Source organism: Melioribacteraceae bacterium (genome assembly GCA_035362835.1).
Lineage (GTDB): Bacteria > Bacteroidota > Ignavibacteria > Ignavibacteriales > Melioribacteraceae > DSXH01.
In genome coordinates this window covers 1-57,671 of the sequence record DAOSDY010000001.1, presented here as the reverse complement: position 1 = coordinate 57,671, position 57,671 = coordinate 1, and the positions used below count along the sequence as shown (strand labels likewise).

59 protein-coding genes and 1 rRNA gene (1 of these 60 running past the window's edge) are annotated in these 57,671 nt (G+C 40.1%); 44 read left to right on the top strand and 16 right to left on the bottom strand.

Features of this window, described 5'->3' with window-relative positions:
* The 9 genes from pta to PLZ15_00260 all read left to right on the top strand — a co-directional run.
* On the top strand, positions 1-723 hold the end of the coding sequence (pta, locus tag PLZ15_00300) for a phosphate acetyltransferase (protein ID HOI28167.1). The gene continues 1,533 nt to the left of window position 1, outside the view; 723 of the gene's 2,256 nt are visible here — the last part of the coding sequence; the start codon falls outside the window, past its left edge; its stop codon occupies positions 721-723.
* A 226-nt stretch (positions 724-949) separates the two neighbouring features.
* On the top strand, positions 950-1,453 hold the full coding sequence (locus tag PLZ15_00295; protein ID HOI28166.1) for a L,D-transpeptidase: 504 nt from the start codon (positions 950-952) through the stop codon (positions 1,451-1,453).
* Between the two features lie 13 nt (positions 1,454-1,466).
* On the top strand, positions 1,467-3,593 hold the full coding sequence (locus PLZ15_00290; GenBank protein HOI28165.1) for a BamA/TamA family outer membrane protein: 2,127 nt from the start codon (positions 1,467-1,469) through the stop codon (positions 3,591-3,593).
* 98 nt (positions 3,594-3,691) lie between these two features.
* Entirely contained in the window at positions 3,692-4,567 is an 876-nt protein-coding gene (locus PLZ15_00285; protein ID HOI28164.1) for a YicC family protein, read from the top strand.
* 3 nt (positions 4,568-4,570) lie between these two features.
* Positions 4,571-5,143 carry a guanylate kinase gene (gene gmk / locus PLZ15_00280; GenBank protein HOI28163.1) on the top strand — a complete coding sequence of 191 codons (573 nt, stop codon included), beginning with the start codon at positions 4,571-4,573 and terminating at the stop codon, positions 5,141-5,143.
* Positions 5,144-5,147: 4 nt separating this feature from the next.
* Positions 5,148-5,444: a DNA-directed RNA polymerase subunit omega gene (rpoZ, locus tag PLZ15_00275; GenBank protein HOI28162.1), complete on the top strand. Its 297-nt coding sequence runs from the start codon at positions 5,148-5,150 to the stop codon at positions 5,442-5,444.
* Positions 5,445-5,553: 109 nt separating this feature from the next.
* Entirely contained in the window at positions 5,554-6,294 is a 741-nt protein-coding gene (locus tag PLZ15_00270) for a uracil-DNA glycosylase (protein ID HOI28161.1), read from the top strand.
* A gap of 4 nt (positions 6,295-6,298) precedes the next feature.
* A complete protein-coding gene (gene dnaB / locus PLZ15_00265) occupies positions 6,299-7,765 on the top strand; it encodes a replicative DNA helicase (GenBank protein HOI28160.1) in 1,467 nt (488 codons plus the stop codon).
* A gap of 62 nt (positions 7,766-7,827) precedes the next feature.
* Complete coding sequence (locus PLZ15_00260; protein ID HOI28159.1) at positions 7,828-8,682, top strand: DUF1460 domain-containing protein; 855 nt, start codon at positions 7,828-7,830, stop codon at positions 8,680-8,682.
* Between the two features lie 10 nt (positions 8,683-8,692).
* Here PLZ15_00260 and PLZ15_00255 read toward each other — a convergent pair whose 3' ends face one another.
* Positions 8,693-9,550 carry a deoxyribonuclease IV gene (locus PLZ15_00255; GenBank protein ID HOI28158.1) on the bottom strand — a complete coding sequence of 286 codons (858 nt, stop codon included), beginning with the start codon at positions 9,548-9,550 and terminating at the stop codon, positions 8,693-8,695.
* A gap of 143 nt (positions 9,551-9,693) precedes the next feature.
* Here PLZ15_00255 and PLZ15_00250 point away from each other — a divergent pair, with 143 nt between their 5' ends.
* On the top strand, positions 9,694-10,566 hold the full coding sequence (locus PLZ15_00250) for an SDR family oxidoreductase (GenBank protein ID HOI28157.1): 873 nt from the start codon (positions 9,694-9,696) through the stop codon (positions 10,564-10,566).
* 36 nt (positions 10,567-10,602) lie between these two features.
* On the opposite strand, the gene gatB is transcribed toward PLZ15_00250, so the two are convergent.
* Positions 10,603-12,042: an Asp-tRNA(Asn)/Glu-tRNA(Gln) amidotransferase subunit GatB gene (gene gatB / locus PLZ15_00245; protein HOI28156.1), complete on the bottom strand. Its 1,440-nt coding sequence runs from the start codon at positions 12,040-12,042 to the stop codon at positions 10,603-10,605.
* 127 nt (positions 12,043-12,169) lie between these two features.
* Here gatB and bshB1 point away from each other — a divergent pair, with 127 nt between their 5' ends.
* The 3 genes from bshB1 to PLZ15_00230 all read left to right on the top strand — a co-directional run bounded on the left by bshB1 (position 12,170) and on the right by PLZ15_00230 (position 14,864).
* Complete coding sequence (bshB1, locus tag PLZ15_00240; protein ID HOI28155.1) at positions 12,170-12,892, top strand: bacillithiol biosynthesis deacetylase BshB1; 723 nt, start codon at positions 12,170-12,172, stop codon at positions 12,890-12,892.
* Between the two features lie 30 nt (positions 12,893-12,922).
* Complete coding sequence (locus PLZ15_00235) at positions 12,923-14,416, top strand: SLC13 family permease (GenBank protein ID HOI28154.1); 1,494 nt, start codon at positions 12,923-12,925, stop codon at positions 14,414-14,416.
* A 64-nt stretch (positions 14,417-14,480) separates the two neighbouring features.
* A complete protein-coding gene (locus PLZ15_00230; GenBank protein HOI28153.1) occupies positions 14,481-14,864 on the top strand; it encodes a DUF302 domain-containing protein in 384 nt (127 codons plus the stop codon).
* A 98-nt stretch (positions 14,865-14,962) separates the two neighbouring features.
* Here PLZ15_00230 and ettA read toward each other — a convergent pair whose 3' ends face one another.
* Positions 14,963-16,645, bottom strand: coding sequence for an energy-dependent translational throttle protein EttA (gene ettA / locus PLZ15_00225; protein HOI28152.1), 1,683 nt, complete (start codon positions 16,643-16,645; stop codon positions 14,963-14,965).
* A 205-nt stretch (positions 16,646-16,850) separates the two neighbouring features.
* On the opposite strand from ettA, the gene sthA reads away from it, so the two are divergent.
* Positions 16,851-18,236: a Si-specific NAD(P)(+) transhydrogenase gene (gene sthA, locus PLZ15_00220; GenBank protein ID HOI28151.1), complete on the top strand. Its 1,386-nt coding sequence runs from the start codon at positions 16,851-16,853 to the stop codon at positions 18,234-18,236.
* Positions 18,237-18,272: 36 nt separating this feature from the next.
* On the opposite strand, the gene PLZ15_00215 is transcribed toward sthA, so the two are convergent.
* On the bottom strand, positions 18,273-18,968 hold the full coding sequence (locus PLZ15_00215) for a GW dipeptide domain-containing protein (protein ID HOI28150.1): 696 nt from the start codon (positions 18,966-18,968) through the stop codon (positions 18,273-18,275).
* A gap of 99 nt (positions 18,969-19,067) precedes the next feature.
* Between PLZ15_00215 and PLZ15_00210 the strand changes: the two genes are divergently transcribed.
* From PLZ15_00210 to lptB, 22 genes are all read left to right on the top strand, one after another.
* On the top strand, positions 19,068-20,246 hold the full coding sequence (locus PLZ15_00210; protein HOI28149.1) for a class I SAM-dependent rRNA methyltransferase: 1,179 nt from the start codon (positions 19,068-19,070) through the stop codon (positions 20,244-20,246).
* 172 nt (positions 20,247-20,418) lie between these two features.
* Positions 20,419-21,402, top strand: a complete 984-nt coding sequence (locus PLZ15_00205; protein HOI28148.1) for a MoxR family ATPase — start codon at positions 20,419-20,421, stop codon at positions 21,400-21,402.
* 40 nt (positions 21,403-21,442) lie between these two features.
* Entirely contained in the window at positions 21,443-22,318 is an 876-nt protein-coding gene (locus PLZ15_00200) for a DUF58 domain-containing protein (GenBank protein ID HOI28147.1), read from the top strand.
* Positions 22,312-23,265 carry a hypothetical protein gene (locus PLZ15_00195; protein ID HOI28146.1) on the top strand — a complete coding sequence of 318 codons (954 nt, stop codon included), beginning with the start codon at positions 22,312-22,314 and terminating at the stop codon, positions 23,263-23,265. The genes PLZ15_00200 and PLZ15_00195 overlap by 7 nt, the downstream gene beginning before the upstream one ends.
* Positions 23,255-24,250 (top strand): VWA domain-containing protein, encoded by a 996-nt coding sequence (locus PLZ15_00190; protein ID HOI28145.1) that lies wholly within the window; start codon positions 23,255-23,257, stop codon positions 24,248-24,250. The genes PLZ15_00195 and PLZ15_00190 overlap by 11 nt, the downstream gene beginning before the upstream one ends.
* 14 nt (positions 24,251-24,264) lie before the next feature.
* Entirely contained in the window at positions 24,265-25,308 is a 1,044-nt protein-coding gene (locus tag PLZ15_00185) for a VWA domain-containing protein (protein ID HOI28144.1), read from the top strand.
* On the top strand, positions 25,305-26,000 hold the full coding sequence (locus PLZ15_00180; GenBank protein HOI28143.1) for a tetratricopeptide repeat protein: 696 nt from the start codon (positions 25,305-25,307) through the stop codon (positions 25,998-26,000). The genes PLZ15_00185 and PLZ15_00180 overlap by 4 nt, the downstream gene beginning before the upstream one ends.
* A 65-nt stretch (positions 26,001-26,065) precedes the next feature.
* Positions 26,066-27,901: a BatD family protein gene (locus PLZ15_00175; GenBank protein HOI28142.1), complete on the top strand. Its 1,836-nt coding sequence runs from the start codon at positions 26,066-26,068 to the stop codon at positions 27,899-27,901.
* 83 nt (positions 27,902-27,984) lie between these two features.
* A complete protein-coding gene (locus PLZ15_00170) occupies positions 27,985-28,665 on the top strand; it encodes a tetratricopeptide repeat protein (protein HOI28141.1) in 681 nt (226 codons plus the stop codon).
* A gap of 40 nt (positions 28,666-28,705) precedes the next feature.
* Positions 28,706-29,815: a M48 family metallopeptidase gene (locus PLZ15_00165; protein ID HOI28140.1), complete on the top strand. Its 1,110-nt coding sequence runs from the start codon at positions 28,706-28,708 to the stop codon at positions 29,813-29,815.
* A 47-nt stretch (positions 29,816-29,862) separates the two neighbouring features.
* Positions 29,863-31,134 carry a VWA domain-containing protein gene (locus PLZ15_00160; GenBank protein ID HOI28139.1) on the top strand — a complete coding sequence of 424 codons (1,272 nt, stop codon included), beginning with the start codon at positions 29,863-29,865 and terminating at the stop codon, positions 31,132-31,134.
* A gap of 10 nt (positions 31,135-31,144) precedes the next feature.
* The gene (gatC, locus tag PLZ15_00155) at positions 31,145-31,435 is read left to right on the top strand and encodes an Asp-tRNA(Asn)/Glu-tRNA(Gln) amidotransferase subunit GatC (protein HOI28138.1); all 291 of its coding nucleotides are present in this window, start codon (positions 31,145-31,147) and stop codon (positions 31,433-31,435) included.
* 19 nt (positions 31,436-31,454) lie between these two features.
* Positions 31,455-32,219, top strand: a complete 765-nt coding sequence (kdsB, locus tag PLZ15_00150) for a 3-deoxy-manno-octulosonate cytidylyltransferase (GenBank protein ID HOI28137.1) — start codon at positions 31,455-31,457, stop codon at positions 32,217-32,219.
* Between the two features lie 164 nt (positions 32,220-32,383).
* On the top strand, positions 32,384-32,791 hold the full coding sequence (locus PLZ15_00145) for a cobalamin B12-binding domain-containing protein (protein HOI28136.1): 408 nt from the start codon (positions 32,384-32,386) through the stop codon (positions 32,789-32,791).
* A gap of 108 nt (positions 32,792-32,899) precedes the next feature.
* Positions 32,900-34,003: a heparan-alpha-glucosaminide N-acetyltransferase domain-containing protein gene (locus tag PLZ15_00140; protein ID HOI28135.1), complete on the top strand. Its 1,104-nt coding sequence runs from the start codon at positions 32,900-32,902 to the stop codon at positions 34,001-34,003.
* An 11-nt stretch (positions 34,004-34,014) separates the two neighbouring features.
* Positions 34,015-35,046, top strand: a complete 1,032-nt coding sequence (gene ruvB / locus PLZ15_00135; GenBank protein ID HOI28134.1) for a Holliday junction branch migration DNA helicase RuvB — start codon at positions 34,015-34,017, stop codon at positions 35,044-35,046.
* An 11-nt stretch (positions 35,047-35,057) separates the two neighbouring features.
* Positions 35,058-35,873, top strand: a complete 816-nt coding sequence (gene kdsA / locus PLZ15_00130; protein ID HOI28133.1) for a 3-deoxy-8-phosphooctulonate synthase — start codon at positions 35,058-35,060, stop codon at positions 35,871-35,873.
* Complete coding sequence (locus tag PLZ15_00125) at positions 35,863-36,351, top strand: HAD hydrolase family protein (protein HOI28132.1); 489 nt, start codon at positions 35,863-35,865, stop codon at positions 36,349-36,351. Before kdsA ends, PLZ15_00125 begins: the two co-directional genes overlap by 11 nt.
* A 14-nt stretch (positions 36,352-36,365) precedes the next feature.
* Positions 36,366-37,343 (top strand): KpsF/GutQ family sugar-phosphate isomerase, encoded by a 978-nt coding sequence (locus PLZ15_00120; GenBank protein ID HOI28131.1) that lies wholly within the window; start codon positions 36,366-36,368, stop codon positions 37,341-37,343.
* Positions 37,340-37,879 carry an LPS export ABC transporter periplasmic protein LptC gene (lptC, locus tag PLZ15_00115; GenBank protein ID HOI28130.1) on the top strand — a complete coding sequence of 180 codons (540 nt, stop codon included), beginning with the start codon at positions 37,340-37,342 and terminating at the stop codon, positions 37,877-37,879. Before PLZ15_00120 ends, lptC begins: the two co-directional genes overlap by 4 nt.
* A 17-nt stretch (positions 37,880-37,896) precedes the next feature.
* Positions 37,897-39,273 carry an OstA-like protein gene (locus PLZ15_00110; GenBank protein ID HOI28129.1) on the top strand — a complete coding sequence of 459 codons (1,377 nt, stop codon included), beginning with the start codon at positions 37,897-37,899 and terminating at the stop codon, positions 39,271-39,273.
* Positions 39,257-40,012, top strand: a complete 756-nt coding sequence (gene lptB / locus PLZ15_00105; protein HOI28128.1) for an LPS export ABC transporter ATP-binding protein — start codon at positions 39,257-39,259, stop codon at positions 40,010-40,012. The genes PLZ15_00110 and lptB overlap by 17 nt, the downstream gene beginning before the upstream one ends.
* Here the strand turns inward: lptB and PLZ15_00100 are convergent.
* The 8 genes from PLZ15_00100 to rmuC all read right to left on the bottom strand — a co-directional run bounded on the left by PLZ15_00100 (position 40,009) and on the right by rmuC (position 47,067).
* Complete coding sequence (locus tag PLZ15_00100; GenBank protein ID HOI28127.1) at positions 40,009-40,185, bottom strand: hypothetical protein; 177 nt, start codon at positions 40,183-40,185, stop codon at positions 40,009-40,011. The genes lptB and PLZ15_00100 overlap by 4 nt on opposite strands.
* Positions 40,186-40,298: 113 nt before the next feature.
* Positions 40,299-41,891 carry an aldehyde dehydrogenase family protein gene (locus tag PLZ15_00095; GenBank protein HOI28126.1) on the bottom strand — a complete coding sequence of 531 codons (1,593 nt, stop codon included), beginning with the start codon at positions 41,889-41,891 and terminating at the stop codon, positions 40,299-40,301.
* 96 nt (positions 41,892-41,987) lie between these two features.
* Positions 41,988-42,440 (bottom strand): isoprenylcysteine carboxylmethyltransferase family protein, encoded by a 453-nt coding sequence (locus PLZ15_00090; protein ID HOI28125.1) that lies wholly within the window; start codon positions 42,438-42,440, stop codon positions 41,988-41,990.
* Positions 42,441-42,442: 2 nt separating this feature from the next.
* Complete coding sequence (locus tag PLZ15_00085) at positions 42,443-43,198, bottom strand: LytTR family transcriptional regulator DNA-binding domain-containing protein (GenBank protein HOI28124.1); 756 nt, start codon at positions 43,196-43,198, stop codon at positions 42,443-42,445.
* On the bottom strand, positions 43,182-44,246 hold the full coding sequence (locus PLZ15_00080; protein ID HOI28123.1) for a histidine kinase: 1,065 nt from the start codon (positions 44,244-44,246) through the stop codon (positions 43,182-43,184). The genes PLZ15_00085 and PLZ15_00080 overlap by 17 nt, the downstream gene beginning before the upstream one ends.
* A gap of 12 nt (positions 44,247-44,258) precedes the next feature.
* Entirely contained in the window at positions 44,259-44,969 is a 711-nt protein-coding gene (locus tag PLZ15_00075) for a DUF5668 domain-containing protein (GenBank protein HOI28122.1), read from the bottom strand.
* A 17-nt stretch (positions 44,970-44,986) separates the two neighbouring features.
* Positions 44,987-45,676: a LiaF-related protein gene (locus PLZ15_00070; protein ID HOI28121.1), complete on the bottom strand. Its 690-nt coding sequence runs from the start codon at positions 45,674-45,676 to the stop codon at positions 44,987-44,989.
* Positions 45,677-45,834: 158 nt separating this feature from the next.
* Positions 45,835-47,067 carry a DNA recombination protein RmuC gene (gene rmuC / locus PLZ15_00065; protein HOI28120.1) on the bottom strand — a complete coding sequence of 411 codons (1,233 nt, stop codon included), beginning with the start codon at positions 47,065-47,067 and terminating at the stop codon, positions 45,835-45,837.
* A gap of 109 nt (positions 47,068-47,176) precedes the next feature.
* On the opposite strand from rmuC, the gene PLZ15_00060 reads away from it, so the two are divergent.
* Genes PLZ15_00060 through PLZ15_00030 form a run of 7 tightly spaced genes read left to right on the top strand, consistent with a single transcriptional unit; the run spans position 47,177 to position 54,945 of the window.
* Positions 47,177-49,648 (top strand): penicillin acylase family protein, encoded by a 2,472-nt coding sequence (locus PLZ15_00060; protein ID HOI28119.1) that lies wholly within the window; start codon positions 47,177-47,179, stop codon positions 49,646-49,648.
* 53 nt (positions 49,649-49,701) lie between these two features.
* The gene (locus PLZ15_00055; GenBank protein ID HOI28118.1) at positions 49,702-50,655 is read left to right on the top strand and encodes a methylenetetrahydrofolate reductase; all 954 of its coding nucleotides are present in this window, start codon (positions 49,702-49,704) and stop codon (positions 50,653-50,655) included.
* Between the two features lie 2 nt (positions 50,656-50,657).
* Positions 50,658-51,671, top strand: a complete 1,014-nt coding sequence (locus PLZ15_00050; protein ID HOI28117.1) for a Gfo/Idh/MocA family oxidoreductase — start codon at positions 50,658-50,660, stop codon at positions 51,669-51,671.
* Complete coding sequence (locus PLZ15_00045) at positions 51,662-52,324, top strand: class II aldolase/adducin family protein (GenBank protein HOI28116.1); 663 nt, start codon at positions 51,662-51,664, stop codon at positions 52,322-52,324. The genes PLZ15_00050 and PLZ15_00045 overlap by 10 nt, the downstream gene beginning before the upstream one ends.
* 18 nt (positions 52,325-52,342) lie before the next feature.
* Entirely contained in the window at positions 52,343-53,344 is a 1,002-nt protein-coding gene (locus PLZ15_00040) for a D-alanine--D-alanine ligase (protein HOI28115.1), read from the top strand.
* Complete coding sequence (locus PLZ15_00035) at positions 53,344-53,634, top strand: septum formation initiator family protein (protein HOI28114.1); 291 nt, start codon at positions 53,344-53,346, stop codon at positions 53,632-53,634. Before PLZ15_00040 ends, PLZ15_00035 begins: the two co-directional genes overlap by 1 nt.
* Positions 53,635-53,646: 12 nt before the next feature.
* The gene (locus PLZ15_00030; GenBank protein ID HOI28113.1) at positions 53,647-54,945 is read left to right on the top strand and encodes a replication-associated recombination protein A; all 1,299 of its coding nucleotides are present in this window, start codon (positions 53,647-53,649) and stop codon (positions 54,943-54,945) included.
* On the opposite strand, the gene dprA is transcribed toward PLZ15_00030, so the two are convergent.
* From dprA to PLZ15_00010, 4 genes are all read right to left on the bottom strand, one after another.
* The gene (dprA, locus tag PLZ15_00025; protein HOI28112.1) at positions 54,942-56,063 is read right to left on the bottom strand and encodes a DNA-processing protein DprA; all 1,122 of its coding nucleotides are present in this window, start codon (positions 56,061-56,063) and stop codon (positions 54,942-54,944) included. The two genes, PLZ15_00030 and dprA, sit on opposite strands and share 4 nt — an antisense overlap.
* Positions 56,064-56,079: 16 nt before the next feature.
* Positions 56,080-56,355, bottom strand: coding sequence for a EutN/CcmL family microcompartment protein (locus PLZ15_00020; GenBank protein HOI28111.1), 276 nt, complete (start codon positions 56,353-56,355; stop codon positions 56,080-56,082).
* On the bottom strand, positions 56,336-56,614 hold the full coding sequence (locus PLZ15_00015) for a hypothetical protein (GenBank protein ID HOI28110.1): 279 nt from the start codon (positions 56,612-56,614) through the stop codon (positions 56,336-56,338). The genes PLZ15_00020 and PLZ15_00015 overlap by 20 nt, the downstream gene beginning before the upstream one ends.
* 135 nt (positions 56,615-56,749) lie before the next feature.
* A complete protein-coding gene (locus PLZ15_00010) occupies positions 56,750-57,004 on the bottom strand; it encodes a hypothetical protein (GenBank protein ID HOI28109.1) in 255 nt (84 codons plus the stop codon).
* 328 nt (positions 57,005-57,332) lie between these two features.
* Here PLZ15_00010 and PLZ15_00005 point away from each other — a divergent pair.
* A 16S ribosomal RNA gene (locus PLZ15_00005) occupies positions 57,333-57,671 on the top strand; the annotation flags it as partial.

The window sequence follows — 57,671 nt, the reverse complement described above, 5'->3', positions numbered from 1 at the left end:
CGCCAGAGGAAAGGAATTACTCTTAGAGATGCCAAATCATTGATGAAAGAACCAAACTATTATGCCGCTATGATGGTTCAGCTCGGCGATGCCGATGCTCTGATAGGCGGACTAACTTATCATTATCCTCAAACTATCAGACCTGCTCTTCAGTGTATCGGTGCTAAAGAAGGATTGAGCACAGTTTCCGGTATGTATGTTGTCATTGTTAAAAACCGTGTCTTCTTCTTTGCGGATACGACTGTTAATATCGATCCAACTGCCGAACAGCTTGCCGAAATCGCAATCAGCACGGCTGAAGCTGTAAAAGCATTCGACATTAAACCGAAAATTGCAATGCTCTCTTTCAGCAACTTTGGAAGTGCTGCTCATCCGCAGTCGGAAAAGGTTTCTAAAGCAGTTAAGATTGTTAAAGAGAAACGCCCCGACCTTATGATAGACGGTGAAATGCAGGCCGATACTGCTGTTGTTCCGGAACGTCTCGAATCCGAATTCCCGTTCTCAAGTCTGAAGGGCGGAGCAAATGTGTTGATATTCCCCAATCTTGACGCCGGAAATATCGCATATAAACTCTTTCAGCGTCTGACTGACGCTACTGTTATAGGCCCGATCCTCACCGGTATGAAAAAACCTGTTCATGTTATTCAACGCGGTGATACCGTCGGCGATATTTTCAATATGACTGCAATCGCTGTTGTTGAAGCCGATGTAAATAAAAAATAATGAACAATAAACAATAATTTCAAAAATTATTAAAAGCGCCTTATCAGGCGCTTTTTTATATTAATTAGCAATAATTTTACGTTTAGTAAAAAAACTATTCTAAGTGCTTAAGAATATTCTATATATCATTGCCAGTATTCTGATCTTTTTTGCCGGCCTCATTCTATATGGACTTATTCTCAATTCAAGTGAAATACCACTTGATCAAGCGCTTAGAGAAAAGAATGTGACTCGAATTGAAAATCTTAAAATTGTTGTTGACCGAAGCAGCTATCTGGTCCAGATCTATTCGGGTAATGTTTTTATAAAATCTTACAAAGCAGTATTCGGTAAGAATCTGAATAAAATAAAAACTTCTGGAGATGATCTCGTTACACCGATCGGGGATTATAAAGTCTGCTCAATCGATACGATGCATAAATATCATAAGTTCTTTCAGCTAAGTTATCCGAATGAGAATGATGCGGCCGAAGCATTAAAAAGAGGATACATAAATCAGGATGAGTTTGAAGTGATTCTTATTTCATCAAAGAAAAATGAATGTCCCCCGCCCGAAACCAGGCTTGGTTCCAATATCGGGATTCACGGGATAGGGGAATTTGATCTGATTTTCAGGAACCTTCCTTTTGTATTCAATTGGACTAACGGCTCGGTTGCCATTAGTAATAGAAATATTGATGAACTTGCTTCAATTGTAAAAATTGGTACTCAGGTTAAAATAACATATTGAAAATGGAAAATTGTTGAGAATCAAATCGACCTACATACTGATTTTTCTGGTTTCCCTTAATCTGTTTGCTCAATCAAACGGCCGGAAAGAATTGATATCAATTGAATTTGTCGGGAATAATTCTATACCTTATTCCGAACTTAGCTCAGTCATTTTATCAAAGGAAACTCCATCCGGATTTTCGCAATTTCTCCACAGTTTTTCAAGTTTCGGCGGGTCTTCTGTTTATTTCGACTCTCTGCTAATTCCGCTCGATCTTCAGGCCCTTAAGACTCTCTATCTATCCAGAGGATATTTCAAAATTAAGATCGGTCATAAAATTGAAACAAGTGAAGACGGAGTATCATTAACTTATCTAATTGATGAATCGGTGCCGGCTAAATTCCGTTCATTTAATGTCTCGGGTCTTAAAGATAAAATACCCGGAGAATTTCTCGATTTGATTCTGGATAACATTAAAGTTGATACTACGATTATCTATAGTGATGATCTCCTCGAGCAGAGAAAAAACTTTACAATCTCCTACCTCCGGGATAACGGATTTATGCTCGCTTCATTCGAACAGCCGACTGTAATTATAGACACGATGATCAACAGGGTTGATGTTGAAATCAAGTATAATCCGGGAAGAAGATATATAATAAGTGATATTTATACGGCCAGAACCGGCCCTGGAATGGATTTCGTCGAAGATCAACTTCTCAAGGATATTGTCGGAATTTCTCCGGGAAACTATTACAGTCACTACGACATTCAGCGCGGCCAGGTCAGGCTCTACAGAACAGAGCTTTTCAACTCTGCTATAATCAATGCTGTTATTGCCGATACATCTGCTAACAGGGTACCTTTGAATATTAGTGCGGACGTTGGCATGCTTCACGAGCTATCCCCCGAAATAATTATTAACAACGAGGATAATACGTTTAACCTCGGTATGGGTTTAAGCTTTACTAAGAAAAATCTCTTCGGCGATGCCCGCAAACTTACTCTGAGTACTTCCGCCGCGGCGCAGAATATCTCCGAGTTTCTTAAGCAGCCGTCATTTAACGATTCTACTGTATTCGGATATACCGATACACGGCTTATTATTGAACAGCCGTTCCTTTTCGGCCGCCCGATAAATACTAAGTTCGAATCCTATTTTACTTTGCAGAAAAGAAAGAATGAATACAACTCTACTTTATACGGAGCCAAGCTAAGCTTCGATATCGAAATGCCGCAGTTTACTTATCTTAATTCACTTTCGACCTATTTCAATATTGAAAGAGCTGAGTACACATATAAAAGGGATTATCTTATCGACCTCCTGAGTATCTATTTCCAACGGACAGAAGAAATTGCCGGGGACAAAGAACTTGCCGATTCTCTTGCAACAGATTTTGTGGATGCAGATCTGGGAGGACAGCTTATTTCAAAAAGCACCAACGCATTGCTCGGAATTGTTATGGGTGCAAACAAAACCGATGATGTTTTTTTTCCGACTTCCGGTTATTCTCTTTCCTTGCTGATAGAAGAAGCCAATTCTATCCCTTATCTTTTCAGCAATATTTTCGGTTCGGATTTCGAAAGACCGCTCTATTTCAAATTACTTGCTTCGGCTTCTGTTTTTCTTCCTTTCTATTCTTCGAATACAAATTCATTCGGTCTCAAATTCAAAGCCGGACAGATTTTTAATTATAAAGGTGATAAGGCGGATATATCTCTTAACCAGCGTTTTTATGCAGGTGGAAGCAACTCGGTCAGAGGCTGGAGTACACGACAACTTGTGCCTCTCGAACCTCTGCTGAATCTTGAAAATCCGTCGCAGGAGGACCTCGAAGCCGTACTTTCTAAAGGTGCCGCAACCGGCGGTTTTTTTATCTTCGAAGGTTCAATCGAAACACGTAACCGGCTTTTCGGAAAATTCGGCACCGCATTGTTTATCGATTACGGTAATACCTGGAATGACTATAGAGAATTCCGTCCCGATCAGATCGCTGTTGCTGGCGGTTTCGGTATCAGGTATTACTCCGACTTTGCTCCGATCCGGCTCGATTTCGGAATTAAATTGTACGATCCTGCAGATAAGCGAAGTATTTCCTCTAAACAGTTCTGGAAGGATCTTGTCCAGTTTCATATTGGAATAGGCGAAGCATTCTGATTTTATAATCAATTTTTAAAGCTTTTAATTTAATTTTCCCTCTTTGTTTAGGTGCCTCTTTTTAAGTAAATTTGCAGTCACTTTTTTACGGAGCCTTAATGATTTCAAGTATGACCGGTTATGGTAAAGGTTATGTCGAAGAAAACGACCTTTCCGCTGAGGCCGAGATTAAAAGCCTTAATAACCGTTATCTGGATCTTTCGCTCAGGCTTCCCAAATTTCTTGCTGCTAAGGAATTTGAGATAAGAGAAAAGGTTAAAACACGTATTAAAAGGGGTAAAATCTATCTAGCGGTTACTGTCCGGAGAGGTGAGTTTGAGGAAAAGTTTAATGAGGTCGACCCGGCTTCCGTTAAACTTGCTATGAAAGTTCTTAAGGATATAAGGAAAGCTTCAGGACTGAAAAATAAAATCTCGTTCAGCGACCTGATGGTCTTTCAGAATCTCTTCTTTAAAGAAGACGAAGAACAGGCCGGCGCCGAAATGCCGCTTGTTGAAAAAGCTATTGATATCGCTATCGATGATATGAACAGGATGAGAGAAGCTGAAGGCAGAGAGCTCGAAAAAGATGTCCGCAAAAGAATTAAACATATTGAAGAAGTAGTTACAAAAATTGAGAGGATTAAACAGGAGAGTCTCGAAAATTATTTTGCGAGATTTAAAGAGAAAGCTAATCAGCTTGTTTCGGATCTGATCGATAATGAACAACGCCTCATTACCGAGCTTGCTATCCTTTCAGAACGTTACGATGTTACTGAGGAATGTGTTAGACTCAGAAGTCATCTTAAGATGTTTATCGATACTCTTGATAAATCCGACGATGCCGGTAGAAGACTTAATTTTATTCTTCAGGAAATGAACCGGGAAGCAAATACAATAAATAGTAAAGCTCTTGCTTCGGATATCTCCCATTCGGGCATCTATATTAAGGAAGAAATTGAAAAAATAAGAGAACAAATTCAGAATATTGAGTAGATAGTGGCCAGAAAAGCTAAATTGTTCGTATTTTCCGCCCCGAGCGGTTCAGGTAAAACGACTATCGTCAGAAATATTATGAAATTATTCCCTGAGTTTGTCTTCTCTGTCTCTGCTACTACGAGAAAAAGAAGAAATGTTGAAAAAGACGGTGTCGATTATTATTTCATAAGTGAAGATGAATTTAAAAAGAAAATTGAAAACGATGATTTTGCCGAATGGGAAAAATTTTACGATTACTATTATGGAACACTTAAAAAACCGGTTGATGAGAATATTTCTAATGGTTTATCCACTGTCTTTGAAGTAGATGTAAAAGGTGCGCTTAAAATAAAAAAAGTATATCCGTTCGCAACATTGATCTTTATTGCTCCGCCTAGTATTGAGGAATTGAAAGAACGGCTTATTAAACGGAATACGGAATCGGATGAGGATCTTAAGAAAAGACTGGAAAGAGCTGAAATGGAGATCGGTTTTCAAAATCAGTTCGATTATGTAGTGACTAATATCAATCTTGAACAGGCAAAAAAAGAAGTAAAAGAAATTATAGAAAAAGAATTATCAAAGGAGGAATAGTAAAATGATAAAACCGATGAGTCTTACCAAGATAAAGGAAAGAATCCCGAATCTTTACGAAGCCGTTATTGTTTCGGCTAAAAGAGCGCGTAAATTGAACGACGATACTAAACTCGAGTTCAATACACTGTTAAGTACCGTCTCTTCCGGTCACGACGATGAGTTCGAGGATAGAGAAAATCCCGAACAGCTTAAACTCTCTCTTGAATTCGAAAAAAGGGAAAAACCACATATCAAATCCATTAATGAACTGGTTAATGATGGAATCGAATTCAGGTATAAAACGGATAAAGACAAATAAAATTAATCCGGTTAAAAAATCAGCGGAGAAAAACATTCTCCGCTTTTGTTTTTAAATAACCTCATTTTTCTTAAATTCGAACGCCGGTTAAACTATTCCTGGTACTTATTTGAACAAGGATTTTCAAAAATTACTCGTTGAAGCACTGAAAGATCAGCAGGATATTTTCGGTGATGATCTCTTCTCGGATTCCCTTAATACAGGTCTTGTGGCTGTTGATAACACTGTTAAAGTAACCGGCAGGATTGAAATGGAATTAAACGATAATCTCTTTACGGAGGATTTTCAGAATTCTGAATCCATCGATCAGCTCTATTCGACGATTCACGATTGTCAGAAATGCACTCTCGGTAAAACAAGAAATAAATTTGTATTCGGTGTCGGGAACCCGAATGCACATGCAATGCTTATAGGCGAAGCTCCGGGTGCCGAAGAGGACGCTCAGGGCGAACCGTTCGTCGGTCGTGCCGGGAAATTACTGAATGACATTCTTAAAGCGGTAAACCTGAAAAGAGAGGAAGTTTATATAGCTAATATCCTCAAATGCAGACCCCCGGGAAACAGGGACCCGCAGCCTCTGGAAATGGAAACTTGTATTCCTTATCTTCACAAGCAGATAGAACTGATTAAACCGAAAATTATTCTCTGCCTTGGACGCGTCGCTGCTAACGGATTGCTGAATAAAAAACTCTCTCTCGGCGATCTGCGTAACTCGGTTTACGATTTTAACGGTGTTAAGGTAATGGCAACTTATCACCCGGCTGCTCTCTTGAGAAATCCGAACTGGAAAAGGGGATGCTGGGAGGATGTACAGAAATTCAAAAAACTTTACGATGAACTATTGAAATAATAAAATGGCAAAAAGATCCTCTACGCGAAAAACCGAAAGAGACGATGCGATTCTCGAAAAATTAAGAACCGCTTCTAAACAACCGCCAGCAGCGCCTGAAGTGGAAATGTCCGTACTTGGCGCAATGCTTATTGAAACTGAAGCCGTACCTAAAGCTATTGAAGTACTGAAACCGGAGTCCTTCTACGAAAAGAAAAACCGTGTAATCTTCGAAGCGATGAGCTCTCTCTACGAAGCTGATGAACCGATCGACACAGTATCGATTTATGAAGAACTTAAAAAATCCGGTAAAGTCGATGAAGCAGGCGGCGCCGCCTACCTCGGAAAATTAACGCAGGATGTCTCCTCGGCGGCAAATGTAGACTATCACGCGAGAATCGTTCTGGAAAAATGGATTCTCAGGCAATTGATCACGGCTTCAATGGATATTGCGCGCAATGCCTATGAAGGAAGCGAGGATGTGTTCGACCTTCTCGATGCCGCTGAATCAAAAATATTTCAGATCTCCGAAGAGGGGATTAAAGAATCATTCAAGTCGATGGATAAGGCCGTTAAAGAAGCACTGGAACTTATCGAGGCAATTCACTCAAAAAATATTTCCTCTTTCTCAGTACCTTCGGGTTTCTTTGAACTCGATGAACTCCTTGGCGGTTTCCAGAAATCGGATCTCATAATTATTGCTGCCCGTCCTTCGATGGGTAAAACCGCGTTTGCAATGTCCGCAGCCCGCAATGCCGCTATCGATCATAATGTCCCGATCGGTATTTTTAGTCTTGAAATGTCCACTATTCAGCTTGCAACTCGTTTGATCTCAGCCGAAGCGCGTATCAATGCTCATAATGTCAGAACCGGAAAATTCAAAGCCGAGGAAGGAGCTAAAATAAGCCGTACCGTTCATAAACTAAGCAAAGCTCCGATCTATATCGATGATACTCCCGGCATTTCAATCCTGGAATTGAGAGCTAAAGCAAGACGCTTGAAGAATGAAAAGAACTGCGGATTGATAATTGTCGATTATCTTCAGCTTGTAAATCCGTCGAATTCGATGGAAAGCCGTGAACGGGAAATCTCCTCTATTTCAAGATCGCTTAAAGCGCTCGCTAAGGAACTGAACCTGCCTGTAATTGCACTTTCGCAGCTCAACAGAGCAGTTGAATCTCGCACAGATAAAAAACCGATGCTCTCGGATCTTCGTGAATCAGGCTCTATTGAACAGGATGCCGACGTTGTCCTTTTCCTCTACCGGCCGGAAATGTACCAGATTCAATCTTTCGGAACCGGTGATATGCAGGGAGAATCGACAGAAGGTATTGCAGAAGTGATTGTTGGAAAACAAAGAAACGGACCAACTGGTGAGGCCAAACTGAGATTTATTAAAGATTATGCCCGGTTCGAAAATCTTGAGAGATTCCGTCAGCAGCTTCCCGCAGGTGAAGAACCGATTGCTGCTCTCGAAGAGCCGCCGTTTTAAACGATTTCGTTCCTGTGCTAAGCTCTGTTCCATCAATTAAAAATTAATCGGGATCTTGCAATATGTTCAAATATGCTCTGAAAATTTTTATAATCTTAGCAGCCATTTCCACATTGATTTACTCACAGCCGGTCTATACTCAGCAGGACATTGAAATCTGTAATTCAAAATTTGAACTGGCTGTTTCTAAAAATCTGTCTGAAAAACCGGTTAATGAAATAATTATTGAAATAGGAAAAAGTTTTCTAGGAACCGAATATGTCCCTAACACTCTCGAAAAAGGTGATAGGGAGGAACTCGTAATCCACCTTACAGGACTGGATTGTTACACGTTCCTCGAAAGCGCTCTGGTTTTTGCAAGATGCATTAAATCGGGTAAAACTACTTTTGAAGATTATCAGAATGAATTAATAAACGTAAGATACCGTGACGGCCTTAAAAAGGAATATCCCTCACGCCTCCATTATTTTTCCGATTGGATTTACGATATGAATAAAAGAGGGGTTGGAAAGGATGTTACAAAACCGATCGGAGGTGTTCAGTATAAAAAGAGGATCGATTTTATGAGAAAACATGTCGATTCATACAGACAGCTGAAAGAGAATCCAATGTTCGTTATTGAAATTGCCTCGTTTGAAAAGAAGATCAGCAAAAGAAAATATTTTTATATCCCGCAGGAAAAAATTGAAAAAATAGAAAGTAAAATAGAGAACGGCGACATCATCGGCATAACAACTAATATTGAAGGCCTCGATATTGCTCATACGGGAATAGCGGTTAGGATGGAGGACGGAAGAATTCACCTGATGCACGCTCCGAACGTTGGACATAAAGTACAGATCTCTGAAAAACCGCTGGCCGATTATATAAAAGGGAATAAAAAACAGACCGGTATTATGGTCCTGCGTCCTCTCTGATAGATATCCATTATTTCTTTACAAGACTCAAAAGAACCTGAATATTTTCAACATCCTCTTTCTGATCTTTCTCTTTAGGAGTTTCCAGAATCTTAGGTACTTTCTCAAGCATTTTATCATTCATTATATTTGCAAATCCTTCAAGTCCGATAAATCCTTTTCCTATATGGTCGTGCCTGTCGACCCTCGAACCGAGTTCTTTCTTGCTGTCGTTCATGTGAAGGCACTTTAAAATATCAAGCCCGATTATCTCGTCAAATTCCTTTATTACTTTTTTATATTCTTTAGGGTCGCGTATATTGTATCCGGCTGCCCAGATGTGTGCAGTATCGATGCAGACAGTCATACGGTCGGAATCATCTACCATATCGATTATTTTTCTTAAATGCTCAAACTTATATCCTAATGCAGTTCCCTGTCCGGCGGTAACTTCCAGCATACTTTTAGTTTTGTAACCGGGTGTTTTGGAATGGGCGTAATTAAGAGATTCTGCGATTATTCTTAAACCTTCCTCCTCGCCCTGTCCGGTATGAGCTCCGGGGTGAAAATTAAGATGCGGTATACCGAGCTGCTCGCATCTTTCAAGCTCTTTAATAAATGCCTGACGCGATTTTGCAAGCCCCTGAGGGTCTTTTGCACAAAGGTTTATAAGATATGAATCGTGTGATACAACAAACTTAATTCCGGAGCTCTTTAATTTTTCTTTGTAAATATTTATTTCATCTTCTGTAAGATCGCGGGCAAAGTATTGATTATTATTTTTTGTGAAGATTTGCATCGCTGAAAAGCCGAGTTTGTCCGCAGCGTCAACCGCTGAAGCTGGCCCTCCGCTTACGAATGTATGTGCGCCTATTAAATGTTTCATCATTACCTCTTTCCATCCTCCTGATCCTGCTCATGATCTTGATCCTGATCAAAAGTATTTATTGTTAGTAATTGAAAGTGCTTATTCCGTTTCTATTTCAAAAATAATATTATTGCAGTTAAAATATTATCGAAAGGCCCTAATTAATGAAAATATTTATTACGGGTGGCAGCGGTTTGATCGGACAGTATCTTAATCGCGAGCTGGCCGGAAACCACCAAATCCTTACTCAATACAATCTTAATCCTGGAAATTGCAGTCAATTTAATTCTATAAAACTTGACATCAGGGACCATAATAAACTGGAAGAAGCAGTATCCGGTTTCAAACCGGATATTATCATTCATGCCGCTGCAATATCGAGTCCTGAAAAAGCAGATTCATTACCGGCTGATCTGGTCTATGATATAAACGTTAATTCAACCCAATCTCTTGCGGAAATCTGTTCAAGGATAAATGCCGGATTGTTTTATTTTTCAACCGATCTTGTCTATGCCGGCTATAGAGGCTCTAATCTTAAGGAGGATGCCAAACTTATTCCGGTATCCCTCTATGCGGAAACAAAGTTAATGGGGGAGGTAAAAATCAAAGAGACGTTCGATAATTATTTGATTTTGCGTGAATCACTAATCATTGGATTCGGACTAAATCATTCACTCAATAATTTCCACAGGATGTACCAAAACTTGAAATCCGGGAAACCGGTTAAATTATTTACTGATCAATTCCGGTCGCCTCTTGCACTCAAAGAATCGGCAGCTATGATTAACCGGCTGATTGAAAAAAATATTAAGTGTGAAATTGTAAATTTTGCGGGGCCCGAAAGAGTTTCAAGGTACGAACTTGGTGAAATCCTGTGTGAGGAAACCGGAATAGATAAAAATCTTTTGATAAAAACAACCATGGAAGAGGAAGGGATACTATATAAGGTTGCGGATGTTTCTCTTAATACCGATAAACTCCGGTCATTCGGCATTGAGCCTAAAAATCTCCGTCAGTCAATTAGAGAAATGTTCTGATTACTTATTCTTCAGTCAATTAGAGAAATGTTCTGATTATTTATTCTTCAGCTTATCCCGCAGAATCTTATTTAGAATCTGCGGATTCGCTTTCCCTTTGGTTTCTTTCATTACCTGTCCGACAAGGAATCCTAGTACTTTTTCCTTACCTGAAATAAATTCCTCCACATCTTTCGGATTTGCCGCAATAACTTTCTCAACAGCTTTTTCAATTTCAGAAGTATCACTTATCTGAACCAATCCTTTCTCTTTAACAATCTCTTCCGGATCCTTACCTGATTTTATCATCTCCGGGAAGATTTCTTTTGCAATTTTTCCGCTGATTGTTTTATCTTCTATCATCTTTAACATCTTCCCGAGGTTCAATGGCTTTACAGGAAAATCTTCAATATTAATTTTCTGGTCATTCACTATTTTCAGTACATCTGTCATTACCCAGTTGCTTGCAGATTTGAAATCACCGGTAACTGCAACAACCTGTTCATAATAATCCGCCATCTGACGTGAAAATGTAAGTATCTCCGAATCGTATTGCGGCAGCTGATACTGTGATATAAATCTGTCCCTTCTTATATCTGGTAATTCCGGTAATCGCTTCTCAATTTCATTTCTCCATTTGCCGTCAACAACTATCGAAAGCAGATCCGGGTCGGGGAAATAACGGTAATCATGTGCCTCTTCTTTGCTTCGCATCGGGTAAGCGCTGTTTGTATCAGCGTCCCAAAGCAGTGTTTCCTGTACAACTTCTTTTCCTTCTTCAATCAGGTCAATCTGCCTTTCAATTTCGAATGCGATTGCACGCTCTACATTCCTGAAAGAATTCATATTCTTCACTTCTGTCTTTGTACCGAAAGCCGAAGCTCCTTTCAATCTTACAGAAACATTTGCATCGCACCTCAGCGAACCCTGTTCCATATTCCCGTCGCAAATTCCCAAATAGGTAACGACCTGTCTAAGTTTCGACAGATACAAGTAAGCTTCTTCCGGTGAGCGCAGATCCGGTTCGCTTACTATTTCTATAAGCGGTGTGCCGCACCTGTTAAGGTCAATTAAAGTTGAACCGCTCTGGTCGTGTATAGATTTGCCCGCATCCTCCTCCATATGAATCCTGGTAACTCCGATCGTTTTTTTCGAACCGTCCTTAAATTCAATTTCTACTTTGCCGTTCTCACATATCGGTTCCTCGTATTGCGAAATCTGATATCCTTTGGGAAGATCCGGGTAAAAGTAATTTTTTCGGGCGAAGACGGACCGTTCGTTTATTCTGCATCCTGTAGCTAGTCCCATCAGGACCGTATATTCGACTACTTTTTTATTCATTACCGGTAACACACCCGGATGGCCAAGACATACAGGGCAGACGTTTGAGTTGGGTTCAGCACCGAATTTAGTAGAACATCCGCAGAATATCTTGGTTTCTGTTGAAAGCTGGGCGTGAACTTCGAGTCCTATAACCGCTTCATAATTGTTATTCATTTAATCCCGGAACTTTTGTGACGAAAATAGTCAAAAATCAGTAAAGTTTTTATTCGCTGCGGATTGTTTACTTTCAAAAAAATATTATTAATTTGAACACGGGATTAGACTCATTTCAGAGGGAAATATGGAGCTTGATGTTCTCGTCTTTGCTGCCCATCCGGATGATGCAGAAATTTCGATGGGAGGTACTATTGCTAAATTATCTTCAGCGGGACTTAAAGTAGGGGTTATTGACCTCAGCAAAGGTGAAATGGGTACGCGGGGATCTGTCGATACCAGAAAAGCTGAAGCCCAAAAAGCTTCTGCAATTCTTAATATAACCCAAAGAGAAAATCTGGGATTCAAAGACGGCGGACTCAAATTCAATGAGAACTACCTTCACATTATTATCAGCCGTATACGTAAATACAAACCTCAGTTTGTTTTTGCACCATACTTCAACGACAGACACCCGGACCATATCGGGACCAGTCAGCTTATCAAGGAGGCTTTCTTCTTCTCTGGATTACCTAAAATTGTAACTGAAGAAAACGATAAGATTCAGAATCCGAATAGACCTAAAAAACTTTTCTACTACATGCAGACATATGAATTCGATCCGGTGTTCATAGTCGATATCAGCGAAACATTCGAACTCAAGATGAAATCGATTCTTGCTTATTCAACACAGTTCCATAATCCGCAGAGTGTTGAACCTGAAACATTTATCTCTCAGCCGAATTTTATTAAAAATCTGGAAGCACGTGCACGGGTATTCGGATTTAAAATCGGAAAAGATTACGGCGAACCGTTTTATTGCGAAGAGAAAATTGAACTTGATCTAATACATATGTTAAAAAAACGCTAACAGGTTTCTCAAAAATATTACGGAATACCGATGAACCACCAAAGCAGATTCCGATTCAATCCCTTCTATTTAAAAAGTACCGGTTTCTTCCTCGGTATTTTTTTATTTGCAGTAATCTGGTTCTTTATCGATTTCGGTTCTCAATTTTATAATGCAAAACTTGTTTCAGCAGTCGCCACTTTGATGGCTGTATGGTGGATTTTTGAATCGGTCCCGTTAGCCGCTACATCTCTGGTTCCTCTGATACTTTTCCCATTACTCGGTGTGGTCTCGGCATCCGATATTGCACCTCAATATATGAACTCAACAATTATGCTGTTCGTAGGGGGATTCATAATTGCGATTGCAATGGAAAAATGGAACCTCCATAAACGGATCGCTCTGAGTGTAATTCTATTGTTCGGCAGCAGTCCCGCAAAAATTATTTTCGGTTTCATGGTAGCATCAGGTATTATATCGATGTGGATTTCAAATACGGCCACTTGCCTGATGGTTCTGCCGATCGGGCTCTCGATTATTTATAAAGTTGAATCCGAATTCGGAATTGAACGGAGTTCGAATTTTTCCAAATCGCTTATGCTCGCTATTGCTTATTCCTGTACGATCGGCGGGATTGCTACTCTTATAGGTACACCACCGAATTTGATCTTTCAGAGAATGTATAAAATCAATTTCCCTGATGAACCGATGATTAAATTCAGCGAGTGGATGGTATTCGGAGTTCCGCTTGCTGCCGTGATGATGATTATTACATGGTTTGTTCTTACAAAAATAGTCTACCGATCCGACAGCGACCTGGTCCTCGATAAAAATATAATCCGCGAAGAAAAGAACAAACTCGGTAAAATGTCGTATGAGGAGAAGAGCGTTCTAGTAGTTTTCTTTCTTACAGCTTTTCTATGGGTTTTCAGAAGCGAACTCGATCTCGGCACTTTTATAATCCCGGGATGGTCTGGCCTCTTCCCGTCAATGGCTTTTATAGACGACAGCACTGTAGCTATAACGATGGCATTATTGCTCTTTCTTATTCCCTGCGGTTCAAATTCTCATAAATTTAATTTCCTGCTCAAACAGGACGATATAGGGAAAGTGCCCTGGGATATTGTACTTCTTTTCGGAGGAGGATTTGCTCTCGCCGATGGATTTGTAAAAAGCGGATTATCAAAGCTGATTGGTCAGGAATTTGCCGGGCTTTCAGGATTACCGATAATAGTGCTGCTGGCAATTATCTGTACAATTGTAGTTTTTACAAGCGAGCTTACTTCAAACTCAGCACAAACAACAGTAATTCTGCCGGTGCTTGCATCACTAGCAATAGAGACAGGAATAGAACCGCTTACATTAATGATACCCGCTACATTTTCCGTATCACTTGCTTTCATGATGCCGGTGGGTACGCCTCCGAATGCAATAGTATTCGGAAGCCATAAATTATCGGTCTGGGATATGGTGAAAGCTGGATTCATTCTGAATATAATAGGGATAATCTTGGTGATTATTCTTTCCAATTTCTTTTTCATATAGTATCAGGGAATTCAGAATCCCATTGAAATGTTTTGCATCTAACCGATAAAAAAAAGAGGGAGTAATGGGCTATCACAATTCAAAAACCGTTGATTATTCATTTGATGAAACAATTGCAAAAATAACCGAGGAATTGAAAAAGGAAGGATTCGGTGTGCTTACTGAAATAGATGTTAAGGAGACATTAAAGAAGAAACTTGATGTCGATTTCCGTAAATACAGAATTCTTGGCGCATGTAATCCGCCTTTTGCTCACAGAGCGCTTCAGGCCGAAGATACTCTCGGTGTTCTGCTCCCCTGTAATGTAGTTGTCCAGGAAAAAGAAAATAAAGTGCAGGTAAGTTTTGTTAATCCGATGGAATCAATGAAGAGTGTGGGGAATCCGGCACTTGAAGAAATTGCGTCGGAAGTTTCGGCTAAATTGGAAAAGGTTTTGCAAAGTATTTAAATAGCTGTTGCAAAAGATATTTTTTTAACAGCGTTATGACACTGGCAGAAATATTATAACGAAATTTTTTTACTATTACTTGTGGAAAATTCTCCAACCTACCGTGTCAATTTCTTGTACTTAACCCTATGCGGAACATCGGCATCTTTACCAAGCCGTTCTCTTCTGTTCTCCTGGTAATCGGAAAAATTACCTTCAAACCAGACCACCTTACTGTCTCCTTCGAAAGCAAGAATATGAGTGCAGATACGGTCGAGGAACCAGCGGTCGTGGCTAATTACAACTGCACAGCCTGCAAAGTTCAAGAGTCCTTCTTCCAGAGCTCTCATTGTATTTACATCGAGATCGTTTGTAGGCTCATCCAGCAGTATTACATTTGCATGTTCTTTGAGAGCGAGGGCAAGCTGAACACGATTCCTTTCACCGCCCGATAGCATTCCAACCTTCTTCTGCTGATCAGCGCCTGTAAAATTAAACTGACCTACATATGCACGCGAATTAATTTCTCTGTTGCCGAGTCGTAGAAGTTCATCTCCTCCTGAAATCATCTGCCAGACACTCTTTCCCGGGTCCAGTATCTCGCGGCTCTGATCCACATAAGCGAGCTTAACAGTCTCCCCGATCCTGAATGTTCCGCTGTCGGGCTTTTCCTGTCCTACAATCATTCTGAATAAAGTTGTTTTACCGGCACCGTTCGGACCGATTACCCCGACTATACCGCCGGGAGGAAGTTTGAAACTAAGATTCTCGAATAAAAGTTTTTCTCCGTATGATTTGGATACATTCTCCGCCTCAATTACAATGTTTCCGAGTCTTGGACCGGGAGGAATATACAATTCCAATTCCTTCTGCCTTTTTTCGGTCTCCTCGTTCAGCATCTCCTCGTATGATGCGATTCTTGCTTTCGATTTTGCATGTCGTGCCCTCGGTGCCATCCTGATCCATTCAAGTTCTCTCTGCAGTGTTTTTTGTCTGTCCGTTTCTTTTTTCTCTTCCAGCAGAAGACGGTTTTTCTTCTGGTCGAGCCAGGATGAATAATTTCCTTTCCACGGAATGCCTTCACCTCTATCAAGTTCAAGTATCCATCCGGCAACGTTATCAAGAAAATATCTGTCGTGTGTTACTGCTATAATTGTACCTTCATACCTGTTCAACTCCGCTTCAAGCCATAATACGGTCTCAGCGTCCAGGTGGTTTGTCGGTTCATCAAGAAGCAGAATGTCAGGCTTTTTAAGAAGCAGCCGGCATAGAGCAACACGTCTCCGTTCTCCGCCCGAAAGAACCTCTACGGGAGTATCGGGAGGAGGGCATCCCAGAACATCCATCGCCATATCCAGTTTGGAATCGAGGTCCCATGCATCAAGATGGTCTAGCTTTTCCTGCACCCTGCCCTGACGCTCGAGCAGATCGTTCATCTCATCGTCCGTCATCGGCTCTGCGAACTTCGCATTTATTTCATCATACTCTTTCAGAACGTCTACAATTTCCTGAACACCTTCCTGTACCACTTCCTTAACTGTTTTAGAATTATCGAGGAGCGGCTCCTGTTCCAGCAGTCCAATTGTAAATCCGGGTGAAACGGCAGTCTCTCCGTTAAAATCTTTATCAACACCTGAAAGGATTTTTAGAAGTGTGCTTTTTCCGGATCCGTTCAATCCTAATACACCGATTTTAGCTCCGTAGAAATATGAAAGGTAAATATCTTTTATGACCGGTTTGTTATTATAATACTTGCTTACACCGATCATCGAATAAATTATTTTGTTCGGTTCAGTCGACATTTTTTCCTGATTAAATTTTTGTGAAGTGATGCAAACATACTACAAATCCGATAGATAAAAAATAGGATCGATTCCTCTTTGTTGAAATGATGGGCGGTTGTCAGATGGTCAGTTCGATATTATTTTCTACTGATAATTACTTCACTTTGCGTTTACAAAATTGTTCACTTAATTTTGTCACATAAAACAGGAATGAAATCCCCCGATGGAAAAATATGACACAATTATAATAGGCAGCGGACCCGGCGGAGAAGGTGCTGCCATGGCTTGCGCTAAACACGGAAAAAAAGTTGCTGTATGCGACGATTTCTCACTCGTCGGCGGTGCTAATACACATAAAGGTACTATTCCAAGTAAAGCCCTCCGGCATGCAAGTCAGATACTCATGGATGGCGGAAGACTCGCCGGTTCGGATTACCAGACACTTCTTCGTCAGACTGAATCGATAATTAAGAACCAGGTTGAATTGAGGGAGAGTTTTTACAGGAGAAATTCTGTTAATCTCCTTATCGGAAGAGCCCGGTTTATCGACCTGCATAAAATAGAAGTTACAGAACATACCGGCTTAAAAAAAGTTTATCAGTCGGATGCCTTTGTTATTGCTACGGGTTCACGGCCTTATCATCCGCCGGATGTCGACTTCACTCATCCGCGTATTATCGACAGCGATAAACTTCTTAAAATACAGGATAATCCTAAAACTTTGACTATATACGGTGCCGGAGTGATAGGTTGCGAATACGCTTCCATTTTCCGCGGCCTGAGTATAAAAGTAAATCTGATTAACACACGTCATCAGCTCCTTTCATTTTTAGACGATGAGATAATAGATGCGCTCGCTTATCACTTGCGTGAGAATGGTGTATTGATTAGGCATAACGAGGAATATGAAAAAGTTGTTCCTGACGATAAAGGCGTTACAATCTACCTTAAATCGAATAAACAGATCAGAAGCGAATACCTCCTCTGGGCGCAGGGAAGAACAGGAAACTCGCAGAATATGGGACTGGAGGAAATGGGAATTATTCCGGACGGAAGAGGCTCCATACCTGTTAATCAGTATTACCAGACAGTAGTTCCCCACATTTACGCTGTTGGCGACGTTATCGGATATCCTTCGCTTGCAAGCGCCGCGTACGATCAGGGAAGATTTGCCGCACGCAACCTTCTCTACAACGAACAAGCAACTCTGAAGATAGAAGATATTCCAACTGGTATATATACTCTTCCCGAAATCAGTTCGGTTGGATTGAATGAAAGGGAACTGACGGAGAAAAAGATTCCTTACGAAGTAGGTCATTCATTTTTCAGACATCTTGCAAGGGCACAAATAACCGGAAGAACTGTTGGAATGTTAAAGATACTGTTTCACCGCGATACTCTCGAGATTCTCGGTATTCATTGTTTCGGTTACGGCGCATCGGAAATTATTCATATCGGGCAGGCGATTATGTCCCAGAAGGGTGAAGGTAATAGTCTGATCTATTTTGTGAATACAACTTTTAATTATCCTACAATGGCAGAAGCTTACCGTGTTGCCGCGCTTAACGGAATCAACAGGGTTGAGCTTATTAAGAAAGGATTGAGATAAAAAAAGCCGGGCTTACCCGGCTTTTTTTAATTTATTTTATAGGTTAGTAGCCGCTTTGGCATCTTCCATTAGAACTTTGTAGGAATAACCGTATCCGAAATCTTTGTTCAGAACAATCTTGCCTTCAAAAATTACTACGTCTCCAACTTTTACATTCTCATTTGTTGTAATTGTAAGATCGAAATCATCTTTATATTTCGTTCCGTCCTGCAAATGGACCCAGTTCCTCTTCATAATTCCGGTATTAACTTTAACAACTTTCCCTTTTACTTTTACAATCTTGTTTGAATATGATTCAGGCTTGGAGAAAATCTGTTCTATTGTAATCCCGCCTATCACCGGTTCAACTTTAACTTCCTCCTTTGCAAGAACAGGTTTCTGCGGCTGATTCATTATTCCCTCACCAAGTTTTACACTCGCGGCATCGATAAATAATATCGAGTCGAACGTTTTGTCGAGCTCTTTGCTTGTAAAGTTTTTCATCTCCATCGCCTTGTTGTAGAGAACCACTTCGCCTTCCTTGAATTCGGCTTTAGGTGCTGCCATCCAGTATTCTTTTCCGTCTTCGGTTACACGAAGGTAGGTGTAATCTGTAACCTGAATAACTTCCTGAACAGTAACTTTATGCTGTTGTGCATTCGATTTATTCTCTATGCTCTCATTCTCCTCATTTTTTGAACAGGCCGTAATTATTAGTGCAGCCATCAGAATAAACACGTATCTGAATCTCATGAATTTTTCCTTGTTTGTTAAAATTTGCATCCCAAATATAATTAAAAGTCCTTTCTGAACTATAGGAGACTTATATTTGCACAACTATTTGAGGCAGAATTGAACCGTTTAATACTTAAAAAGAAAGAAGAAATCCGTATAAAACACGGGCATCTCTGGGTTTTCAGCAATGAAGTAGAAAGAATTGAAAATGACGGTTCCACAATTGAAAACGGCGACCTGATCTCAATATCCGATCATAAAGGAAATTATATTGCATCGGGCTTTTATAATACAAATTCACTTATTACCGCAAGAATTCTGACAAATAAAGTTGAATTCGATCTTAACAGTCTCTTTGAAGAGAAACTTTCAGCAGCTTTTGAACTGAGGAGGAGGATATATCCGGAACGAAATTCCTTCAGAATGGTTTTCAGCGAAAGTGATTATCTGCCCGGCCTTATTATCGATAAGTACAATAATTCATTTGTTCTCCAGATCTATTCTTCGGGAATGGAAAAAAGGACCGAACTGATAATCAGGATATTAAAAGAAAAATATGATGCAGTAAATATCTTTTCCAGGAACGAAGAGTATTTCAGAAAACTTGAATGTTTGCCTGAAGAGGATAAAGTATATTCCGGCAGCAGGACGGATGAAATTATTGATGATGGATTCGTAAAGTATAAAATTGATTTCAATTCCTCGCAAAAGACCGGCTTCTATTTCGATCAGTGTGACAACAGGGAATTTGTTGGACGTTTCTGCAAAGACAAATCCGTACTCGATTGCTTCTGCAATTCGGGCGGATTCGGTCTCCATGCGGCGTTGAACGGAGCCGGCTCTGTCACCTTTGTCGATTCTTCCTCGCAGGAGCTGAAGAACGCTTCCGGAAATTTCGTGCTTAACGGATTCAATTCGGAAAGTCAATTTATTGATTCTGATGTTTTTGATTATTTGGAAAAGTGTATTTCGCAGAATCTGAAATTCGATGCCGTGATTATTGATCCCCCGGCTTTCGCGAAGAATAAAAAAAGCCTTCCCAAGGCTATTAAAGGTTATGAAAAACTGAACCGGCTTGCAATGCAGATTGTAACTCCCGGCGGTTTTCTTTTTACTTCTTCATGTTCATATCACCTTAAAGATTCTCAATTCCTCGAAATATTAAATTCAGCCTCAGTAAAATCGGGAAGAGAGGTTCAGCAATTCTATTATAATAATGCTTCCAAGGATCACCCGAAAAATCCGGCGATGGAGGAAACTTCTTACCTTAAATTTTCGGCTCTCAGCGTCCTGTAATAATTTGTCAGGCCCAGCTTCATATATTATTTATATAGTCCGGGTCTGAATAAAATTCTTATATTTACGGCTCGAAATCAGTATTTTTTAACACTTTTTAACTGACTTAGAGAAACTTTTTATTTCCTCTCTTGTTAAAACAAACAGTTTTCAAAATATATAGGTGAACAAATTGGATATCACAGCGCTCAATGAAAGAATTCGTCGTGAAAGTGAATTCATTGATACACTCCTAAATGAAGTTGGAAGAGTGATTATAGGTCAGAAGCAGATGCTAGAAAGACTTGTAATCGGTCTCCTCGGAAATGGTCATGTACTTCTCGAAGGTGTACCCGGTCTTGCTAAGACTCTTGCTATAAAATCTCTTTCTGCTTCAATGAAAGCAAAATTCCAGAGAATCCAGTTTACTCCGGACCTTCTGCCTGCCGACCTGATCGGTACTCTGATCTATAATCAGAAGGAGAGTAATTTTACGATTAAGAAGGGGCCGATCTTCGCGAATTTTATTCTGGCCGATGAAATAAACCGTGCCCCTGCTAAAGTTCAGAGTGCTCTCCTCGAAGCAATGCAGGAACGCCAGGTTACTATCGGCGAAAATACTTTCAAACTTGATGAACCCTTCCTGGTGCTTGCTACTCAGAATCCGATTGAACAGGAAGGTACATATCCTCTCCCCGAAGCTCAGGTGGATCGATTCATGCTCAAAGTGAAAATCTCCTATCCGACACGTGAGGAGGAACAGAAGATTATGAGAATGAATTCAACCGGTGAACTGCCTGTCCCGAAACCGGTAATCGACCCTCAGGATATCCTCAAGGCAAGAAAACTTGTAAGCGAAATTTATGTTGACGAAAAAATAGAGAAGTATATACTCGATATAGTTTTTGCTACCCGTAATCCGAAAGATTACGGTCTGGATGAATTAACAGAACTGATAAGCTACGGTGCTTCACCGCGCGCATCTATTAACCTCGCGCTCGGTGCCCGCGCTATGGCATTTATTCGCAGAAGGGGATATGTAATTCCCGAAGATGTCCGTTCAATCTGTTCGGATGTGCTTCGTCACCGTATCGCGGTTACTTATGAAGCCGAAGCGGAGGATATAACTTCCGAAACTATTATTTCTAAAATATTGAACCGGATTGAAGTACCCTGATCATTTTTTTTTACAATAATCGGATTACCAAATAATTGTTATGCTGAATAAAGAATTATTAAAGCAGGTAAAACAGATTGAGATCCGGACACGCGGAATTGTAAACGATGTTTTCTCCGGAGAGTATCACTCCGTATTTAAGGGCCGGGGAATGGAATTCGCCGAAGTTCGCGAATACCAGATCGGCGACGATGTGCGCAGTATCGACTGGAATGTGAGTGCCCGCTTCGGTCATCCGTTTATTAAGATTTTTGAAGAGGAACGCGAACTTACCGTTATGCTCCTCGTGGATTTGAGCGGCTCGCTTGTTTTCGGCTCGATCGATAAGACCAAACAGCAGATAGCCGCAGAGATAAGTGCAATTCTTACTCTTTCCGCTCTTAAGAATAACGATAAAGTGGGTCTTATTCTTTTCACTGATCAGATAGAAAAATTCATACCGCCGAAAAAAGGGAAGAGCCACTCGCTCAGAATAATTAGAGAAGTCCTTTCGTTTGAACCGCAGGGGAACAAAACAAATCTGAAATCCGCACTCGAATATTTTAACCATGCAATAAAGAAAAAAGCAATTGTCTTTCTGATATCGGACTTCTTCGATACCGGTTACGAAAAGATTTTAAGAATTGTTGGCAAGAAGCACGATCTAATCGGAATAGTTCTCTCCGATCCCCGGGAAAAGGAAATCATCGGCTCGGGATTGATTAAGTTCAGAGACGCTGAAACCGGCAGTATCCGCTATGTCGATACAGACAGCAGGGATTTTCAGATTAACTTCAGGGAGACACAAAAGAGATTTAACAATTACAGAAAACAGCTTTTCATTACGAGCCGACTCGACTCAATCGAAATTCAATCGGGAGGTTCATATATAAAACCGCTTGTAGATTTCTTCAAGATGAGAGAAAAAAGATGGTAAGAAAATTCCTTTTTGTTCATATCTGGTTCTTCATCTCATTTCTCTCCCTTAATGCCCAGGAAATGAGTGTAAGCGCAACAACCGATACAAGCAATTACATGGTTGGCGATTATATAACCTATACACTCGAAATACGGCACGATAAGTATTTTGCCGTCTATCTGCCTCCGATTAAAGATAGCATTAAAGTACTCGATTTCATCAGGGCCCTTCCGGTGGAAAAAAAGAATGTCGGTGAAAATATTGTTGAGTACCATAAATTTATATTTTCTAAATATGATTCCGGCAAAGTGGAAATCCCTCCGGTGAGGATCGAGTATACAAAACATCAAAGCGGCAATAGGCACGCGCTCTATACAAATCCGGTTTCCCTTACTGTTCATACCCTTCCTGTAAATACACAAGAGGATATTAAGGATGTTAAGGAACCTGTAAAACTTCCTTTGAACTGGCTCCTCGTTATTGCGATAGTGATTTTAATCGCGGCATTGCTGGTGGGAGGATTCTATCTCTATAAACGATTCAGAAAGAAGAAAGATGGAGTTGTGGCTGCTGAACCGGAGATTAAACTACCTCCGCACGAAATTGCTCTGCAGAAACTTCATTTGCTCGAAGAGAAAAAATTATGGCAGCAGGGATTTGTTAAAGAATATCATTCTGAAATAACCGAGATTGTCCGTTCCTATTTTGAAGAACGGTTTGATTTCAGAGCTCTTGAAATGACTTCTTCAGAAATTCTGGGTGTACTCAGTTATCTGGAAGAAGGCCGGAAAGTTGTGGAATCTGCGAATAATTTCTTCAGCAATGCGGATCTCGTCAAGTTTGCTAAATTCCAGCCCATTCCGAGTGTAAATGATGAAATGATGAAACAGGCGTTCGGCATTGTCCACGATACAATTCCTGAATTTACTCCAAAAGGAAATGAAGAGGGGCAAGATGCTAGGTGATGTGACTTTCGCATATCCTTGGATTCTCTATTTACTGATTTTATTGCCGTTCTTTTTCTACCTCTACTGGAAGAGAAAGGATAACATCACTCCGAATATTACTTTTTCATCTCTGCAGATGTTCGGTGATGTACCGAAAAGCCTGAAAGAAAAACTGGTCCATCTGCCTGCTGTTTTAAGAATTATTGCTCTGGCACTTTTAATTGTTGCATTTGCCCGACCTCAAACGTTTTCGAGCGGCGAGAATATTTATACCGAGGGAATTGATATAGCAATGGTTCTCGATATTTCCGGAAGTATGCTGGCCGAGGATTTTAAACCGAACCGCCTCGAAGCTGCTAAAAAGGTAATAGACGATTTTATTAAGGGAAGGACTACAGATAAAATAGGCCTGGTGATTTTCTCTGGTGAAAGTTTTACTCAATGCCCGTTAACTATCGATTATTCGGTCCTGAGTAATCTGCTTAAAGAGATTTACAGCGGTATGATTCAGGACGGCACTGCAATCGGGAATGCGATTGCTAACGGTGTTAACCGGCTTAAGGACAGCAAAGCCAAGAGCAAGGTAATGATTCTGCTGACTGACGGCGTCAATAACGCCGGCGAAATTGATCCGGTCACTTCGGCACAAATTGCTCAGCAGTTCGGTATAAGAATCTATACTGTGGGCGTCGGGACTATTGGAGAAGCTCCTTACCCGTTTCAGACACCATTTGGCAAACGTTACCAGATGGTTCCCGTTGAAATTGATGAAGCACTCTTAAAACAGATTTCGAATATTACGGGCGCTAAATATTTCCGGGCTACTAATAACCGGAAGCTTGTCGAGATTTATGAGGAGATCGACAGGCTTGAAAAAACAAGAGTAGAAGTAACCTCCTACAGGCATGCGAAAGAATTATACTTTAGTTGGGCGCTGGCCGGATTTCTTCTGCTGCTTGCAGAGTTTGGACTCTCAAGAACCTATTTAAGAAAATTGCCGTAAAAACCGGGTAATAGATGATTCGTTTTGCAAACATAGAATTTTTATACGCACTTTTTTTAATTCCCCTTTTAATTGTTTTTTTCTGGTTTACTTATAAGAAACAGAATAAACTTCTCGAAAAATTTGCGGGCACTAAACTTCACGCAATTCTATTCCCGTTGCGGAGCAGATTCAAATCACCATTTAAATTCGGTCTCTTTGCTTTTACACTTGTTCTTCTTCTTATTGCGCTTGCAAATCCGCAGGTCGGAACTAAAATAGAGGAAGCAAAACAGATCGGTATTGAAGTCTATATTCTACTTGATGTTTCCAAAAGTATGCTCGCAGAGGATATTAAACCGAGCCGCCTCGAAAAAGCTAAATATGAAATCTCTAAACTGATTCAGAGACTCAAAGGCGACAGAATCGGACTTATCGTTTTCGCGGGCGAAGCGTACGTCCAATTCCCGTTAACTTCGGATTATTCTGCAGCTAATCTTTTCCTTTCTGCCGTCGATGTCAACTCGGTCCCTCAGGCCGGGACTGCTATCGGCCCTGCTTTACAATTGGCTCTTAAATCGTTCCGCTACGATGACGGCACTAAAAAGGCAATTGTTGTTATCACCGACGGTGAAGATCACGAAGGGGATATAGATTCAGCGGTTGACGATGCCAATTCCAAAGATGTTGCTATTTATGCTATCGGACTCGGTTCACCTGCGGGTGTTCCAATTCCTGTCTATAATCAGTCCGGTGTTCAAACCGGATATAAGAAGGATAATCAGGGTAATATAGTTCTTACAAAACTTGATGAGACAACTCTTAAATCGATTGTCGAAAAAGCCGAAGGGAAGTATTACCGGGGAACCAATACCGAGGATGAACTGGAATCGATCTATAACGATCTCGCTAAAATTGAGCAGACTGAATACGGCACTAAAAAAATTACCGAGTACGAGGACCGTTTCTATTATTTTTTATTCCCGGCAATCATTATTCTTTTTGCCGAGTTTTTTATTTCTTTTAACAGAGCCAGGTGGCTGATGAGATTCGAAAAACCGGGAGAGGCGGAACAATGAAAAAAAATCTTGTTTTCTTAGTATCTCTCTTTGTAGCTGCATTATCGGTTGCTTCTGCTCAATCGAAACGTGGTTTGATTAACGACGGGGTAGACCTTTATAAAAATAATAAATATGCTGAAGCTGAGGTCAATTTTAAAAAGGGTCTGGAAAAAGATAACCAGTTGTTCGAAGGCCATTTTAATCTGGGTGATGCGTATTATAAACAGGGAAGATACGACGAAGCTCTTCAGTCCTTTAAAAATTCCCTCTCTTTTACTGAGGATAAAATTAATCAGTCAAGGGTTTACCATAACATCGGCAATTCACTACTTAAATCCCAGAAGTTGCAGGAAAGTATCGGCGCTTATAAAAACGCTCTTAAACTGAATCCCGATGACATGGAGACTAAGTACAATCTTTCTTATGCACTCAACATGCTGAAACAGAATCAGAATAAACAGCAGCAGAACCAGGATAAACAGGATCAGAACAAAGACCAGCAGCAGAACCAGAATCAAAACCAGAATCAGAACGATCAGAATAAAGATCAGGATAAGCAGAATCAGCAGCAGCAACAGCAGCAGAAAAATCAGATCTCGAAAGAGGATGCTGAGAGAATTCTTGAAGCCCTTAAGAATAATGAACAGGATCTGCAGAAAAAATTACGTCAGATTAAAGGTAAACCTGTTGTAAGAGAAAAAGACTGGTGATTAAGAGACGTATTGAATGTATCATAATAATTTCATTTAGATTCGGGCACAAAATTTTTAAATATATGAAACCAGTAAAAAAAATCAGTTTATTCTTAGTTGTTCTATTCCTTCTTAACGGAATATTCCATTATTCCAATGCTCAGGAATTTAATTCGAGTGTAGACCGTACAACTGTCGGCCAGTACGATCGGTTTCAGGTCTATTTTACTTTTTCGGGAAGTGATGTGAACGGCGTGAAGGATTTCCGCCCGCCTAATTTCAGCGGATTCAGAATTTTATCCGGACCAAATCAATCGACAAGTATGCAGATAATTAACGGTAAGGTCTCCGGCTCACTTTCATTTGTCTATATTCTTCAGCCTTCAGGAATCGGCGATTATACTATTGGCTCTGCTTCAGTCGAGTTCGGCGGTAAAACATACCGCACCAATCCGATAAATATAAAAGTGGAAAAGGGAACTCCACAGCAACAGCAGCAGAGCACAGGCGGGTATTCGGAAGAGGAACTTGCAAAAAATGTTTTTATTGTAGCTGAATCGAATAAGAACCGTGTTTACCTGGGCGAACAGCTGACTGTCACATATAAACTCTATACGAAATTAAATATCTCTTCTCCGCAGATTACCAAACTTCCTCAGTATCAGGGATTTTGGGCTGTCGAAATCGATCCTTCCCAAACTATCGCTTTCGACGTCGGAATGTATAAGGGCGAAAGGTACCGTGTTGCTACAATTAAAAAAGTTGCTCTCTTTCCAACTAAGACCGGTCAGCTGAACGTTACGCCTTTTGAACTGAATATCCCGGTCATCGTGAAAAAGAAAAAAACGGGTAATGATGTATTCGACGAGTTCTTTAATGATTCTTTCTTCGGAAGGACTGAGACTGTTGAATATCAGGCAAAGTCGAATACTCTCAGAGTTGAAGTCGATCCGCTTCCGGCAGCAGGAGTTCCTGCGTCATTTAACGGTGCTGTTGGTAATTTCAATTTTAAAACTGAAATAGATAAAGACAAAGTTGTAACGAATGAAAGTATAACACTCCGTCTTACACTCTCCGGATCCGGGAATATCCAATTATTAAAAGCCCCTGAACCGCAGCTCCCGGCCGGTTTCGAAAAATATGATCCCAAGGTTTATGATAATGTAAACAAAAGCGGAGTTGTCTCGGGTCAGAAAATTGTTGAATATCTGATAGTGCCGAGAATCCAGGGCGATAAAGAGATTCCATCGATGGAGTTTTCTTTCTTTAATCCCTCCGCCAGGAAATATGTTACTCTCAATTCTCCCGTTTTTAAAATTAATGTAGTAAAAGGTGAAGGACAGTACGAACCGGTTGCAAGCAATTATGCCAAAGAGGATGTTAGATTATTAAGCGAAGATATCAGGTTTATTAAAACCGGTGATTCCGGACTTGAGAGGAGGCAGGATAATTCGGCTCTTAAACCCTGGTTCTGGATCTCACTCATTCTGCCTGTCTTCGGTTTGATTATTGCGGTTGGTTATAGAAAGCGGCAGGAAAAACTCTATGGAAATATTCAACTTATGAAATATCAGAAAGCCGAAAAAGCTGCCCGCTTGCGTCTGAAGATTTCCAAGAAAGCGCTCGACGAAAATAAAATCTCGGAATTCTATATGGAGCTGTCCCAGGCTCTCTACGGATACCTTGAAGATAAACTGGGTATACAGAAATCGGAGTTTACATTAGAAACCGCTCTTGAAAAATTAAAATCGAAACTCGTCGATTATAACTTAATCGATCGTGTAAAATCTGTTGCTGAGAAGTGCGAATTTGTCCGTTTCGCTCCTCAGGGGGAAACTTCTACTTCGGCTTCGGAAATCTATAACAGTACGGTTAAACTGATTGTTGAAGTCGATTCTGCTCTGGAGAAGAAGAAATGAATAATTTTATGAAGGCCGTATGTGTCATCGTTCTGTTTTTATCGTTTCCAGTTTTGAATTGGGGGCAGTCGCCTGAACAATTAATGGAAAGGGCGAATAAATATTATCAGGATCAGAAATATGATCAGGCTATCCAGGCATACAAGCCGATTCTTTCTCAGGGTTACGAAAGTCCTGCTCTCTATTATAATCTCGGAAATGCCTATTTCAAATCCGGCAGTATCGGTAATGCCATCCTTTATTATGAAAGAGGATTAAAACTTTCACCCGGCGACGAGGATATTCAGTTCAACCTGAAAGTCGCTAATTCCCGCACTGTAGATAAAATTACTGAGCTACCTAAAATTTTCATCGTTCAATGGTGGGAGGTGTTTATTACTTCCTTCTCTTTGAGCGGCTGGTCTGTTATTACTGTTATTATTTTCTGGATTTTCTTAACGTCGATTGGACTTTTTATTCTCTCCGGAAGAATCAGGATACAGAAAATTTCATTAATGGCCGGCTCAATTTCTCTCGCGCTTTTAATTTTAGTTGTAGTAATTCTGATTTCGCGTTATAATCACGAAGCTGTAACTGATTATGGTGTCCTTACCGAAGAGATCTACTCAGTAAAAGTCGCTCCGGATCAAAAAAGCAACGACCAGTTCGTTATCCATGAAGGGATTAAATTCGTTGTTGAGGATCAGGTTAATGGATGGTATAAAATCCGCCTGGTGGATGGTAAAGTCGGATGGATCCCGCAGAATGTTTTCGGACTTATCTGATCAATCCTTTCTTACCGCTTAAACACGGAAGACCTGTATAATGAATGGAGATGCCAAGAAATATAACAACATTAAACTTTCCTTCAGCATTGGAAAAGGGATATTGTCTTTTCTTCTACTCTTCTTTTTTTTGTATTCCGGACTAAGTCTTCAAACTGAGATTTTTATAAGAGATTATTTTTCAAACAGCTATTTAGTTCTGCTAGTTTATGTACTGCTATTGTCCCTCTTCCTTTCAATAATTTTTGCACCCGTAAATTATTATACCGGTTATTATCTGGAGCATAAGTATAGCCTGTCCAATCAAACATTCCTTAAATGGATTGTTGAGAATTTAAAAGAAACCCTGGTTGGAGCAGTTATCGGTATTCCGCTTTTACTGATATTCTACTTCATACTGAACTATTTCTTGGAGAACTGGTGGCTCCCTTTTGCAATTCTGATCTTTTTTGTATCGGTCATTCTTGCTCAAATACTCCCGGTTCTAATTCTTCCCATATTTTATAAAGTAAAACCGGTTGACGACGAAGAGCTAAAAACCCGGATATTAGAGTTGTCCCTGAAAGCCGGACTTAAAGTTAATAATGTTTACAAATTCGATATGAGCCGTAATACAAAAAAAGCGAATGCCGCATTTACCGGACTCGGCAGAACTAAAAGAATTCTGCTTGGCGACACACTTCTCGAAAATTATACTACTGATGAGATTGAAACAGTTATCGCTCATGAACTGGGGCATTTTAAGAAAAAGCATATAATCAAGAATATTATCATCAGTACTTCTCTCAGCTTTTTTACGTTTTATTTAATCGCTTTGCTTTTCTCCGGCTCAATCCGGTTTTTCGGTTTTAATTCAATTACTCAAATCTCCGTGCTCCCTCTTCTTGTTTTATTCGGAACACTGATTGGATTGTTTTTTACTCCCATATCAAATTTCATCTCCCGCCGATTCGAATACGAGGCGGATGACTATGCCGTCAGAACTACAGGCAAGAAGGAGGCATTTATCAATACTCTGGAAAAATTGACCGATCAGAACCTGGGGGATAGAAACCCGCACCCCCTGGTTGAGTGGTTCTTTTACAGTCATCCCTCTATTAACCGGCGGATCAATGCAATCAATCAGTCATTCCGGCAGTTACATTATTAATTTTTATCATTATATTTCGGCAGTACAAAGAGAAAATCAATCGATAAATGTTAAACCGGATTAGCAAAGTACCTTTACTTTTAGTTGCTCTAATTGCTTTCAGTTGTTCCTTCGATTCTACTGCGCCATCAGAGACGACGCCGATTATTGATCCGGTTACTTCGGATAAGAATTATCCTAATACCCCGGCTCCATCAGACGGTGCTCTTAATCAGCTTCTTTTTGTAACCCTTAAATGGGAATGCGATAATGCTTCGGAGTATGATGTATACCTCGGACCTATGAATCCGCCGCTTATTAAATACACTACAACACAAAGTAAATCTTTTACTACTCCGCCGCTTAACTACAATACAAAATATTTCTGGCGTATTGTTGCGAAAGGAAATGACGGGGTTTCAAGGTCTGGCCCGGTATGGAATTTTACCACTCTTCCATCTACAATGCCAACGATTAACGGATATGCTCTAAAACTTCACAGGACTGAAACCAGGTTGCCAAATACTGTAGAAGTGGTTTTCCAGGTACTCGATCTCAACGGAAGCGGTGTTACAAATCTTCAATTATCCGACTTCGAGGTTTTTGAAGACGAATTACCGTTATCTATCTCGGAATCAGGATTAAAAATTGAAAAGCGTGCAGCATCCCCTTATAAACTGAAAACAGTTCTGTTGCTCGACAACAGTACAAGTCTTGAAAATGATCTCGGTACAATCAGAAATTCGGCTAAAGAAATTGTTAACGGAATAAGACCCAATCAGGAAGTCGCGGTTTATCAGTTCTCCGATAAGGCAGCACTCCTTAGCGATTATTCATCCGATGTAAACCAGTTAAAAAATATTATCGATACACAGTACCTGCTTGGTGTAAGGACAACTGATTTTTACGGATCTGTTATAACCGGTTCGAAAAAATGGGACGACATCTTTTCTCTCGACGAAATTGTTCAGGGATGCTTAATTATTATTTCCGATGGCGAGGATACACAGGGTTCCGTCTCACTGGCTTCAGGATTGAATTCAATTCATAATAAACTTGTCTATACAATCGGCGTCGGTCCGTCGCTTCAACCGGAAATAATAAATGCTTTTGGTACTGGTGGAAGTTTTAAACCGGGTCAGGAGAACGAAATAATCCGGAGATTCTCTGAAATGGAAAACCGGGTTGTCAAATTTGCAAACAGCTTTTATGTAATGACGTACAGCAGTCCTAAAAGAGGCGATCGGGATCACTCTCTTAGAGTTAGAATCAAAAATAATCCCTACCAGGGGGATCAATCATTTATTTCTACAACTTTTAACAGCGCCGGGTTTAATTAAGGAATCTTAAATGTCTGTATCCATCGATGATGTAAAATATATTGCGGATTTGGCAAGACTCAACTTTGATGAACAGGAACTGGAAGGATTTACATCCAGTTTCAATGAAATATTAAGCTTTTTTGAAAAACTTAACCAGCTTAATACAGACAATATTGAACCGATGTCGCACCCGGTACCGAATGAAAATGTTTTTCGTGAAGATCTTCTGAAAAATTCAATTGACAGGGAGGAAGCGTTGAAAAATTCCCCCGATCGCGACCATCAGTTCTTCAAAGTACCGAAAGTTATAAACCAGTGATCTATTCTAAAGAACTAATATGATAATCGGTATAATACCCGCGCGTTTTGCATCCACCCGGCTGATGGGAAAACCTCTTGCCGATATCGGCGGCAAACCGATGATCCAGCATACCTATCAGTCAGCTAAAAAATCCAAATTGCTCGATAAAGTTGTTATTGCTGTTGATGACGACCGCCTCTTCAAGGTTGCTAAGGATTTCGGCGCTGAAGTCTATATGACTCCTCAGAATGTTGCTACAGGATCCGACCGAATCGCTCTGGTTGCAGAAAAAATTCCCGATGCCGGCATAATAGTTAATATTCAGGGCGATGAACCTTTTATCAAAGGTAAAATGATCGATGAAGCTATCGAACCTCTCTTATTCGATAAGAAAGTAAGTGTCTCAACGCTTGCTAAAAGAATAAAAAGCGTTGAAGAAATGAAATCTCCCTCTGTTGTTAAAGTTGTTTTCGATTACAACAATTTTGCAATGTACTTCTCGCGTTCTCCTATCCCGTTTGCCCGCGATGCCCGCACTAATCTGCAGAGGATCGAAAACGCTGAAATGTATAAGCATATCGGTCTCTACGTTTATAGGCGTGATGCCCTCCTTAAATTCACAGCATCAAAACCGACTGATCTCGAACAGATCGAAAAATTAGAACAGCTCCGCTTTCTCGAATACGGATATAAAATGAAAATAGTAATTACGGAAATCGATAGTCTCTCTGTCGACACCCCGTCCGATCTCGAAATTGCTCGCAAATATTACGATAAAATTGTTAAATCTTCCAAACGCTGATCGGTACTTATCTCTGATTTTATTGTAAGTCAGGCCATTATACTTCTCTCAACTGGTTTCATCATTTTTCATCTGCAGATTCCGGAATGAAATTGTCTTTTGACTAAACTGGTAGTATTTTTCGTATGTATAAAATTGATATTATTAAGAAAACGGATATAAAAATGGAACACAAAATCAGAGTACTAGTGGCAAAAGCCGGATTGGATGGTCATGATAGAGGAGCTAAAGTTGTTGCCGCGGCTCTCAGAGATGCTGGTATGGAAGTGATCTATACAGGTCTAAGGCAAACACCTGAAATGATTGTTGAAGCCGCAATCCAGGAGGATGTTGATGCTATTGGAATCTCTATTCTCTCCGGCGCGCATATGACTATTTTTCCAAGAATCCTGAATCTTATGAAGGAAAAGAAAGTTGATGATATCCTCCTCTTCGGTGGGGGAATTATTCCTGAAGAGGATTTGAATAAACTAAAAGAATTAGGCGTCGGAGAACTTTTTACTCCTGGTACTCCTACAACTGAAATAATAAAATTTCTGAAAGAATGGGTTGTCAGCCACCCGAAAAATTGATCATTCCCTTTCTAAACCCCCCGTTTCCGGGGGTTTTTTATTATCATCAATTATAGTTTAATAAAACGGATTCTTTGTTTATTTTTGAACAGTAGTTAAGGATTCTTAATGGCTTCTGAAAACCGGATTAGAATTATTTTTCTTGATATGATGCGTGCGCTCGCCGTCCTTATGATGGTTCAGGGGCATACGATAGACACATTCCTTGCCGATGAATACAGAACGATGGACTCTCCATTATTTTCAATCTGGTTTTTTATAAGAGGATTCACGGCACCTATCTTTATGTTTACGTCCGGTGTGGTATTTACATATCTGCTTAGATCCTATAATGTACCCTTTTTTGAAAATCCGAGGGTTAAAAAAGGGCTGATCCGTTTTGTTGTTCTGGTATTAATCGGCTATCTGCTTCGTTATCCAACTTATACAGTCTTTAACTTCAGCGTGGTCACGTTCGAACAGTGGCGCGGTTTTTTTGTGGTTGACGCTCTCCATCTTATCGGATTCGGTCTTCTCTTTGTCCTGATTCTTTCCCTAATTGCTGATAAATTTAAACTGCCGGATTACTTAATTTTTACCCTGGGCGCCCTCTTTTTCTTTCTTCTATATTCATTGACTGAAAAAATAAACTGGGCTAACTTTCTTCCTGTTCCGTTTGCCGCATATTTTTATCACGGTACAGGCTCCTATTTCCCGCTTTTCCCCTGGGCTGGATATGTTATTGGCGGAGCGATGCTGGGTAGTTACCTTGCACATAATCCTGTCTCCTTTACAAGCTATAAATTCTCTTTACGGCTTTTGTTAATCGGTCTTGCATTTCTTGGCCTTTCGCAGGGAATTGAATTGATAGAAAATATTTTCTATAACAAGCAGGGTTATTGGACAGATAATCTTTATGTAATTACTATGCGAATTGGATTAGTGCTCCTGCTTAATAGTCTTATGTCCTTTCTCGCTCTTAAACTTAAGAGTATTCCCGAATTTGTTAAACAGGTCGGCAGGCATACATTGCTTGTTTATGCTGTCCATTCAATTATTCTTTACGGAAGCGCCTGGATACCAGGATTAAATTTGATTTTTTCGAGAAGGATGGATATCTACAGTTCAATTATTTCAGCCGTTTTGATGATAGCTCTAATGGCTGTTATGGTCCTTGGTATTGAGAAGTATAAAATGTATAAAAAAACAAAATTGGCTCCATCAGAAATTTAACTGGAATAAATTTGAAAAAAAGATCGGATAATCTAAATCCATCCCCTGCTGATGATGAAAAGAAAATCGAAATCTCGATTCGCCCTAAAAAGTTTGATGATTTTACAGGGCAGTCAAGAATAACCGATAATCTTAAAGTTTTTATCGGCGCTGCTAAAAAAAGGGGCGACGCGCTCGATCATGTTCTGCTAACCGGCCCGCCCGGTTTAGGCAAAACTACTTTAGCACATATCATTGCTAACGAAATGGGTGTTAAGATTAAAGTATCCTCAGGGCCTGTTCTCGAAAAACCGGGTGACCTTGCCGGTATCCTTACCAATCTGGAAGAAAAATCTGTGCTCTTCATCGATGAAATCCATCGGCTCAGTCCCGTTGTCGAAGAATATCTCTACTCCGCGATGGAGGACTATAAGCTCGATATTATGATCGATAGCGGCCCTAATGCACGAACGGTTCAGATAAAACTTCCTAAGTATACTCTTATCGGTGCGACAACAAGAGCGGGACTCTTAACGGCTCCGCTTCGCGACAGATTCGGAATTAAATCCCGGCTCGATTACTACGAAAGCAATCTCATCAAAAAAATAATTGAACGCTCCGCCGGACTGCTCGATATTAGAATCGATACCGATGCATGTACTGAACTTGCCAAGCGGTCGAGAGGAACCCCGCGTATAGCGAACAGACTTCTAAGAAGAACCCGCGACTTCGCAGACTATGAGAACAGAAAAATTGTAGATGCTTCTATTGCAAAAAAAGCTCTGACTGCACTCGAGGTTGATGAATTCGGCCTGGATGAAATGGATAAGGAGATTATTCTTACAATTATAGAAAAGTTTAACGGCGGACCGGTAGGGCTTAATACTCTCTCGGTCGCGGTTAACGAAGATGCAGGAACAATTGAAGAAGTATATGAACCTTTTTTAATCCAGCAGGGATTTATTCAGCGTACTCCGCGGGGCAGGGAAGCAACCGACCTTGCTTATTCCCGGTTCAATAAAAAACGGGGACAGATCAAAGATCAGGAGAATCTTTTTAATTAGAGAAAATAATTATGGTCCAAACAGGTAAAATTAATATTGGAAGCGGGCATCCACTTGTTCTTATTGCAGGTCCCTGTGTTGTGGAAAATGAATCAATAACACTTCGAACCGCTGAAGAAATTCTTAAAATAACCGGTGAGCTTAAGATTCCGTTCATCTTCAAATCGAGTTATAAAAAAGCAAACCGGACAAGCATCGGCACATTCTCGGGTCTCGAGATGAATGAAGCGATCAGAATTCTGAAAAAAATTAAGCTGGAATTCGATCTTACTTTATTAACCGACGTCCATTCTGAAAAAGAAATTGATCTGGTCTCGGAATTTGCAGATGTACTTCAGATTCCTGCATTTCTTTGCCGTCAAACTGAGTTGCTTATTGCTGCAGGCAGAACCGGTAAAACTGTTAATGTTAAGAAGGGTCAATTCCTCGCTCCGGAGGATATGAAATATGTTGCCGGAAAAATTGAATCGACCGGGAACCGTAAAATACTGATGACTGAAAGAGGAACTACTTTTGGCTATCATAATCTTGTAGTTGATATGCGCGGATTGGAAATAATGAAAACTATCGGGTATCCCGTAGTAATGGATGCAACACACGCAGTTCAAATCCCGGGTCAGGGAGGTTTCAGCGGGGGAGAGAGAAAATTTATCCCGGCTCTTGCTAAAGCCGCTGTTGCTGTTGGTGTCGACGGCCTCTTTCTGGAAGTTCATCCGGAGCCCGATAAAGCTCTAAGCGATTCAGGCAGCCAGTTGCCGCTTTCATCTCTGAGACGGTTACTCATTACAATTAAAGAAATCGATTCGATTGTTAAAAATGAAAAATAATCTTCTTCTGCTCCTTAAAAATGTGAAATTATTCCTGTTCGACCTCGATGGTGTGCTTATTCATAATAAATCGGGGAATGAGGATCCTGTTCCGTTTCTTAAAGAGATAAAAAAATTTTCTGAAGAAATTAAGAAATATGGATTATCGTTCGGAATTGTTTCTGCCAGGCCGGAGGATGAATTGATATCCGAGTTGAAGAAGGATACATCAATTACTGTTATTTCCTCTTCTTTGGAAAAAGTAAATGAAGTCGAAAAACTGATTGGAAGGTTATCAATCGGTTTCTCAAATCTCTTTTATGCGGGTGATGAAGTTCTGGATCTTCCGCTTCTTGCTAAATGCGGAGTATCTGCTGCTCCTTCCTGGGCAGGGAGGAATGTTAAACGGTCGGTTAAGTATATCATTAAAGGATCTGATACGGGTTCTTTATTAAATGAAATTTTAGGACTAATTAAATCAGCTCATTCTAATAATTAATCTTCAGAGGTAATGTGTCCGAAGAACAGATTTTGGCGAAAGGAAAAGAGGTAATAAGAATCGAAGGTAATTCGGTTCTTAATCTATCCGGAAGCATCAATAAGGACTTTGTCCGTGCTGTTAGAGCAATCCTTCATTCCAATGGCAGAGTTGTATTTACAGGAGTTGGGAAATCTGGAATTATTGCGCGTAAAATTGTTGCTACAATGAATTCCACGGGTACTGCTTCTATTTTCCTTCATCCGACAGATGCTCTGCACGGTGATCTGGGAATGGTTAGAAAGGATGATATTGTAATTCTGATTTCTAAAAGCGGCCATACGGAGGAATTGATTCAGCTTATCCCGATGTTCAAAAGAATTAATGTAAAGCTTATCGGCATGCTCGGGGAAAAGAATTCAAGGCTTGCGGAAGAATGCGATATAATTCTGGATGTTAGCGTTAAGGAGGAAGCATGCCCATACGACCTTGCGCCTACTGCATCAACTACAGCCGCTCTGGCAATGGGCGATGCTCTCGCAATAACACTTCTCGAACTGCGCGGATTCTCGGAAGAGGACTTCGGATTGCTTCATCCGGGCGGAAGCCTGGGTAAAAGGCTTTCCCTTAAAATTTCCGAGATTATGATTAAAGGGAACGATATCCCTGTCGTTACCGAGAATACATCAATCAAGGATACAATTTTTGCGATTACTTCGAAGCGGCTTGGAATGACCTGCGTGGTTGATTCCGAAGGGCTGCTGTCGGGTATCATAACCGACGGGGACCTGAGACGGTTGCTCGAAAAAACGCTCGATATAAAAAATCTTTCGGCTTTGGAAGTAATGACGCGAAAACCGAAAACTCTTAAGAAGGATCTGCTGGCATCCTTTGCTCTCCAGCAGATGGAAAACCATAATATCACTTCACTAATTGTCGTTGACGAAATGAACCGGCCTGAGGGTATTGTTCACCTCCATGACCTTGTAAAACTCGGATTACAAACCAGATGAGATTATTTATATCCGCTCTTATAATTATTCTTCTTGTCTACTGTTCCGATGAAAAGATCAAACCGATCATAGAGAATAATAAATCAGCAACTGAAATCCCTTCTCATGAGAGCTGGAACAGCAAAATCACTTTTACAAATGAAGGTAAAACCCGTGCGGTACTCTTTTCCGACCACCTGAAAAAATACGATCTTCAGAAAATTACTCTGCTTGAAGGCGTTAAAATAAATTTCTATAATCCTGAACAGTCTGTTACTACAGTTTTAACTTCGAAACGCGGTAAAGTGGACGACCTTACAATGGATATGTATGCAATTGATAGTGTTGTGGCCGTTAACGACAGCGGTACAGTCTTAAGAACAACCGAATTGAAATGGCGCAACAACGATGAGAAAATTATGACGGATAAATTTGTAAGCATCCGTTCTTCCAAAGAAATAATTGAAGGTTATGGTATGGAATCGGATCAGCACCTTCACAACTATGTAATCTTCAAGGTTACTTATTCCGCATCAGTAAACAATAAAAAACAGTGATAAATAGAATTTTAATATTGTCCATTCTTTTTGTCTCCCCGGCTCTCTTCGCTCAGGCGAGGGAAAATATGATTGTTAACGGCGAAACTTTAGTCGGTAAGATGGTTAACGGGGAAAGTATAAGGGAAGTAATCGGTAATGTAGTAATAACACAGGGTGATGTCCGTATTACCTGCAGTAAAGCGATACAATACCTGGCCCGTAATGAGGCGGAACTGATCGGAAATGTTGTCGTTACTCAGGATAGTGTTATTATTAATACTGCATCGGGTTTTTATTACGGCGATTCTAAAATAGCATATTCTAATTCGGGAGTATCACTATTCGACGGGCACGTTAACCTGAATGCTGATACAGGTTATTATTATTTTGATGAAAAGCGGGCTAAGTTTATTAACAGGGTACGTCTGGAAGACCCTGTCTCCCGGATGGATTCTGATCGGCTTACTTATTTTAATGATGAGGATAAAGCAGTCGCTGCAGGTAGAGTGAAAGTTCAGGATTCCACATCTGTTCTCTTTGCCGATAGTCTGGTTCATTACAGAAATACCAAAATCACGTTTGCATATAACAATATCTTGATTTATGATCCAAAGAATCGCCTTGCCATATTTGCCGATAATCTTGAGGATTACAAGCAGCTGAAGTATTCAAAAATATCTGATAACCCTATTCTTGTAAAAATTGATACAACCTCGAACGGTGAGCCTGATACACTCGTTATCTCCTCCAGACTGATGGAGGCGTTCGACGATTCTGTTAAACGGCTTGTGGCAACGGATTCTGTTAGGATTGCCAGAAGCGGTTTCGCTTCGGTAAATGATTTTACGGTTTTCTATCAGGAGGCCGACCACCTGTTTACTCAACGGCCGCCCGAAAAATCCACTCCCCCTGTTATCTGGAACGAGAATACGCAGTTGCTTGGTGATACGATTAATATTTTCCTTGAAGAGAACCGTATGAAAGAACTGCTTCTGAATTCTAACGCCTCAATTATTTCAACAAATCAGAATTATATCTTAAAATATGATCAGTTATCCGGCCGGGAAATAAAAATGTCGTTTGGCAAAGAAGGGCTTCAGAAAACCGAAGCTTCGGGTAATGTTCTCAGTATCTACTATCTATTTGAAGAAGGTGAACCTAATGGGCTTCTTAAGTCGAGTTCAGAAAGAACGGTTATATATTTTCAGGATAATGAGGTATCCGACGTAAAGTTTTACGGTAATCCGGCAACCGAATATCATCCTGAAAATTTAATCCTTGGAAAAGAGAAGGAGTTTACGATCCCTTCGTTTATTATTTATGAAAACAGACCCGACCAGAATTCAGTTTTAGGTAATCGTAAAAAAATGATTTATTCAAAAATGGAAGATCTAAATGAATCCGGAAAGTAAATTTATTCTGCGTGGCGAGAACCTGAAGAAAGTTTATAAAAAACGTGCTGTTGTTAACCGGGTCTCTGTTTCGGTTGAGCAGGGTGAGGTTGTTGGATTGCTGGGTCCCAACGGTGCCGGAAAAACAACAACTTTTTATATGATTGTTGGAATGATAAAACCTCTTGAAGGACGTGTCTTCCTGAATGAAAATGAGATTACTACTGAACCGATGTATAAAAGAGCAAAAATGGGTGTCGGTTACCTTCCTCAGGAAGCTTCCGTATTCCGCAGACTAAGCGTTGAAGATAACATTATGGCAATCCTTCAGATGATGAAGCTCAGCGATAAGGAGAGAAAAGAAAGACAGGAGAAATTGCTTGACGAACTCGGTATTGGTCACGTTCGTAAAAGCATGGGATACCAACTGAGCGGCGGTGAAAGAAGGCGTACTGAAATAGCACGCGCTCTTGCTACTGAACCGAGATTTATTCTCCTCGATGAACCGTTTGCCGGTGTCGATCCCATTGCCGTTGAAGATATTATGAATATCGTCGCCAACCTTAAGAATAAGAATATTGGAATTCTTATAACCGACCATAATGTTCATGAAACACTCAGTATCGTCGACCGGGCTTACATTTTGATTAACGGGCAGATATTTAAGGAAGGTACAGCAAAAGATCTTGCCGAGGATTCCGATGTCAGAAAAATGTACCTCGGTGAAAAATTCAGATTGGACCGCTACTCCGGAGATTAAGAGAAGATCATATATGAAATCACAGAAATAGAAATAGTATAAAGAATTATCAAAGCAGTTTTTTTAATTCTTCTCTTTCTGATTATTTTTTTCTGAAACGTCCAGGTAGACGTTTCATCCCTTTTATAATCGCCTTTTTCGATCGACCAGTTTTGAAAATTCGAATTTTTCATATACTCAAATAAGAATTACGGTAAAAAATATAGACTTAAAGATCAATAAGAAATGATAATTATCACACTTTGAAAACAATAGTAAGACACTAAAAATTCACTAAACCGCTAAGTTATTTATTAAATTCTTTTATAATCTTCTGAATTTCCGCCTCACTTATCCCGGCTCCAAGCATTGTATCTTTAGCCGGACTGTTTGATTTTCTGCTTATATCACCGAGCGGATTTGATGCCGGGTTGCCCGCACGGGCTCTTAACCTCTCTTCAATCTGTTTTGTAAAATTACCTTCGGATGTTGCACCGGATGTACTTAGTGAGGCTGGCAGATCGAACGATGATACCGATGCACCGGAATTAACCGGACGAACTTCGAATGCCAGGGTTTTAATATTCATCAGGTGTTTTGCAGAAACATTCTCCGATACTATTGATCCGCCCCATGTGCCCGGGCCTAAAGTCATTGAAGGCGTTAATGCTGTTGTATATCCGACCGCGCCAACTGAAGAAGGAGTATTCACTACTATTCTGAATGCCGGTTTTTCCAGCGCAAATTTCATTATTACTTCCTTGTCATTCGAATGAATAACGAGCGTATGGCCTACTCCTCCAAATTCAAGCAGCTCGATGCATCTGTGGCATCCTTCAAGCCATCCGTCAACTGTGTAGAACGCGAGCATCGGCGATAATTTCTCTATCGACAATGGTTCCTGTTTCCCGACCGATGAACACTCTGCTACCAGAACTGTAGTTGTTGGAGGTACGGAGAATCCTGCGTAATTGGCAATCCATACCGCAGATTTGCCTACTATATCTGCATTCAGTCTGGCTCCCTTTGCAACCGTGTTCTCAAGTTTCTTTTTCTCTTCCTCATTTACGAAATAGCATCCGATTCTCTTTGCTTCTTCTATAACTTTTTCTCTCAGGGGTCTGTCAACAATCATTGCCTGTTCGGATGAACAGAGTACGCCGTTATCGAATGTTGTGCCGTATACAATATCGGCAACTGCTTTTTGAAAATTGGCAGTTCTTTCGATGAACGCCGGTACATTGCCCGGCCCTACTCCGTAAGCCGGTTTGCCGGAACTGTATGCGGCCCGAACCATCGGAGTACTTCCCGTAGCCAAAATAACTGCTATGTTTTTATCCTTCATTAATGCATCGGTCCCTTCTAAAGTAGGAATCGTCATACATTGGATTAAACCTTTCGGGGCGCCTGCTTTCTCTGCGGCTTCCGCTAGAATTCTTAAGGCTTCCGAAGTACAATTGACTGACTTTGGATGCGGGCTGGCTACCATTCCGTTTCTGCATTTCAATGATATTATTGCCTTAAACATGGCCGTTGATGTCGGATTGGTTGAAGGTATTAAAGCCGCTACTACTCCCATCGGCTCTGCAATCTTTAATATCTTGCCGTTCTTCTGAACATCAATTACGCCTACAGTTTTAAGTTCCTTTATCGATTCCCAGACATCCTTTGTCCCGAACTGGTTTTTGGTAACCTTATCCTGCCATTTACCGAATCCGGTCTCTTCGTGTGCCATCTTTGCCAGACGCTCGGCTTCTTTGAATCCGGCATCGGCCATCGCTTTTACAACTTTGTCAACCTGATCCTGACTGAAGTGTTTGAATTCCAGTTGGGCTTCTTTTGCGGCTGCGGCAAGGTCCCTTGCCTCCTGAACCGACTGAAGGTCTTTGTCAATTTTCATTGAGGATTCCGTTCTTTTCGTAACCAAATATAAAGATAGGTGAGCTAAACTTCAACGAATGCAGTTATTAGATTCTTTACGGAAGATTTCAGGTTTTTAAATCCACCGTCTTACTACTTTACAATAACTCAAATATTTTTCTCTGAATTCAGAAGCAAGCATTTTTTCTTCAGTTGATATAAATCTTTTATTTATTACAATTATAAACAAGATTGGTATAACAAATGAGCCGATCGATCCAAGAATTATTGATTCACCCAGAATGAAAAGAAACATCCCCAAATACATCGGATTCCGGCTAATCCTATAAACCCCGGTTGTTACAAGAGCAGTTGATGCTTCAAAAGGTTTTACTGTTGTGTTGAATTTTTTGAGTGCGTTATCCGCGGCAATATTCAATATCCCGCTTATAATTAATGGTATTAAGCCTAAAAGATTAAACGGGTATTCAATTATTTGTATGAATGGGATCAGGAAATGAATTAGTAGTGTTAAAACAATTCCGCTTAAAAAATAGGTCGGAGGTAATATCTTCCCCCTCTTTCTCATTTTTATTTGTCGAGTATCTGTTTCAATTCACTGTAACCTGATTTGCTTACAGGGAGCTTCTTACCATCCTTTAGTAATACAAAGTAAGTCTCCTTTTCGAATAATTCTATCTGCTGAATCTCGGTCGTTTTTACAATATAGGATCTGTGAATTCGTATGAACTCGGCTGGATTCAGGTTTTCTTCAAAGTATTTCATTGTTTTTTGTTTTAGAAAATTTCCGCCGGCAGTATAGATCATTACATAATCGTCCTGCGCTTCAAGATATTTTACACTGTCGACAGGGAGGATTGTGATCTTCGGACCGTTCTTTACGACAATTCTTTCCAGGTGCTCATCTTTTCTGCCGATATGTTTTAACAGGTCGGAGATTTTCTTATCGGATTCTGATTTATTTTTGATCTGGTTTTCAGCTCTCTGAATTGCCTCGGCAAACCTCTCTTCCGAAAAGGGTTTCATCAGGTAATCGGTTGCATTTACTTCAAATGCTTTCAAAGCGTATTGATCATATGCGGTCGTAAAAATTATTACCGGTGGATTCTCCAGTACTTCCAGCATCTCGAACCCGGTCAGCTTTGGCATCTGTATATCCAGGAATACCAGGTCGGGCGAAAGCTCGCCTATCATTTTGAGCGCATCGAAACCGTTTGAACATTCTCCCGCAAGATCAATATGAGGATAATTCCGGAGATAATTTTTTACGATGTCTCTCGCTAATTTCTCATCGTCAACTATCAGTGTTTTAATTCTGTTTTTCATTTTTAACCGGTATGTAAATATTAACTCTGAATAAACCGTTAAGTTTTTCAATTGTTACCAGGTTATCCTGATTGTAGATCAGCTTTAACCTGTTCTGAATATTCTTGATCCCTATCCCTTCGCCTTTACGTGGAATAGCTTCTGGATCAAAATTATTCTCAACAATTAATTTAAGATATTCTTTTTCGGGTCTGCAATGCAACCTGATAATTACTTTTTCGAGACTTTCGTATACCCCGTGCTTTATTGCGTTTTCAAATAGCGGCTGTAGTATCATGCTCGGTATTTCAAGGTCTTTGCATTCCGGATTAAGTTCCTCTACAAATTCAACTTTGTCGGCAAACCGGACTTTCTCAATGTCCAGGTAGAGCTTTGCATTCGAAATCTCATCTGTCAGTTTACTTTTCTGCTTCTCATTCTTCGATAAGGTGCTTCTTAGAAATGACGATAGCTTGATTGTCATTTCCCTGGCCTTAACCGGATCGCTTAGTGTGAGCGAACTGATAGAATTTAGACTGTTGAAAATGAAGTGCGGATTAATCTGGTATTTCAACGATTTTAATTCCGCTTCCTTAACAAGAGTATTCAGCTCTGATTCACGGAAAAGTTTCTGCTGAAAATTATTGTAGTAGATTATCACATAATCCACGGCCACAATAATCAGGTAAAAGAAGATTCCGATTATAAACCGCCATATACCAGAGTTCAAAAGAAATGTCTTGTACTCCTGATTGTCATTAAAAATATTAACGAGAATATAATAACCTGACAATGCCCACACGGCGGACGTAATAATTGCGGCTGCCGAATGGTTTACGAATATTTTTACAGGAGTATAATTTTCAAGCGTGTTATAACTTACCGTATACCAAAGACTGATGCCGAGCAGAAAGTAGAGAGTATTATAGATAATGCTTTCGACCAGGGCCTGTTCCAGTTTTACATTAAGAAGGAAGATTACAACTACATTGTGTATCAGGCTGATGAAGACCCATATCATCAGGTAGATAGCAAAAATCTTTATGTTCTTTATAAACGGATTTCCCATTTCTGTCCAGTTCTAATAGCTTGTAATTTCACCGCCGCCGAATATGACGGTCCCTTTTATAATCAGTACGCCTTCTGTTTTTGCATCGCTCATTGCCAGGAATCTTTTGTCTTCAAAACCTCCGAAGATAGCCGAAACGTTTAGAATCACTTTCCAGGTTTTAGGTATTGAAATATCGCACCCGCCGAACAGGCATGTTATCTCAAGCGTGTTTTCTCCGGGGGATAGGGAAGCCCTTGTGAGATCGAGTTTTGTTGAACCGAATATTGTTGTTGCTTTGCCCCCTCTGAAATTATCAGAGTCTATTATTCTGTTTGTGCTGTTGAATATCGACGATTCATCAAGAATGCTGGCTGTTGAAGTCTGAAATTCCTGTTTGCTGCCCTCCGGATTCGTTAATATATTCGGCTCCCGTCTTCTGAACAGAATAAAAAATCCTACAATAATCAGGATTATCGGCCAGTAATCTCTGAGCGAAAATCTTATATCGAATGGTGAGATGTATCCCAGTATCCCGAACAATCCCAGTACAACGAAAACAATTCCCACAACACTGTTTTTAGAGTTGTTCAGAATTACAAGCCCAATAATCAGGAATATTGTATGCCAAGAAAAAATCAAATGGTGGACACTGAAATCGAAATAGAAAAAATTATCTGCAACCAGAAGAGCGCCCACAGCAATAAGAATTATTCCAATCCAGATTTTTCCGTCGTTTTTCATTTTATTACTCCGTAGAATTAATTTTTAATTTCTCCGCCGCCGAATAAAGCAAGGCCTTTTATAACAAGTATTCTGTTCGGATCCTGAACCTTGTTCGGGTCCTTTCTCCTTTTATCGCTGAATCCTCCAAATATCGATAGAACATCGGTCTCAACTTTCCAGTCCGATGGTATTATAAGTGTCGAACCGCCGAAAATAGCTGTCATTTCCAGACTGTTCTCACCTTCGGCAAGCTTCGAACCCATCAGGTTGATTTCTGAACCTCCGAAAATTGAAACTACATTTCCACCCTTGAAATTCTCTGTATTAATTATTTTTGTACCGCCGCCGAATACATTTACATCTTCAAGATAGTCTTTTGCTACTTCACCATCGGGAATATTACTGTCGCGATGGTAATGTTTGAAATGCGCCATTGGCCTGCTTCCTTTTCGTTTGAGAATTATGTAAAGACCGATAACCACAAAGATCAAAGGCCAGAGTTGGGGTACTAAATTGAAAAGACCTATTGCCAGGAAAATAATTCCGGCCGTCTTATTGTCCGATAGGATAAATAATAGCAGACCGAATAGGATGAAAAAATATTCCCATGTGATCATTTCGAAAGGGAAAAATGCAATGTCGTAATTACGTAATAGAAAAAGAACTCCGATTATTACGAGTATAATTCCTACTATTACTCTCGATTTTAGTTTATGCCATGCCATGTTAACCTCAAAGTTTTATTTACCTGTTTAATCTGACGCAAAGATATTAACCGGGTTCTGCCTGATGAATAAGAAATCGGTGAATGGCGGAAATCTGTCGGTAAAAAGTGCCCTGCCAGCCGGTTGGAATAATTGAGATTAGCGAAAAATTATTTCCGCTAATCGATCAGTTTGGTTTCGTCACTGCCCGGGAGTTCCTGAACGTCCTTCAGTTTTCTTTCAATTGCACGCGAGCGTGTCTTTGCCGAGTCTATTGTATCGCTCGCCTGACGCAATTTCTCCTGGGTTTTATCGAGTACGTCGCCGAATTTCGAAAACTCGGTTTTCACTGTTCCGAGCAGGCTCCATACTTCGCTCGAACGTTTCTCGATTGCAAGTGTTCTAAAACCCATCTGAAGACTGTTTAGTATGGCGGTTAATGTTGTTGGGCCGGTCAGTATAACCTTGAAATCATTTTGCAGTTTTTCAAACAATCCAGGTCTGCGTAATACTTCTGCAAAAAGGCCTTCAACAGGGAGGAATAGTAGTGCAACATCCGTGGTGTTCGGAGGGTCGATATATTTCTCGTTAATTGATTTGGCTTCCGCTTTAATTCTGTTTTCCAGTGCTTTCGATGCTTCTTCGATTAAAGGCGGTTCGGCGGAATCCTGAGCGGCTAATAAACGCTGATAGTCCTCCATCGGGAATTTTGCATCTATTGGCAGCCAGCACAATCCGTCTTTATTCTCGCTTCTTCCCGGCATCTTAATCGCGAATTCTACTCTCTCATTCGAATTCTTTTTTGTGCTTATGTTTTTTGAATACTGATCGGGAGTAAGTATCTGTTCAATCAGGTTCTCTAGTTGTATCTCTCCCCATGTACCGCGGGTTTTTACATTCGTTAGGACTTTTTTCAGATCACCTACACCTACTGCAAGGTTTTTCATTTCTCCAAGGCCTTCTCTAACAGCTTCGAGACGTTCGCTTACAAGTTTAAAAGATTCGCCCAGCCTCTTTTCAAGTGTGCTGTGAAGTTTTTCATCAACTGTCTGTCTCATCTCTTCAAGCTTTCTTGAATTATTATCCTGGATCTCTTTGAGCTGCGATTCAACCCGGTTCTGAAGCTTATCGAATTTCTGTTCATTGGTCTGGATCAGTTTAGAAAGCTGATCATATAATTGATCCCCGAATTGTTTAATCGCGCTGCTCAGTTCCTCGCGCTGTGCCTTACCTGTTTTGGACGATTCATCCCGGTTTCTCATAAGCTCATCTCGGAAGGATTTATCTATCCTTTCGAGTTCTTCTTTTAAATTAATCTGCGAAGTGTCCTTTATCCTTTTATAGATAATCCATGTTACAATTACGATTATTATCAGCAGGCCGTATAACCCGATTGTAAGAAACTGATCCATCTCCTTTTCCTCAAAACAATTCTTAAAGTCGTGCGGTTATTTATTAAATATTTTTTTATTCAGCAAATATTATTTCATTATTTTAAATAAGTAATTCAATTGAGATAAAATGAAATCCTGGAAAAAAGTCCTTATCGGTATCGCTGGCACTCTTATTATCATTGTGATATTTCTCTTCGTGATATCATATTTCATGTTGAGAAAATCATTGCCTGAATATGACGGAGAGATTACGGCGAAAGGACTTATCGCGGGTGTTGAGGTGTACCGTGATTCATTTGCTATCCCGATGATCTCGGCGGAAAATGACGAGGATGCAGCGTTTACGCTCGGATTTGTTCATGCACAGGAAAGATTATTTCAAATGGATCTTGCACGCAGAGCCGGGGAAGGAAGATTAAGTGAAGTATTCGGTTCCAAAACCGTCCCTATCGATAAAATGTTCAGAACTGTCGGCATTTATAAGATTGTTGAAGAAAGTCTGTCAAAGATTAATCCCGTCTCACGTAAGATTCTTGAAGCTTATTCCCGCGGTGTGAATAGTTTCATTGAGGATAATAAAGGAAAATATCAGGTTGAATTTGATCTGCTCGGGTACGATCCGTATCCGTGGAAACCTGAACATAGTTTAGTGATTGCAAAACTGATGGGCTGGGAATTAAATATCAGCTGGTGGAGCGATATTCTGTTTTCAAATCTAATTCATAAACTCGGCCCGGAAAAAGCTTCGGAATTGCTACCCGGATTTCCGGAAAATGCTCCAACCATTATTCCTAAAAATATTCCTTCGGTCTCTTCCTCGGCAATGGGTTTTATAAACGTGGATAGAATGTTCAGGGACTTTACCGGTTTTGTAGGGACACATATCGGTTCCAATAACTGGGTTGTTAGCGGTGCAAGGTCTGTTTCTCAAAAGCCGGTTATTGCAAATGACCCTCACCTTGCGCTCTCACTTCCGGGCAAGTGGTATTTTGCAGTAATTAGGAGTGAAAATTGGAATGCTGAGGGTTTTACGATCCCCGGCCTTCCGGCAATTGTGATCGGGAAAAACAGGAATATTGCCTGGGCTATGACGAATGTTATGGCGGATGATTGCGACTTCTATGCAGAGAAACTGGATTCAACCGGAAACCGTTATTACGTCGATAATCAATTGAGAGATCTGGCAGTCTACACGGACTCCTTCGCAGTTAAAGATTCGCTCCACTATAAATTTACAATCAGGAAATCTCACCGCGGGCCTATTGTTTCTGATATTCATACTTTTAATCAGCTCTACCCCGAAGAAGGAAAAGTAAAATCGGTTTTGAGCATGCGGTGGACCGGTTTAGAATTTAGCGATGAATTGTTTGCCGCTATCTCACTTAGTAAAGCTGATAACTGGGAGGATTTTAAATCCGCTCTCAGATTCTTTACTGTTCCCGGACAGAATTTTGTTTACGCCGATGTTAATGGTAATATCGGTTATGTTTGTGCTGCCAGGCTGCCCCTCAGAAGCAGTTTAAGTCCTTCTCTTGTTTATGACGGTTCAACTTCCCAATCGGATTGGAAAGGATTTGTGCCGTATGAAGAAATGCCGAAACTCTTCAACCCTCCCCAGGAATTTATTGCTACTGCAAATAATAAGACCAGCTCCGTTTTTAAGTATCATATTTCAAATATCTGGGAACCTTCTTCTAGAATTGAAAGGATATTTGAATTATTAAATTCCGGGAAACAGCACTCTGTAAAGGATTTTAAAAAATATCAGCTCGATTTTATTTCTCCCTATGCAAGAGAGATTATACCTTACATTCTTAAGGCATTCGAAGATGCAAAAATTAACGACAGGAATTTGAAGACCGCGATTGAGCTGCTGGATAACTGGGATTTTGAACTCACTGCTTCAAGTCAGGTCCCTGCAATTTACCTCCACTTCTTCCACCGTTTGATTAAAAATATTTTTGAAGACGAGTTAGGCAGCGACTTATTGAAAGAATATGTTTTCCTCGCAAATATCCCTTATAGAATTATACTTAAGTACCTTTATGATAATTCATCTTCCTTCTTCGATGATATCCGGACACCTCAGGTGGAGTCGAGAGATCAGATTATAAGAAAGAGTCTCGTAGATGCATTAAGCGAACTCGAGAAAAATCTGGGTGCGGATATTTCAATGTGGCAGTGGGGTAAAATCCACAAAGTTTATCTGAAACATCTCTTCGCCAACCAGTCCGGCTTGATTGATCAGCTAATCAATATCGGTCCTTATGAAATTGGCGGTGACGGAACTACTGTGTTCAATACTGAATATTCGTTCTCCGAGCTTTATGAAGAGAAGAGAGATTTTTCTAAACCGTACAGGTCGGAACCGTTCCGGAATATTCTCGGCCCATCTTTGCGCTACATATATGATTTCGGTGATCCTGAATTTATGGAGATCATTTTACCTGCCGGACAATCCGGATATTTCATGAGCGATCACTATAAAGATATGACCGGTATGTGGCTGAAAGGGGAGTATATCAGAATTCCGCTTTCTGAAAAAGTATTTAAGAGTAAAGCCGGACATCTGCTTAAATTAATGCCCGGTAATTCCTGATAAGAAGTTTATGCGACAAAATGTTAAATTTGACAAACACATAAAGAATCAATATGAAAGTAACTGAACATCTCTATAAAGCAAATCAAACTCTTATCAGTTTTGAACTAATCCCTCCTAAACGTGGGGGCGATATTCGTCAGCTCCTCTCGGTACTGGACGATATAGTTCTCTATAAACCTCCCTTCATCGATATTACAAGTCATGCCGCGGAAGTAATGTATGAGGAAACAACCGAAGGCGGAATGAAAATGAAAGTAAAAAGGAAGCGCCCGGGTACTCTCGGAATATGCGCCCTGATTCAGAATAAATATAATATAGATGCTGTGCCTCATGTCTTGTGTTCCGGTTTTACACGCGAGGAAACCGAGGATTTTCTTATCGAAATTCATTACCTCGGAATTGATAATGTCCTTGCTATAAGAGGTGACGAAAGCGGATTTAATAAACCCCTTAAGTACGGAAGAAGCGCTAATAATTATGGCATAGATCTTATCAGGCAAATTTCTGATCTGAATAAAGGCAAATATCTAGAGGAAGGTTTGCTCGATGCATTTGCAATGGATTTCTGTATCGGAACCAGCGGTTATCCCGAAAAGCATTTCGAGGCCCCCAACCTTTTAACTGATATAAAATATACTCACGCAAAAATTGAAGCCGGTGCTGCTTATATTGTAACCCAGATGTTCTATGATAATAATTTGTATTTCGATTATGTGGATAATTGCAGGAAGGAGGGGATCTCCGTCCCGATTATTCCCGGATTGAAAATTATTACTTCCAGATCGCATGCCCACAGTATACCTAAGAACTTTTATATCGATATCCCTTCCGATCTGGTTGAGGAAATAGACAAATCCAAACCAGAGCATGCGGTCGAGATCGGAGTTGAGTGGACATTTAAACAAGTGGAAGAATTGTTGAATAAGAATGTTCCGGCAATTCATTTCTATATTATGCAGAATTCCAAACCGATAAAAATGTTAATGAAAAAATTGGGACTTTGAAAATGCTAATTAAATCTCCGGGTAAATCAATTATCAGATCCGCAATTCCAAGAAGAATTAAATGGGGTGTTTCCGGATGCGGACATTTTGTTGAAACATCGGTTCTGCCTGCTTTAGCTTTGATCCAGCGGAGTAAACTTGTTTCGGTGTTCAGTCACGATCTTCAAAGGGCTAAACAGGTCGCAGGAAAATTCGGCGCTCAGAATTTTTCGGATAATTTCAGTGACTTTATTAAAGGCGATTTTGATCTGCTCTATATTGCCGGTGCTAATGTAGATCATTACCGGCAGGCCGTCGAAGCAGCTCAGGCTGGCAAGCATATCATCTGCGAAAAACCCGTCGGTATCAACTCCTCTCAAATTGAAGAGATAATTAAAGTCTGCAAAACTTATGGAGTAGTCTTTACGGTTAACTTTACCCACCGGTTCCATCCGCTGGTCTTGAAAGCAAAGGAACTTGTCAACAAGGGAATGATCGGAAAAATAGTTTCTGTCTCCGCTTCATTCAATATCGATTTCGCACCGAGTGATAATTTCAGATTTAAAAAAGATCTGAGCGGCGGAGGCGCACTTAGAGATCTCGGCTCTCATATGATAGATATGATCAGGTTATTCGGCGGTGAAATATCCGGCGTTAAAGGTTATACCGATAATATCGTCTATAAAAGCGAAGTTGAGGATTTTGCATCTGCTATTCTGAAATTTGAAAAAGGGGGATACGGCTATTTTAACGTCTCCTATAATGCCAAGAAGTCGTTTAACAGAATAGAAATTCTTGGTCATAAAGGAGTAATAAGTATTGAAAACTTTATCGGTAAAAAAAATGTATCGGGCAAATTAATAATTGATCTTCAGGGCGAAGCTAAAAAAGCCTTCAGAAAAAGGGCGAATAAAATTTCTTATATGATTAAGTCGGTTCAAAAATCTTTAATTAAAAATCAACCGCCGCTTGTCCCTGGCGAAGATGCTCTTGCTGCAATGAAAATAATGGAAGAAATTGAAAAACAATGTCCCTGAGAAAAGTACTTTTGGATATTTGCCATAGAGTATACGAGAAGGGATTTGTTTCCGCATACGACGGTAATCTATCCGTACGTCTGAGTAATAAAAGAATTCTGATTACTCCATCAGGAAAATGTAAGGGTGAACTTGCACAGGATGATTTTTTGGAGATAGATTATAACGGAAAGTTATTAAAAGGTAAGGGGAAAGTATCTACCGAAGTGAAAATTCATCTGCTGGCTTATAGTAAAAGAGATGATATTAACTCTGTTATACATTGTCATCCGGTTTATGCTACTGCGTTTGCATCCTCCGGACTGGGATTAACTGAACCTGTTCTGCCTGAGGTTATTCTTACTCTTGGCAAGGTTCCTCTATGCAAATACGGAACGCCGTCCACCGATGAAGTCCCGTTGTCCATGTTGCCTCATATCGATTATGTCTGGGCGCTCCTTTTAGAAAATCATGGCGCGGTAACTTTCGGTCACGATATTATGTCAGCGTATTACAGGATGGAAAAACTTGAGCATGCGGCACATACTATTGCAGTTTGTAAATTACTTGGCGGGGAGAAAAAAATACCTGTAAACAAACTCCGGAAACTCTATTCCGTTGCAGAAAAAGAATATGGAATTAAACTGAATAAAAAAAATCGTATGGACTTTTAATTCAATTACGGAAATAATATGTCGAATAATGAAATTAATGTTGCATTGCTTGTTGGAGGTACTTCACCGGAAAGGGAAGTCTCCAAATCTTCTGGTAAATCTGTTCTTAAAGCTTTATACGACCTCGGTTATAAAGTAAAAGTAATTGATCCAGCCTACGGATTAACCCAGCCGAAAGAAGAGTATATCTATTTTGAGGATAGAAATTACTGCGAAATCTCTAACAGAAATCAGCTTGAGGCAATTAACTCAACGCTTCTGGATGGTATTGATATAGTCTTCATTGCAATTCACGGTAAATGGGGAGAAGATGGAACTCTTCAATCTCTACTCGAAATGAGGGGGTTAAAATATACGGGTTCTAAAGTGCTTGCAAGTGCACTGGCGATGAATAAATATATGTCCAAAATTATGTTTCAGCATTTTGATGTTAATACACCGCGCTGGTTTATCGTTGACAGAAACGAAAATGACTATCATCTGATTCGCGAAAAAATAAAAAAGTTTTTCGGATATCCTTGCGTTATTAAACCTAATGACCAGGGCTCTACTATCGGACTTACAATCTGCCGGGGAGATATCGAAGTTGAAAAGGCGGTGAAAAAGGCGCTGGAATTGTCTTCGGTGGCACTTGTCGAAGAGTATATCGCCGGCCGTGAACTTACAGTCGCGATTCTCGGGCAGCAGGCCCTTCCGGTACTGGAGATCAAACCGGTTGACGGATTCTACGATTACGAGCATAAATATACTTCCGGCAAAAGCGAATATATTGTGCCTGCGGTTATTCCTCCTAAGGTCGCCGAGCATCTTCAGCATCAGGCACTTCTTGCTTTTAATTCAGTCGGCTGCGAAAGTTACGCCAGGGTCGATTTCAGATTGACTAAAGATTATAAATCATATTGCCTTGAGGTTAATACTCTGCCTGGTATGACTAATCTTAGTCTGGTCCCCAAAATGGCGGCAGTAGCCGGAATCTCATTTGAAGAGCTGATTGATAGAATTATTAAGAATGCTCTGTAATGGCGAAGCTATCAAATAAATTGATTGTAAGGCTGATTCTTTCTTCTGTTGTAATCTTGGTTATTGCATTTCTTGTATTTAATGAAAATGGTATCCTGAAATATTTGTCCCTGAAAAATCAGTTACATGAACTTGATCTTCAGATAAATAGTGCTGAAGAAAAAATCAGAATGTTGGAAGCGGAAATCGATTCCTTAATCAATTCAAAAGAAAAAATGGAAAAAGTTGCTAGGGAAAGATTCCATATGATGCTTCCGGATGAACGTGTGTTAAAAATTGAGGAAAAATAAATTTTCAATCTGGTGGATAAAAAAAACGATATACCGAATACTCCTCTAGCTGAAAGAATTCGTCCTAAAAACCTTTCTGAATTTCGAGGCCATGAGAACTTAATTGGTAAGGGTAAACCGTTAAGACAAATGATTGAAAATGGTTCATTAAGCTCCATTATTCTTTGGGGTCCCCCGGGTTCCGGAAAAACTACTCTCGCAAGAATCATTTCAGAAACAGTTAATGCGGAATTCTTTCAGGTTAATGCTGTCTCCTCAGGCGTTAAAGAACTTAGAAATGTAATCGAAATTGGTAAAACTAATCTTCTTTATAACCGTAAGACAATTCTTTTTATTGATGAAATCCATCGTTATAACAAAGCTCAGCAGGATGCCCTTCTCTCTTCTGTGGAAAAAGGTGAAATTATTCTGATTGGCGCTACTACAGAAAATCCATCCTTTGAGATAATTCCTGCTCTAAGATCCAGACTGAGAATATTTAAACTCGAAACCCTCAACCGTGAGGATCTGGAAGGAATTTTAAACTACGCCGTTAAGAATGATGATTTTCTTAAAACTCTCGATGTGGAAATTGAAGATCCCGATTTTCTCTTCTACGTCTCCGGCGGCGATGCAAGAATACTCCTGAATATTCTTGAAGCTGCACTTCTTAATCATGTCAGTCAGGAAAGAATAGTTGTAAATAAATCCTCTATTGAAAATGTACTTCAGCAGAAATTTATTATTTATGATAAAGGGGGAGAAGAACATTATAATCTTATCTCCGCATTCATAAAAAGTATTCGCGGTTCCGACCCGGATGCAGCGGTCTACTGGCTGGCCCGAATGCTTGAAGGCGGTGAAGATCCGCTTTTTATCGCAAGGAGAATGATCATCCTTGCTTCAGAGGATATTGGAAATGCTGCACCAAATGGACTTGTAATTGCCGAAGCTGCTTTCAATGCTGTAGATAAAATCGGTATGCCCGAAGCCAGGATTATCCTTTCGCAATGCGCTACCTACCTGGCATCTTCTCCCAAAAGTAATGCCGCCTATAAAGCGATTGATGAGGCACTTGAAGATGTTAAGAACCTTCCTCTCTATTCAGTTCCTCTGCATCTCAGAAACGCACCCACTTCCTTAATGAAGAATCTCGGCTATGGAAATAACTATCGTTACCCTCATAATTTTGAAAATCATTTTTTAGAGGAGAATTATCTGCCGCTCGAATTGAAAGGGAAACAGTATTATAGACCGGCGGAAATAGGATTTGAAAAATCTCTTAAAGACCGGCTTAGTTCGCTATGGCAAAAGTTAAAAAAGTATAATTAATTGATCCTGAACACTTTTCCCGGTAATTGAACAACCAGGCCTTTAAATTCCAGCATCAAAAGATGAACTAAGCAGTCCGAAACGGGTATTGATGTAATTAATGCAATTTCATCAATATGTTTCGGTTCGTTTTTTATGATCGATAAAATTTTATCCTCAAATAGATTCAACTCTACTCCCGGCGTTGCAGGTTTTTCGTGATTTTTAAGTTTGAGCCGGTTTTTTAATTCATCGATAATATCTTCAGTGCAGAATGTAAGTTTTGCCTCGCCTCTCTGAATAAGTAGATTGGGGCCTTCACTCTGTTTCGAGTTTATATTTCCTGGCACGGCAAACACTTCCCGCCCTTGATCCAGTGCGTAAGCCGCTGTCTGCATTGCCCCGCCGTTTAATCTTGTCTCAATAATTAATGTCCCGAGCGATAATCCGGAAATAATCCGGTTCCTTTTGGGAAAATTTTGTGCATCCGGTTTTGTACCGAGCGGGTATTCGCTGATTATTAGTCCGTTTTCAATAATCTGATGATAAAGTTTTTTGTTCTCCGGTGGATAAACTATGTCTAATCCGGATCCTGTTACAGCAATCGTTCTTCCTCCGGATTTTAATGCTCCGTTATGAGCTGCTGAATCAATACCCCGGGCAAGGCCGCTTATAATAGTAACCTTTCTTTCGGCTAGTTCCGTCGAGAATCTTTCTGCCTCTATTTTCCCGTATAACGTGGGCTCGCGTGTCCCGACTATTGCTATTGAATTATAATCTTCTGCCGAAAAGCTGCCCAACGAATAGATTATTATCGGTGGGGAATAGATCTCTTTTAACATTAGCGGATAATCTTCGTCCCAGAATGTTGTTGCTTTGGCATTCAGCTTTTCGAGCCGGCTTAATTCCTCTATTGCAGCTTTTTTTATTTCATTGATATTTTTTTTTGATGAAATAATCCGCTGATAAAGTGTTTTACTGATTCCGTCGATCGATAATAAACTCTTCGGTGAGCTGTTTTGAAATGATTCGAGTGTGTTGAATCTGGAAAGAATCGAGAAGATTTTTTGAGGACCGATCCCATCAATACTAAGGAGAAATTTCAGAAAAGAAATTCTTTCTAATTGATCTGATGACAAATTTTTGTACGGCTCTTTATTCTTTTACTTCTATATTATCCACTATTCCAATAATCATCGTGTTTACCGGAGAATTGCTGTGTCCGAGTATTTGTTGAACAGCATCTCCCTCCTGAACAACTATTACCGTATCTCCAATTCCTGCGTCAATTAAATCGAGTGAAATTACATCTTTATTTCCTATAAGTTTTCCGTTGAAATCAACCTGATGAGTCAGTAGTAATTTATGACCCGTGAGATATCTGTTCTTCTGAGTCGAAACAATATTCCCTTTAACCCTGGCTAGAAACATTCTCTTCTTTTTTCTCTGGTTTTTTGGTAATTAATATAACAAGCGGAAATAGAATAACATAAACTATTAATAAAATTAACGGTGATATGCTGAGTGAAGCCGAATTATCCCATGACCCGATCGACATTACAAAATAACCAAGTACCAGTAATCCGATACTAATAAAAAGCAGAGTGAAATTTAATTTGTTCCAGTAGTCTTTGAATGGTGAAGTTTTTGTCTTCGGGTTCTCTCGGTAAGATTTTTTAAATTTAGCCATCGAATTACCTCTGAAATTTTAAGTAAAAAGCCCAGTGTTGGGGGGAGACACTGGGCTTACGATGCTTACGAAATCATTAATTCCGAAAGCATACGTCTGTAATATAATTTTCATTTATCCCTTTGTCAAGAAGAATTACTTGTTTAGCTGATAGACAATCTTCCGGATTGTGTCGAATTGCAGATAAGGGTAGTCTGTCCTTATTTTCTCAATTGCTTCGCTGGCCGAGAAGTTCTGGGATTTAAATTCAGCAAATTTCTTTCTTATCAGGTGATCGCGCACAGATTTTTCATTAATCAATCCCTTTTTATCCAGAAGAAAATAGATATCGTCGGAAATCAAATCCGATAGCGGATTAACAGATATATTATTTTTAGTGTTCTTTTCCATATTTAGTCCCTTTCAAAATGCTTTTGTTTTTAACACTTTAGAGGGATTTTGGTTCCATTTGTAAAAAAGTGACTTTTTTAAAAAAATATTTTATAAATATTTGGAATTAATAATTCGAGTAGTTATATTTCAAGCCGTGTTTTTTAGAAACCTTTGAAAAATTGCCTCGAGAAGTTCCTTTTTAACTAAAAGATCAATTAATACTTGACAAATCAAAAATTAAGTATTAAGTTTCTCGTCCGCATTTAAGAAAGTTCTTTGACAGAGTGAGTAACTAAAGAAATTCTTTAGAAGTTAAACTTTGAGATTACATAAGCTTACAAAACTTACAACGGAGAGTTTGATCCTGGCTCAGGACGAACGCTGGCGGCGTGCCTAACACATGCAAGTCTACGAGAAAGGGGTAGCAATATCCTTAGTAAAGTGGCGCAAGGGTGAGTAATATGTAAGTAATCTACCCATGGGTTCGGAATAACTCGTCGAAAGACGGGATAATACCGTATAATGCAGCGGCATCGCATGATGATGTTGTTAAAGCTCTTGAAGCGCCTATGGATGAGCTTGCATCCGATTAGCTAGTTGGTAGGGTAATTGCCTACCAAGGCTACAATCGGTAGCTGGTCTGAGAGGATGATCAGCCACACTGGAACTGAGACACGGTCCAGAC

Excerpts from the sequence above, each read along its gene's own strand:
- PLZ15_00285 (HOI28164.1), top strand. The coding sequence starts at position 3,692 with ATGATTTCAAGTATGACCGGTTATGGTAAAGGTTATGTCGAAGAAAAC.
- rpoZ (HOI28162.1), top strand. The coding sequence starts at position 5,148 with ATGATAAAACCGATGAGTCTTACCAAGATAAAGGAAAGAATCCCGAAT.
- dnaB (HOI28160.1), top strand. The coding sequence starts at position 6,299 with ATGGCAAAAAGATCCTCTACGCGAAAAACCGAAAGAGACGATGCGATT.
- PLZ15_00260 (HOI28159.1), top strand. The coding sequence starts at position 7,828 with ATGTTCAAATATGCTCTGAAAATTTTTATAATCTTAGCAGCCATTTCC.
- PLZ15_00255 (HOI28158.1), bottom strand. The coding sequence starts at position 9,550 with ATGATGAAACATTTAATAGGCGCACATACATTCGTAAGCGGAGGGCCA.
- PLZ15_00250 (HOI28157.1), top strand. The coding sequence starts at position 9,694 with ATGAAAATATTTATTACGGGTGGCAGCGGTTTGATCGGACAGTATCTT.
- gatB (HOI28156.1), bottom strand. The coding sequence starts at position 12,042 with ATGAATAACAATTATGAAGCGGTTATAGGACTCGAAGTTCACGCCCAG.
- bshB1 (HOI28155.1), top strand. The coding sequence starts at position 12,170 with ATGGAGCTTGATGTTCTCGTCTTTGCTGCCCATCCGGATGATGCAGAA.
- PLZ15_00235 (HOI28154.1), top strand. The coding sequence starts at position 12,923 with ATGAACCACCAAAGCAGATTCCGATTCAATCCCTTCTATTTAAAAAGT.
- PLZ15_00230 (HOI28153.1), top strand. The coding sequence starts at position 14,481 with ATGGGCTATCACAATTCAAAAACCGTTGATTATTCATTTGATGAAACA.
- ettA (HOI28152.1), bottom strand. The coding sequence starts at position 16,645 with ATGTCGACTGAACCGAACAAAATAATTTATTCGATGATCGGTGTAAGC.
- sthA (HOI28151.1), top strand. The coding sequence starts at position 16,851 with ATGGAAAAATATGACACAATTATAATAGGCAGCGGACCCGGCGGAGAA.
- PLZ15_00215 (HOI28150.1), bottom strand. The coding sequence starts at position 18,968 with ATGAGATTCAGATACGTGTTTATTCTGATGGCTGCACTAATAATTACG.
- PLZ15_00200 (HOI28147.1), top strand. The coding sequence starts at position 21,443 with ATGCTGAATAAAGAATTATTAAAGCAGGTAAAACAGATTGAGATCCGG.
- PLZ15_00195 (HOI28146.1), top strand. The coding sequence starts at position 22,312 with ATGGTAAGAAAATTCCTTTTTGTTCATATCTGGTTCTTCATCTCATTT.
- PLZ15_00190 (HOI28145.1), top strand. The coding sequence starts at position 23,255 with ATGCTAGGTGATGTGACTTTCGCATATCCTTGGATTCTCTATTTACTG.
- PLZ15_00185 (HOI28144.1), top strand. The coding sequence starts at position 24,265 with ATGATTCGTTTTGCAAACATAGAATTTTTATACGCACTTTTTTTAATT.
- PLZ15_00180 (HOI28143.1), top strand. The coding sequence starts at position 25,305 with ATGAAAAAAAATCTTGTTTTCTTAGTATCTCTCTTTGTAGCTGCATTA.
- PLZ15_00175 (HOI28142.1), top strand. The coding sequence starts at position 26,066 with ATGAAACCAGTAAAAAAAATCAGTTTATTCTTAGTTGTTCTATTCCTT.
- PLZ15_00170 (HOI28141.1), top strand. The coding sequence starts at position 27,985 with ATGGAAAGGGCGAATAAATATTATCAGGATCAGAAATATGATCAGGCT.
- PLZ15_00165 (HOI28140.1), top strand. The coding sequence starts at position 28,706 with ATGAATGGAGATGCCAAGAAATATAACAACATTAAACTTTCCTTCAGC.
- PLZ15_00160 (HOI28139.1), top strand. The coding sequence starts at position 29,863 with ATGTTAAACCGGATTAGCAAAGTACCTTTACTTTTAGTTGCTCTAATT.
- gatC (HOI28138.1), top strand. The coding sequence starts at position 31,145 with ATGTCTGTATCCATCGATGATGTAAAATATATTGCGGATTTGGCAAGA.
- kdsB (HOI28137.1), top strand. The coding sequence starts at position 31,455 with ATGATAATCGGTATAATACCCGCGCGTTTTGCATCCACCCGGCTGATG.
- PLZ15_00145 (HOI28136.1), top strand. The coding sequence starts at position 32,384 with ATGGAACACAAAATCAGAGTACTAGTGGCAAAAGCCGGATTGGATGGT.
- PLZ15_00140 (HOI28135.1), top strand. The coding sequence starts at position 32,900 with ATGGCTTCTGAAAACCGGATTAGAATTATTTTTCTTGATATGATGCGT.
- kdsA (HOI28133.1), top strand. The coding sequence starts at position 35,058 with ATGGTCCAAACAGGTAAAATTAATATTGGAAGCGGGCATCCACTTGTT.
- PLZ15_00125 (HOI28132.1), top strand. The coding sequence starts at position 35,863 with ATGAAAAATAATCTTCTTCTGCTCCTTAAAAATGTGAAATTATTCCTG.
- lptC (HOI28130.1), top strand. The coding sequence starts at position 37,340 with ATGAGATTATTTATATCCGCTCTTATAATTATTCTTCTTGTCTACTGT.
- lptB (HOI28128.1), top strand. The coding sequence starts at position 39,257 with ATGAATCCGGAAAGTAAATTTATTCTGCGTGGCGAGAACCTGAAGAAA.
- PLZ15_00100 (HOI28127.1), bottom strand. The coding sequence starts at position 40,185 with ATGAAAAATTCGAATTTTCAAAACTGGTCGATCGAAAAAGGCGATTAT.
- PLZ15_00095 (HOI28126.1), bottom strand. The coding sequence starts at position 41,891 with ATGAAAATTGACAAAGACCTTCAGTCGGTTCAGGAGGCAAGGGACCTT.
- PLZ15_00090 (HOI28125.1), bottom strand. The coding sequence starts at position 42,440 with ATGAGAAAGAGGGGGAAGATATTACCTCCGACCTATTTTTTAAGCGGA.
- PLZ15_00085 (HOI28124.1), bottom strand. The coding sequence starts at position 43,198 with ATGAAAAACAGAATTAAAACACTGATAGTTGACGATGAGAAATTAGCG.
- PLZ15_00080 (HOI28123.1), bottom strand. The coding sequence starts at position 44,246 with ATGGGAAATCCGTTTATAAAGAACATAAAGATTTTTGCTATCTACCTG.
- PLZ15_00075 (HOI28122.1), bottom strand. The coding sequence starts at position 44,969 with ATGAAAAACGACGGAAAAATCTGGATTGGAATAATTCTTATTGCTGTG.
- PLZ15_00070 (HOI28121.1), bottom strand. The coding sequence starts at position 45,676 with ATGGCATGGCATAAACTAAAATCGAGAGTAATAGTAGGAATTATACTC.
- rmuC (HOI28120.1), bottom strand. The coding sequence starts at position 47,067 with ATGGATCAGTTTCTTACAATCGGGTTATACGGCCTGCTGATAATAATC.
- PLZ15_00060 (HOI28119.1), top strand. The coding sequence starts at position 47,177 with ATGAAATCCTGGAAAAAAGTCCTTATCGGTATCGCTGGCACTCTTATT.
- PLZ15_00055 (HOI28118.1), top strand. The coding sequence starts at position 49,702 with ATGAAAGTAACTGAACATCTCTATAAAGCAAATCAAACTCTTATCAGT.
- PLZ15_00050 (HOI28117.1), top strand. The coding sequence starts at position 50,658 with ATGCTAATTAAATCTCCGGGTAAATCAATTATCAGATCCGCAATTCCA.
- PLZ15_00045 (HOI28116.1), top strand. The coding sequence starts at position 51,662 with ATGTCCCTGAGAAAAGTACTTTTGGATATTTGCCATAGAGTATACGAG.
- PLZ15_00040 (HOI28115.1), top strand. The coding sequence starts at position 52,343 with ATGTCGAATAATGAAATTAATGTTGCATTGCTTGTTGGAGGTACTTCA.
- PLZ15_00035 (HOI28114.1), top strand. The coding sequence starts at position 53,344 with ATGGCGAAGCTATCAAATAAATTGATTGTAAGGCTGATTCTTTCTTCT.
- PLZ15_00020 (HOI28111.1), bottom strand. The coding sequence starts at position 56,355 with ATGTTTCTAGCCAGGGTTAAAGGGAATATTGTTTCGACTCAGAAGAAC.
- PLZ15_00015 (HOI28110.1), bottom strand. The coding sequence starts at position 56,614 with ATGGCTAAATTTAAAAAATCTTACCGAGAGAACCCGAAGACAAAAACT.
- PLZ15_00010 (HOI28109.1), bottom strand. The coding sequence starts at position 57,004 with ATGGAAAAGAACACTAAAAATAATATATCTGTTAATCCGCTATCGGAT.